This is a genomic window from Xenorhabdus khoisanae (genome assembly GCF_001037465.1).
Taxonomy (GTDB): Bacteria; Pseudomonadota; Gammaproteobacteria; order Enterobacterales; family Enterobacteriaceae; genus Xenorhabdus; species Xenorhabdus khoisanae.
In genome coordinates this window covers 1-54,598 of record NZ_LFCV01000039.1, presented here as the reverse complement: position 1 = coordinate 54,598, position 54,598 = coordinate 1, and the positions used below count along the sequence as shown (strand labels likewise).

Annotated in this window: 48 protein-coding genes and 1 pseudogene; 27 read left to right on the top strand and 22 right to left on the bottom strand. The window is 42.8% G+C overall.

The window, feature by feature from the left end:
• Window positions 1-147: 147 nt before the first annotated feature.
• Window positions 148-426, bottom strand: coding sequence for a hypothetical protein (locus AB204_RS07255; RefSeq protein WP_047962710.1), 279 nt, complete (start codon window positions 424-426; stop codon window positions 148-150).
• 384 nt (window positions 427-810) lie between these two features.
• Between AB204_RS07255 and AB204_RS07250 the strand changes: the two genes are divergently transcribed.
• The 4 genes from AB204_RS07250 to AB204_RS07235 are packed head-to-tail and all read left to right on the top strand — an operon-like array spanning window position 811 to window position 5,475.
• A complete protein-coding gene (locus AB204_RS07250; RefSeq protein ID WP_047962709.1) occupies window positions 811-1,548 on the top strand; it encodes an ABC transporter ATP-binding protein in 738 nt (245 codons plus the stop codon).
• Complete coding sequence (locus tag AB204_RS07245) at window positions 1,541-2,749, top strand: ABC transporter permease (protein WP_047962708.1); 1,209 nt, start codon at window positions 1,541-1,543, stop codon at window positions 2,747-2,749. Before AB204_RS07250 ends, AB204_RS07245 begins: the two co-directional genes overlap by 8 nt.
• Window positions 2,742-4,205, top strand: coding sequence for a TolC family protein (locus tag AB204_RS07240; RefSeq protein WP_047962707.1), 1,464 nt, complete (start codon window positions 2,742-2,744; stop codon window positions 4,203-4,205). The genes AB204_RS07245 and AB204_RS07240 overlap by 8 nt, the downstream gene beginning before the upstream one ends.
• Entirely contained in the window at window positions 4,198-5,475 is a 1,278-nt protein-coding gene (locus tag AB204_RS07235; RefSeq protein ID WP_047962706.1) for an HlyD family secretion protein, read from the top strand. Before AB204_RS07240 ends, AB204_RS07235 begins: the two co-directional genes overlap by 8 nt.
• A gap of 89 nt (window positions 5,476-5,564) precedes the next feature.
• On the opposite strand, the gene AB204_RS07230 is transcribed toward AB204_RS07235, so the two are convergent.
• Together AB204_RS07230 and ydeE are read right to left on the bottom strand one after the other, a co-directional pair.
• Complete coding sequence (locus tag AB204_RS07230) at window positions 5,565-6,662, bottom strand: NAD(P)/FAD-dependent oxidoreductase (RefSeq protein ID WP_047962705.1); 1,098 nt, start codon at window positions 6,660-6,662, stop codon at window positions 5,565-5,567.
• A gap of 76 nt (window positions 6,663-6,738) precedes the next feature.
• A complete protein-coding gene (gene ydeE / locus AB204_RS07225; RefSeq protein ID WP_047962704.1) occupies window positions 6,739-7,938 on the bottom strand; it encodes an efflux MFS transporter YdeE in 1,200 nt (399 codons plus the stop codon).
• Between the two features lie 480 nt (window positions 7,939-8,418).
• On the opposite strand from ydeE, the gene AB204_RS07220 reads away from it, so the two are divergent.
• From AB204_RS07220 to AB204_RS07210, 3 genes are all read left to right on the top strand, one after another.
• Window positions 8,419-9,183: an aminoglycoside adenylyltransferase family protein gene (locus AB204_RS07220; RefSeq protein WP_047962703.1), complete on the top strand. Its 765-nt coding sequence runs from the start codon at window positions 8,419-8,421 to the stop codon at window positions 9,181-9,183.
• Window positions 9,184-9,338: 155 nt separating this feature from the next.
• Window positions 9,339-9,794, top strand: a complete 456-nt coding sequence (locus tag AB204_RS07215; protein ID WP_047962702.1) for a YaiI/YqxD family protein — start codon at window positions 9,339-9,341, stop codon at window positions 9,792-9,794.
• A 304-nt stretch (window positions 9,795-10,098) separates the two neighbouring features.
• The gene (locus AB204_RS07210) at window positions 10,099-10,602 is read left to right on the top strand and encodes a P-loop NTPase family protein (RefSeq protein ID WP_152671509.1); all 504 of its coding nucleotides are present in this window, start codon (window positions 10,099-10,101) and stop codon (window positions 10,600-10,602) included.
• A 16-nt stretch (window positions 10,603-10,618) separates the two neighbouring features.
• Here AB204_RS07210 and AB204_RS20795 read toward each other — a convergent pair whose 3' ends face one another.
• Window positions 10,619-11,224, bottom strand: coding sequence for a non-canonical purine NTP pyrophosphatase (locus AB204_RS20795; protein ID WP_053067850.1), 606 nt, complete (start codon window positions 11,222-11,224; stop codon window positions 10,619-10,621).
• A 496-nt stretch (window positions 11,225-11,720) separates the two neighbouring features.
• Here AB204_RS20795 and AB204_RS21950 point away from each other — a divergent pair.
• A pseudogene (locus AB204_RS21950) lies at window positions 11,721-11,936 on the top strand (ISNCY family transposase); the annotation flags it as partial.
• A gap of 110 nt (window positions 11,937-12,046) precedes the next feature.
• Here AB204_RS21950 and AB204_RS07200 read toward each other — a convergent pair.
• Both AB204_RS07200 and AB204_RS07195 read right to left on the bottom strand, forming a co-directional pair.
• The gene (locus AB204_RS07200) at window positions 12,047-12,532 is read right to left on the bottom strand and encodes an NUDIX hydrolase (RefSeq protein ID WP_047962701.1); all 486 of its coding nucleotides are present in this window, start codon (window positions 12,530-12,532) and stop codon (window positions 12,047-12,049) included.
• Between the two features lie 252 nt (window positions 12,533-12,784).
• Window positions 12,785-13,453, bottom strand: coding sequence for a hypothetical protein (locus tag AB204_RS07195; RefSeq protein WP_047962700.1), 669 nt, complete (start codon window positions 13,451-13,453; stop codon window positions 12,785-12,787).
• A gap of 281 nt (window positions 13,454-13,734) precedes the next feature.
• On the opposite strand from AB204_RS07195, the gene ydfG reads away from it, so the two are divergent.
• From ydfG to AB204_RS07180, 3 genes are read left to right on the top strand one after another with little or no spacing between them, the layout of a single operon-like run.
• On the top strand, window positions 13,735-14,484 hold the full coding sequence (gene ydfG, locus AB204_RS07190; protein WP_047962699.1) for a bifunctional NADP-dependent 3-hydroxy acid dehydrogenase/3-hydroxypropionate dehydrogenase YdfG: 750 nt from the start codon (window positions 13,735-13,737) through the stop codon (window positions 14,482-14,484).
• 46 nt (window positions 14,485-14,530) lie between these two features.
• The gene (locus AB204_RS07185) at window positions 14,531-14,878 is read left to right on the top strand and encodes a DUF1283 family protein (protein ID WP_047962698.1); all 348 of its coding nucleotides are present in this window, start codon (window positions 14,531-14,533) and stop codon (window positions 14,876-14,878) included.
• Window positions 14,879-14,910: 32 nt separating this feature from the next.
• Window positions 14,911-15,219 carry a DUF1161 domain-containing protein gene (locus AB204_RS07180; protein WP_200898210.1) on the top strand — a complete coding sequence of 103 codons (309 nt, stop codon included), beginning with the start codon at window positions 14,911-14,913 and terminating at the stop codon, window positions 15,217-15,219.
• A 51-nt stretch (window positions 15,220-15,270) separates the two neighbouring features.
• Here AB204_RS07180 and bioD read toward each other — a convergent pair whose 3' ends face one another.
• The 3 genes from bioD to AB204_RS07165 all read right to left on the bottom strand — a co-directional run bounded on the left by bioD (window position 15,271) and on the right by AB204_RS07165 (window position 18,389).
• Window positions 15,271-15,939 (bottom strand): dethiobiotin synthase, encoded by a 669-nt coding sequence (gene bioD, locus AB204_RS07175; RefSeq protein ID WP_047962697.1) that lies wholly within the window; start codon window positions 15,937-15,939, stop codon window positions 15,271-15,273.
• 136 nt (window positions 15,940-16,075) lie between these two features.
• Entirely contained in the window at window positions 16,076-17,308 is a 1,233-nt protein-coding gene (gene mlc, locus AB204_RS07170) for a sugar metabolism global transcriptional regulator Mlc (RefSeq protein WP_047962696.1), read from the bottom strand.
• A 163-nt stretch (window positions 17,309-17,471) separates the two neighbouring features.
• Window positions 17,472-18,389 (bottom strand): LysR family transcriptional regulator, encoded by a 918-nt coding sequence (locus AB204_RS07165; protein ID WP_047962695.1) that lies wholly within the window; start codon window positions 18,387-18,389, stop codon window positions 17,472-17,474.
• Window positions 18,390-18,607: 218 nt separating this feature from the next.
• Here AB204_RS07165 and AB204_RS07160 point away from each other — a divergent pair, with 218 nt between their 5' ends.
• Entirely contained in the window at window positions 18,608-19,813 is a 1,206-nt protein-coding gene (locus tag AB204_RS07160) for an MFS transporter (RefSeq protein WP_235428048.1), read from the top strand.
• Window positions 19,814-19,916: 103 nt separating this feature from the next.
• Here the strand turns inward: AB204_RS07160 and AB204_RS07155 are convergent, their stop codons facing one another.
• Window positions 19,917-20,549, bottom strand: coding sequence for a winged helix-turn-helix transcriptional regulator (locus AB204_RS07155; RefSeq protein ID WP_047962693.1), 633 nt, complete (start codon window positions 20,547-20,549; stop codon window positions 19,917-19,919).
• Between the two features lie 330 nt (window positions 20,550-20,879).
• Between AB204_RS07155 and tus the strand changes: the two genes are divergently transcribed.
• Window positions 20,880-21,806 carry a DNA replication terminus site-binding protein gene (gene tus, locus AB204_RS07150; RefSeq protein WP_047962692.1) on the top strand — a complete coding sequence of 309 codons (927 nt, stop codon included), beginning with the start codon at window positions 20,880-20,882 and terminating at the stop codon, window positions 21,804-21,806.
• Window positions 21,807-21,884: 78 nt separating this feature from the next.
• Here tus and fumC read toward each other — a convergent pair whose 3' ends face one another.
• Window positions 21,885-23,279 (bottom strand): class II fumarate hydratase, encoded by a 1,395-nt coding sequence (gene fumC, locus AB204_RS07145; RefSeq protein ID WP_047962691.1) that lies wholly within the window; start codon window positions 23,277-23,279, stop codon window positions 21,885-21,887.
• 173 nt (window positions 23,280-23,452) lie between these two features.
• Here fumC and manA point away from each other — a divergent pair, with 173 nt between their 5' ends.
• From manA to add, 3 genes are all read left to right on the top strand, one after another.
• Window positions 23,453-24,625, top strand: a complete 1,173-nt coding sequence (manA, locus tag AB204_RS07140) for a mannose-6-phosphate isomerase (protein ID WP_047962690.1) — start codon at window positions 23,453-23,455, stop codon at window positions 24,623-24,625.
• 168 nt (window positions 24,626-24,793) lie between these two features.
• Window positions 24,794-26,311, top strand: a complete 1,518-nt coding sequence (locus AB204_RS07135; RefSeq protein ID WP_047962689.1) for a YdgA family protein — start codon at window positions 24,794-24,796, stop codon at window positions 26,309-26,311.
• 136 nt (window positions 26,312-26,447) lie between these two features.
• Window positions 26,448-27,449 (top strand): adenosine deaminase, encoded by a 1,002-nt coding sequence (add, locus tag AB204_RS07130; protein ID WP_047962688.1) that lies wholly within the window; start codon window positions 26,448-26,450, stop codon window positions 27,447-27,449.
• Between the two features lie 77 nt (window positions 27,450-27,526).
• On the opposite strand, the gene AB204_RS07125 is transcribed toward add, so the two are convergent.
• Entirely contained in the window at window positions 27,527-28,528 is a 1,002-nt protein-coding gene (locus tag AB204_RS07125; protein WP_047962687.1) for a bile acid:sodium symporter family protein, read from the bottom strand.
• A 37-nt stretch (window positions 28,529-28,565) separates the two neighbouring features.
• Window positions 28,566-29,606, bottom strand: a complete 1,041-nt coding sequence (locus AB204_RS07120) for an oxidoreductase (RefSeq protein ID WP_047962686.1) — start codon at window positions 29,604-29,606, stop codon at window positions 28,566-28,568.
• A 148-nt stretch (window positions 29,607-29,754) separates the two neighbouring features.
• On the opposite strand from AB204_RS07120, the gene AB204_RS07115 reads away from it, so the two are divergent.
• The 8 genes from AB204_RS07115 (at window position 29,755) to nth (ending at window position 36,835) form a co-directional block, all read left to right on the top strand.
• Window positions 29,755-30,195, top strand: a complete 441-nt coding sequence (locus tag AB204_RS07115) for a DUF2569 domain-containing protein (RefSeq protein ID WP_047962685.1) — start codon at window positions 29,755-29,757, stop codon at window positions 30,193-30,195.
• A gap of 107 nt (window positions 30,196-30,302) precedes the next feature.
• Window positions 30,303-30,884 (top strand): electron transport complex subunit RsxA, encoded by a 582-nt coding sequence (gene rsxA, locus AB204_RS07110; RefSeq protein ID WP_047962684.1) that lies wholly within the window; start codon window positions 30,303-30,305, stop codon window positions 30,882-30,884.
• Window positions 30,884-31,507: an electron transport complex subunit RsxB gene (rsxB, locus tag AB204_RS07105; RefSeq protein ID WP_047962683.1), complete on the top strand. Its 624-nt coding sequence runs from the start codon at window positions 30,884-30,886 to the stop codon at window positions 31,505-31,507. Before rsxA ends, rsxB begins: the two co-directional genes overlap by 1 nt.
• Window positions 31,500-33,746 (top strand): electron transport complex subunit RsxC, encoded by a 2,247-nt coding sequence (gene rsxC / locus AB204_RS07100; RefSeq protein ID WP_047962682.1) that lies wholly within the window; start codon window positions 31,500-31,502, stop codon window positions 33,744-33,746. The genes rsxB and rsxC overlap by 8 nt, the downstream gene beginning before the upstream one ends.
• 12 nt (window positions 33,747-33,758) lie before the next feature.
• Window positions 33,759-34,838 (top strand): electron transport complex subunit RsxD, encoded by a 1,080-nt coding sequence (gene rsxD, locus AB204_RS07095; RefSeq protein WP_047962681.1) that lies wholly within the window; start codon window positions 33,759-33,761, stop codon window positions 34,836-34,838.
• 16 nt (window positions 34,839-34,854) lie between these two features.
• Window positions 34,855-35,481, top strand: coding sequence for an electron transport complex subunit RsxG (gene rsxG / locus AB204_RS07090; RefSeq protein ID WP_047962680.1), 627 nt, complete (start codon window positions 34,855-34,857; stop codon window positions 35,479-35,481).
• Between the two features lie 2 nt (window positions 35,482-35,483).
• Window positions 35,484-36,188 carry an electron transport complex subunit E gene (locus tag AB204_RS07085; protein ID WP_047962679.1) on the top strand — a complete coding sequence of 235 codons (705 nt, stop codon included), beginning with the start codon at window positions 35,484-35,486 and terminating at the stop codon, window positions 36,186-36,188.
• Window positions 36,189-36,202: 14 nt separating this feature from the next.
• Window positions 36,203-36,835, top strand: a complete 633-nt coding sequence (gene nth, locus AB204_RS07080; protein WP_047962678.1) for an endonuclease III — start codon at window positions 36,203-36,205, stop codon at window positions 36,833-36,835.
• Between the two features lie 78 nt (window positions 36,836-36,913).
• On the opposite strand, the gene AB204_RS07075 is transcribed toward nth, so the two are convergent.
• From AB204_RS07075 to AB204_RS21290, 5 genes are read right to left on the bottom strand one after another with little or no spacing between them, the layout of a single operon-like run.
• Complete coding sequence (locus tag AB204_RS07075; protein WP_053067849.1) at window positions 36,914-41,263, bottom strand: RHS repeat-associated core domain-containing protein; 4,350 nt, start codon at window positions 41,261-41,263, stop codon at window positions 36,914-36,916.
• A 9-nt stretch (window positions 41,264-41,272) separates the two neighbouring features.
• Window positions 41,273-41,629 (bottom strand): DUF4150 domain-containing protein, encoded by a 357-nt coding sequence (locus AB204_RS07070; RefSeq protein WP_047962677.1) that lies wholly within the window; start codon window positions 41,627-41,629, stop codon window positions 41,273-41,275.
• On the bottom strand, window positions 41,619-42,839 hold the full coding sequence (locus AB204_RS07065) for a DUF2169 family type VI secretion system accessory protein (RefSeq protein WP_047962676.1): 1,221 nt from the start codon (window positions 42,837-42,839) through the stop codon (window positions 41,619-41,621). The genes AB204_RS07070 and AB204_RS07065 overlap by 11 nt, the downstream gene beginning before the upstream one ends.
• Window positions 42,840-42,851: 12 nt before the next feature.
• The gene (tssI, locus tag AB204_RS07060) at window positions 42,852-44,741 is read right to left on the bottom strand and encodes a type VI secretion system tip protein TssI/VgrG (RefSeq protein ID WP_047962675.1); all 1,890 of its coding nucleotides are present in this window, start codon (window positions 44,739-44,741) and stop codon (window positions 42,852-42,854) included.
• A gap of 10 nt (window positions 44,742-44,751) precedes the next feature.
• Window positions 44,752-46,488 (bottom strand): type VI secretion system baseplate subunit TssF, encoded by a 1,737-nt coding sequence (locus tag AB204_RS21290; protein WP_072061407.1) that lies wholly within the window; start codon window positions 46,486-46,488, stop codon window positions 44,752-44,754.
• A 715-nt stretch (window positions 46,489-47,203) separates the two neighbouring features.
• Here AB204_RS21290 and AB204_RS07045 point away from each other — a divergent pair.
• Together AB204_RS07045 and bla are read left to right on the top strand one after the other, a co-directional pair.
• Entirely contained in the window at window positions 47,204-49,144 is a 1,941-nt protein-coding gene (locus tag AB204_RS07045; protein WP_047962673.1) for an exoribonuclease II, read from the top strand.
• Between the two features lie 135 nt (window positions 49,145-49,279).
• Window positions 49,280-50,197, top strand: coding sequence for a class A beta-lactamase (gene bla / locus AB204_RS07040; RefSeq protein WP_053067848.1), 918 nt, complete (start codon window positions 49,280-49,282; stop codon window positions 50,195-50,197).
• Window positions 50,198-50,311: 114 nt separating this feature from the next.
• Here the strand turns inward: bla and yciH are convergent, their stop codons facing one another.
• The 4 genes from yciH to AB204_RS07020 all read right to left on the bottom strand — a co-directional run bounded on the left by yciH (window position 50,312) and on the right by AB204_RS07020 (window position 52,936).
• The gene (gene yciH, locus AB204_RS07035; protein ID WP_047962672.1) at window positions 50,312-50,635 is read right to left on the bottom strand and encodes a stress response translation initiation inhibitor YciH; all 324 of its coding nucleotides are present in this window, start codon (window positions 50,633-50,635) and stop codon (window positions 50,312-50,314) included.
• Window positions 50,628-51,368 (bottom strand): orotidine-5'-phosphate decarboxylase, encoded by a 741-nt coding sequence (gene pyrF, locus AB204_RS07030; protein WP_047962671.1) that lies wholly within the window; start codon window positions 51,366-51,368, stop codon window positions 50,628-50,630. Before pyrF ends, yciH begins: the two co-directional genes overlap by 8 nt.
• A 77-nt stretch (window positions 51,369-51,445) precedes the next feature.
• A complete protein-coding gene (gene lapB, locus AB204_RS07025) occupies window positions 51,446-52,615 on the bottom strand; it encodes a lipopolysaccharide assembly protein LapB (protein ID WP_047962670.1) in 1,170 nt (389 codons plus the stop codon).
• Window positions 52,616-52,621: 6 nt separating this feature from the next.
• Complete coding sequence (locus AB204_RS07020; protein ID WP_047962669.1) at window positions 52,622-52,936, bottom strand: LapA family protein; 315 nt, start codon at window positions 52,934-52,936, stop codon at window positions 52,622-52,624.
• Window positions 52,937-53,345: 409 nt separating this feature from the next.
• Between AB204_RS07020 and ribA the strand changes: the two genes are divergently transcribed.
• Window positions 53,346-53,948 (top strand): GTP cyclohydrolase II, encoded by a 603-nt coding sequence (gene ribA / locus AB204_RS07015; protein WP_084728543.1) that lies wholly within the window; start codon window positions 53,346-53,348, stop codon window positions 53,946-53,948.
• Window positions 53,949-54,598: the final 650 nt, after the last annotated feature.

Genomic DNA, 54,598 nt, shown 5'->3' with positions numbered 1-54,598 from the left:
TTATTATGTTTTTATTTTATATTGAAAACTTAGCTGACACTCCGAGATAGAAAACATCTCTTCATAAAAAAGTAAAAACCCCGTTATCTTAAACGAGGTTTATCAGTGTCCTGAACAGCTTATAATAAGAGGATTTTTAGTAGAATTTTAATTTATTCTACCTTCATAGTAAGCAGTGTAAGCGAGATTCCCATTATATAAACAAGCTTCAGAAGGTCCTTTAAAATACCATGTAATTGTTTTTCCATAATATGGCTGTGTAAATACGTTAGCAAAATTATTATAAGGATTAACGACATTTCGCTTATACAGAGAGCCATCTTGTCTTACGGCGTCACTCGGACAAGTGTAAGCAAATGCTGTTCCAATTCCTCCAAATAAAATGCCTACTGCTAATGCCCCAACTGTTATTAATTTCTTGAACATAAAAGTTCTCCTTTAATAAATTTATAATTTGCAGCTTAAATGTATCACTTACAAAATAACATGTAGCAATGCAATATAAATCTAAATCATCACAAGATGATGTTGCAATTTTAAAATTTATAAACTTCCTATATATTTCATTCTGGATTACAAACCTAACTTCACTTATCATAATTTATGACGAATCATCATGAAGATATTATTCACACAAAGAAAATAATTCATTTGAAATTGCAATAAAATATAACATGACAATATTAATTTAAGGCGAACTAATTATTATTTGATTGCTAACTTTTTAGTGTTGGCAGAAGTCGATAGCTTTGATAAAAAGGCTATTACTTCTGATAAAGACAGATATCAAAGCGGGAGGTATTATAAAAAATGGATCTTATAAATTCTATTCAGCCTACAGTACCGATATCACCTGTTATCAATATGCAAGGGTTAACCCGTGTTTATCAACATGATGGAGAAGGCCAAATATCGGTTCTGAAAAATATCACAGCACAAATTTTTTCCGGCCAAAGTTGTGCGATTGTCGGAACATCGGGTTCGGGTAAAAGTACCTTACTGAATATTCTCGGCTTGTTGGATAAGCCCACCTCTGGAAAATATTTTCTTTGCGGCGTTGATATGTCAATAGCTAATGCTGATCTTCGTGCCAGAATGCGCAATAAAGAAATCGGCTTTGTCTTTCAAAGTTTTCATTTGTTGGCCGGAATGACAGCCACAGAAAACGTCGCTCTGCCACTTCTTTACCGTGGTGTTTCTGCCTCACTTGCCCATAAAATTGCCAAGGAAAAACTACATTTAGTGGGTCTTTCACATCGTGCTATGCATTATCCGGCAGACTTATCCGGCGGGCAGAGGCAGAGAGTAGCACTCGCCAGAGCATTGGTTGGGGAACCTTCGTTACTGCTGGCTGATGAACCTACCGGTAATTTGGATCAACAAACCGCAGAAGAGATTTTACTGTTACTTTCTTCTCTTCACACAGACAACGCGATGACGCTGGTCGTAATAACCCATGACTCTACGGTTGCGAACCATATGCAGCGTGAATTACGGATGATGGATGGTCAATTGCATGAAACCAGAGGGCTGACAATCCATGCATGATAATCGTCAGTACAACAACTATGGTATGTCTGTATTCATGATATGGAGAGAGGCCTGGCGTAACTTAATGGCAACGGGAAGAAGTACTCTGCTTGCTTTATCGGGGATTGCTATTGGTTGCGCATCTGTTGTGGCATTTGTTAATACCGGGCATAACGCCACACTTGCTGCATTGAAGATGTTCAGCGGGCTTGATATCAACGTTATTACAGCAAGTCTGAACTCCTATAATCATGGAGTTGATAGTGAGTCAATTAAAATGGCTGATCTGACAACGGCTATTTCCGGTTTATCTTCAGCAGCACCCTGGATCTATTCTTCTTCTCCCGGGCGCTATAACGGGAAAACAGAAACGTTTACCATAATAGGCTCCTCTGCGGAACTGGAGGCGGTCATGCAATTGCGACTTCGTCATGGCCGATTTATCTCTGATTACGATCAGCGCTCTCCTTATCTGGTCATTGGCAATGAAGTCGCCGTTACCCTTGGTGAAGGAGATGCCTCCCGTATACTTGGCAAGCAGATTCAGCTTGGCAATTATTTATACACAGTGATTGGCATTTTCGATATAAAAGGGCAAAACCCCATCTTTCCTTTTTCTCTGGATTCGGTGGTGATTGCCCCTATAAATGCCATGCGCAAAATAACACCTAATACAGATCTGAATGGCATCATTGCTCGCACCATAACGACCGCAACTACAGAAACCGATGCAAAGGATTTATTGGCATTGCTCAAGCGCAAGTTCCCAGAGGTTGACATTGATGTTCGGGTTGCTCAACAACTACTGAAAGGGCAGACAGAACAAAGCAAAACCTTTTCTTTTATGTTGATCGGGTTGGCAGGCATTTCGCTACTCACCGGCGGCATTGCAATTTCAAATGTGATGCTGATGAATGTTTCAGCCCGACGAAAGGAGATCGGGTTACGTATGGCTTTAGGCGCAAGACCTCAGGATATCCGGCGCCTTTTTTTGTATGAAACAGCGGCACTGACTTTAGCTGGCGCAATTCTTGGGGCACTAGTCGGGGTCATCGTCGCCTTTCTTTTTGTCCTTTATTCTGGCTGGTCATTTTCTTTAGCCCCTTTATCTATTCCTTTAGGGATAGGTAGCTCAATTGTAGCGGGACTTATTTCCGGCTTTTATCCCGCACATAAAGCCTCTCAAATGGAACCCGTACAGGCATTACGTGATGATTAAAAAATATTTCCTTTATGGCTGTCTGACCTTGTTTTTCCTTTTTCCCCGAACAGGGATCCCTGCATCTGAACAGGAACGATTAACTTTATCAGAATCTGATTACAGTTTGCGAAAGGATGCCGCAGGGGAGGTTATAGGCCTGTCGTTGAGCGATGCGATATGGCTTGGTTTAAGGAATAACTATGCAATCCGCAGTGTTTATCTGGATCGTATCGCTCAGAAATTTGATTTACGGGTAGCAGAAGATCGATTCACACCAAAGCTACAGCTAAGTGGGCGTTACATTGCGGGTAAAAATCAGGATGCAAATTTTAGGAAAACCAATTTGTCTCCTAAGGCCACAGTACTCACTCCGCTGGGAACTCGCTTCACTCTTTCCTGGACTCGTGATAACACTAAATCGGGGATAAACAACGTTCACAATGATGGTGCAAGCATTACTGTGATACAGCCTCTTTTGCGAGGAGCGGGTACGGATGTTAACAATGCCCCAGTCTTACTGGGTAAACTCCAGGAACAAACCCATCGGCTGAATTTAAAAGCGACTATTTCCGATTCAATCACACAGATTATCCTGTCATACCATGCGTTACTGCGTGCTCAGGAGCAACAAGCATTATCTGCCGCCTCCCTTAAACGTATGCGGAAATTAGTTGAAACTAACAAAGAGTTGATTGATGCCGGCAGAATGGCTCAGACAGATATCATACAAACGCAGGCTGATCTGGCCATGCAGGAACTTTCGGCCAAGGAGGCTGAAAACAATGTCCATGCCACGAAGCTGGCATTACTTAAATTACTCGCTCTGAACCTCAAAACGCCCATCTATGCTATCGATACATTAAAAGGAACCCACGTCAGTCTGAACATTGAACAATCAATTCAAAAGGCACAGGCTCAACAGCCGGGTTATCTTATCCAGTTACTTTCTGCAAAAGTGGCAGATATTCAATTATTGCAGGCCCGAAATAATCGGCTCTGGGATTTATCACTGGTTGGAGGTACGTCCCAGTATCGTTCATCCTCTTCTGAAACCCGAAACTGGGAAAATTATCTGGGTATACAACTGGATATTCCAATAGGTGATATGACACAGAAACAAACGGAAGTTCAGGCCAGAGTAAATGTCCAGAAGCAGGCGTTACACTTGGAGGAGGCAAGAATAAATCTGGAACAAAGAGTCATCAATGCAATCCGCGATACAGAATCACGCTGGCAGGAATATCAATTAGCAATAAAAGCCAGCTCACTTTCTCAAAAGAAACTCGAAATTGAACAGGAAAAATTACAGGCAGGGCGATCCAGCAACTTTCAGGTCCTGAGTTTTGAAACCGACCTGAGAAATGCCGAAAATGCACGCCTGAATACGCTTATCCAGTACCTCAACTCTCAGGCTGAACTGGATCAGATTCTTGGCACTACACTGGAAAGCTGGGAGATAACGATCAATGAATAAACAACCCATGTTTAAACGTTATCGATGGGTCATAGCTGGCATGCTTGTAGTGGTGGCTTGTTTTTTTGCCTTTTTGTCTTCAGGGCATTTGTCCTCAGAAACATCGCCAACTCAGGGATCAGTACAGTGGATTGAGGTAAAACACGGTCTTATCGAAAAACGACTAGGCTTGGTAGGCAAGCTGCAATCCGGGCGTCTTGAAACCATACCCGCCCCATTTGATGCAATTGTCAAACAAGTCCTGGTCAAAGAAGGACAGCGCGTGAACGCTGGTCAGACATTAGTTACGCTTGATACCCGAAAGCTTGATATTGAGCTTCGGCAAGCGCAAGTTGAGATGATAAAGGCTTCATCTGCCGTTGATCAATTGCATGACTGGGAAAACAGCCAGGAAGTCATCCGGGCCAGAAGAAACGTCGAAAATGCGAACCATATGGTTATGGAATTGAAAAATAATCTCGCAAAAACACAGGCTCTTTTTTCACGGGGCATCGTTCCACGAATGGAAGTGGAAAATCTCGAACAGCAACTCCGCCGACAACTAACGGAACTCGCTTCAGTACAGGACGATCTTGCATCCACCCGACAAAAAGGAAGCACTAGTAATGTACGTGTTGCAGAGATGGAACTTCAGAATGCAACAAGCCGCTATCAGGCACTACAGGAACAATACTCCCATAAAGAAATCAAAGCACCATTTTCGGGGGTCGTGCTTAGGGCTTCACAGGGAGAAAAGGGGAAGTTCTTAACGATTCAGACAGGCGTTCGGGTTACCGATGGGATGCCCTTACTGGAAGTGATGGACACAACACAATATCAAGTACTGGCACAGGTTGAAGAAACCGATCTCGCCAAACTCAAAGAAGGGCAGGCAGTAAAAATCAGCGGGGAGGGATTTTCTGATCATCCTCTGGATGGAGAAATTGAAACTGTTGCTATGCAAAGTGTAAGTACGGATAAACCAGGATCGGCGATTTATTATGATGTTGTGATTAAAGTCACTTCATCCATGAAACAGGATTATCCCATCAGGCCCGGTATGAGTGCCAAAATCAATATTGTTGTTTATCGCAATGAACAGGGCATTGTTGTACCAGAAGCAGCACTAATTCATGATAGCAATGGACAATTAACAGTAAATTGGCGACCGGATTCAAAAGGTCAGACTATGCTTCGTCAGGTAACTGTTGGGGAGGCTATGCCGGAAGGTATGGAAGTCCACGGGCTGGAAGAAGGATTTATCGCAGTGCCTCATAATTATAAAAATTAAGTCAGAAATACTTTTGAATAGCATTCATCGAACTTCCCACTCTAAAAGAGTAAAGAGTGGGGAAGTATCTATAGATACTTCACTCTTTTCTAATGGCAACTACCGGAAGCAAAGCGTGTTAGCCGGTATGGATTTAGCGCTGTCTGTTCTATATCATTTATTATTTCTTCCTGTGCCAGCCGACATATCAGTGGCGCAAGTGTAATTGCTACATGCATACTGATCATATATAAGCCACGATAATCGGCGACTTTTCCGACGATGGGCATTTCATCTTCAGGCATCGGACGCAGGCCAACAGAAGCATTCTCCAAACACAGACTATCACTGCCTATAAAGGCTCTTTTTATGACAGGTAAGGCATTTTTTGCGATATATGTGGCACTGTGTTCAGGGCGGTCACTTAAATAATCCTCCGCTGCAAGCAAAGTGGTTCCTGATATCGGACGTACTTCCATATCGGGAGTTGAAATAATGTGGTGCACAAAAGGGGTTACAGCCTGATGTTGATACTGCACGATGACAGAAGGAGATGCAGATAAAGGGAGTTGTTCACCCAATTTTTCCATCAGAGAAATTGCACCGACACCGGCAGTCAGAACAACCTGATCAGCACAGATAATCCCTTGCGATGTAGTAACTCCAAGAATTTGTTTACCATTATGGTTAATGTTAGTTACTTCCGTTTCCGGCAGATAGGTGACGCCGTTGTTAAGAGCTTCCTGCAAAAGCACTTGTGTTGCGTGAAGGGGATCAACAGCACCTTCTTCCGTTGCAAAGGCAGCAAGCTCCGGGAGAATTGTAAGTTGCGGCTCCAGTGCCTGAAGTTCAGCTTTTGTCAACGCTTTGATATTAAAACCAGACTCACGATGAACATTAATAAATTCACGGGTTGCAGATTCAGTTTCCTGCCAACTGATAGCACCTGACCAATTTATCTTCAATTTTCCGTTTGTCTGTTTATCGAGATAATGCCACTCATTGAGTGCCTGTTGCCTGAGTTTGCTGTAAGCATCCGATCTGCCATAAGAAACATTGAGCCATGCAAAGGCCTGTTTAGTCACTCCGTTACCCGCCTGTCCTTTATCAATAAGGATAATTTCTCCCTTATAGTGGTTAGATAAACACCATGCCAGCGTTGTGCCAACAAAGCCCGCACCAACAATAATAATTTTGTTATTTTTCATCTGGTTAATGGTTCACCTCCCAAGATCCATCATGTTAGCGAAAATGACTTGTGCCAGGTGGTACAGGTTTATAAAGTTATTGATCATAACGGGATTCAACAGCGGTTAGTGGTTTGATACTCATTCCTTTAAGCATACTGAGCCATGCAAGGAACGTGATCCCCATCAGGATGATAAATAACGATTGAGGCGGCAACTTAGTGAGCACAACACCACTTATCATCGGGTTAAAAGCACCGCCTAGGAAGCCCAACGCCTGCGCCGAAAAATAGCTGGATTTCATTCCTTCCGGCGCGATATTGTCAATGAGCATATATTCACCCGGCGCATAGATTAGCTCACCAAGGGTGAAAATAACGGCTGCAAGTCCCCAAAGATAAAGGTTTTTGTCTGCTATCATAAAGACGGCCAGCCCCATCAAGAAAAAGAAGCTGCCTAATGTCATTAATCTCTTCAGGTTTTCAGGTCGTATGCGTCTACCTACCGCATATTGTAAGGTAACAACCACCGCAGCATTCACCGGCAATACAACACCGATAACCGCTTCAGCCAAAGTGCTGTTAGCTACGGTCAGGACATATTGCGAGATCCAGATGGTAAAAGAGCCGAACACCAGTGAACCGAGAAAAGTTGACAGGGTAAACCAAGCTAGTGCGCGATCACGTAACATTGCTGCCGGATTCCATACCGTTGTGGATCTATCACTGTCTGCGGCAACTCTGATACTTTGAACATAGCGCTGAATAAAAACAATAGGAACAGAAGCGGAAACTGCCGCCAACCAGAACGGAAGATTCATGCTGTACATTAAAAGCCATGTACCGATTGGCGGGCCAATAGTCCAACCTATATTAATAAAGGTGTAGTTCAGTGAAAAAACTTTCGCTTTCGTTGCCGTTGGCAGTGTATCGGCAAAATAACCTTTTAATACCGTCGAAAATACAGAATAGGCACAGTTTATCAACGAGATAAAAACCACAACTAAGCTTGCATGATTGACCATAGGAATCGCAATAAAACCACAGACAAGCGCAATAATGGCTAACAGCATGTAGCGTTTTTTATCGAATTTATCCGCCAGAATCCCGAACCCCATACTGAAAAGCACGCCAATAGTTAAAGCAACGGAGATAGCAAGCCCGATAATATCAACCGGCATCTGATACTGACGGGTCAGATAGATAGCCATAAAGGGAAGTGTGGCTCCACGCCCGATGGTCAAAAGCAGAGAAGAAACCAGTAATGCTCTGGTTGAGATATTTGATTTGGAAAACATTCGCTCACTACCTGAAAATAATTTTTGTTATACGATTGTTAATAACTAAGTTACAGAATTTTTCAGCACTAAGAAATGCCTCGGGCAGGTCAAAACAGTGAAAAGAGCAAAAACGGAATTTTGCATCACAGTTGTCCTGTATTACTGAATAAAAACAGATACTGTTAACTCAGGGCAGAGCATTATGCTGATGATTTTTACAGTGGTGTTATTTAGGATCACCCTCAATTAGGATTGAGACTAAACAACGTGGGCAGGGTAGTAACATCATCTACAAACACAATAATATGTTATTTACCGTGCTGAATATGATAATTTCCTATCGCAGACTTTAACATTCGTTTCAGGATTGTTCCCGTTTTTTTTATTATTCTGGTAATTATTGCGTTATGGATAAGGTATTCCTCTCCAAAGACTAAACCTGTCCAATCAAAATCTATTGGTATTCAAATAGACAACACAAACACATGGTAATTGCTTATGTACATTCCTCCCGAAGCAAATAAGGTATTGTTGATTATCCAGAAGCGATTAGCGGAATCGCTGGTAGCTGTCTATCTTCATGGTTCGGCTGTGGTTGGTGGTCTTCGTCCCTGCAGCGACGTAGATTTGCTCGTGGTCATTGACCAGCCAATGACGTCTGAGGTTCGGGAATGTCTTGCTGCCGATTTAATGAGGATATCGGGCCGACATCCTTCTGATCCTGATGGACGTCGCCCTGTTGAACTGATTGTTTTCTTACGCGCTGATCTCGCTGCATCGCTTTATCCTGCCCGGAGCGAATTCATTTACGGCGAGTGGCTGCGTCACGAATATGAAATGGGAGAAATTCCCAAGCCTATTTGTGATCCAGAACTGACCTTGGTGTTGGCTCAATCACGACAGGAAGCGATACCACTGGTCGGCCCGAACGCAAGCAGTCTTCTGCCAGCTATTTCAAGATCGGATATTTGCAGGGCTATTAAAGATGTCCTGCCGGATTTAATTGAGACACTACAGGGAGATGAACGCAATGTTCTGCTAACACTAGCGCGTATGTGGCGAACATTAGTTACTGGAGAGTTTGTCCCTAAGGATGTTGCTGCCGATTGGGCGTCTGCTCGTCTCCCTGCCATGCAGGCCACAGTCTTAGCCGATGCACGGGAGACCTACTTGAGGGGATGTGAAAAAGATTGGCGAAATCGGCAGCAAGAACTTCAGATCACGGTAAGTTCACTGCATGATTGTGTGTTAATGAATCTATGATACTCCCATCATGTTTGATGTTTTGTTTGAATCAGGTGGCCCATGTCAGACTCGTTAAACTTGCATAATCAGAGTGCCATAACAGTTTGATTATTTTAAAAATCGTGGGAATATCTCCGATATAGCTAAAAATATGAAATTGAGAGGGTTCTGTTATGTCTATATGGGTAGATGCTGATGCGTGTCCTAAGGTGATAAAAGAAATATTATATCGTGCAGCTGAACGTGAAAAAATACGGGTTACATTCGTGGCAAATCAACGATTAAGTGTACCTACATCCGCCTTTTTACATACGTTACAAGTCCCTGCTGGGTTTGATGTCGCTGATAATCAAATTGTTCGTTGCTCAGAAAGCGGGGATTTAGTGATTACAGCAGATATTCCTCTTGCTGCTGAGGTGATCGAAAAAGGTGCAATAGCACTCAATCCGCGCGGTGAACGTTATAGTGAAGCGACAATACGTGAACGCCTAGTTATGCGTGATTTTATGGATACGATGCGAGCGAGTGGAATACAAACGGGAGGGCCTGCTACTTTAAACCAACGTGATCGCCAGCGGTTCGCAAATGAACTAGATAAATGGTTATTGCAACAAAAAAAAGTATCTTGAAAAGAAATGTGACTATTGAAACCTCTGAGAGGTTTCAATCTCCAACAACATGATAACGATCCATTATGCGAAGTTATTAAATTCCCAACACGTAAACATACTTTAAGAAATCGCTTCATGAACTGACAGGACAAACTATCCCAGAGTAAAAGTAGAAAATAGAAGGCTTATTGATTAAAGAGTGCCCCTAGAATAAAATGTTTTCCCTTTTTTAATGCGCTCACCTTAGAAGCTGTTTAGGTAGCAAAAGGGAGTTTATCCTTTATACTGCAAAAAACGGCATTACTACTACAACTACTTAAAAATGAATATGAAAATTTGCATTGTTGGTTCTTCAGGTGCGGGAAAGACTACAGCATCAAAAAAGTTAGCTTTAGAGTTCCATACTACAGCATATCAATTTGACAAAATTTACTGGGATACAACGCAGGAAGAGTATGTAAAAAATTCACAAGAAGTTATTAACAACCTTGTAAGTGAAATTCAAGCTAAAAATGAATGGATAGTTGAAGGAGCCTATGATAAACGTTTAATTCCTTTTCTAAACGAATGTTCATTAATCATTAGATTTAAAGTTCCGTATTGGATTTGTGCAATTCGTATAGTCAAACGTTTTTTATTATCAAAGCTAACAAGAACACGTCCTAAAGAGACATTTTATAACAATCTGGAACTATTACGCTTTGCTAAACAGATCGATAATCGTTTAGATAACTTCTTTGATATGCATCCGGTCTTTGTATCTAAGATTGTTATTGTGAGCGATAGTCGTTCATGTATTGATAAAATTAAAAAACACCTAATGTAACGTGAATAAGCTAGTTTTATAACGCTATCTCAGTAAGGTGATCCCTGAGTAGTTGATAAGCATCAGTATTGCTATTCTGTTGATTGAAAAGGTTCCTGTGCTCCTCAGTTAACTGACAATAGAAGCTCCCATCATCTGTTACTTTTAATATCTGCCAAAGATCAGACCAACCAGTTTCATTACTGTGCTCTAACAGAGAGTGAGAAATGGATAGCCCTCTCGTAAGGCCTGAGAAAAAGACCACCTTATTATTTTCCGTTCTGAGCGCCAGATGATTGATGAAATAACACTTCCGATTATCTTTTCCTGCTAATAGATTAATAATTCCCTGAACGCCTAACGAAGATAAAATATATTTAGTATACAGCGAGGGAAAACCATTAAGAGCATCTATATGGAAGGTGCTGTCTTCAATAAAAACACAGGAAGAGGGAACATGCGGGATTTGGTTTAATTTAAATAGTAAGTTTTCCTGAGGATCTTCTGTTTGTAATTCTTTAAAGTCGAAGCTTTTATGAATCAGGTTTATGTTAGTGTTAGTGTTAGTGTTAGTGTTACCGGAAAAAATAGTTTCGGCATAAGAGTATTTCTTTGAGCTGGATGTGTAAAAACAGAGGTTCATAATCAGATCACTATTTTATTTATTATATATCCGGCATAAAAGCCATGTAAACTGCCAGAGAACTTCGATGGACGCTCTCTTGCAAGCAGTCAAGTTTTGAGAAAATCTCAATTCATTGTTTTTCAATGTATTATAGTGCACCTGAAAGGTCAAGCTGGTAGCTGGTAGTGTAAGTACCCTCGTAAAAGTTTGAGAACACTTATGAACTTATTATCCGATAAACTATATTTAACTTATGTTGATTGATGTTTAGTTGAATTAATGAAAACATGTATCAATGTCCATAATAAAAATAAGTCTATTAACAAATTAACCAATCCACATAATGTAAACAAGCAAAAAATAAAGAGGGGGCTAATTTTATGATTTTTAGTCAGTACAAAGCAGTTATGAACTTAATGTCCCATGGATTTAATTTAACATAATATAGATTATGCGAACCAACGTTGTAACAACAAAGTTGTAATGTCCGTCCAGCGACTTGGTACCTCCGACTCAGTGCCGCCATCTTCTTGCGCGTTATCGTGAACATGGTCCACTTGGAATGACCAGCCGTCGTCGTGGTAAAGCAAACAATAACCAGTTACCTCAGGGACTGGCCGCATACGCACTGAATATTATTCGCGAACGATATAACGATTTCGGTCCGACACTGGCCTGTGAAAAAATCCAGCAACCGCGTTATCGCCGGGCCTGTGCCGGTGAACTCATTTAGATTGGCGGTTGTGATCATCGCTGGTTTGAAAACCTAGCTCCTGCGGGTACTCGATATGCTGGAAGCGCTGAAGACCTTACAGACTCGCTTAAGTGAAATATTCGGGGTCAATCCTCAAAAGTTATAATGGATTGCTGTTCGAGATCATCAAATACATACGAAGATATTATTCTTGTAATATCAGAAGGATATATTATTTCCTGTGTTTGAATCAGCTCTTTAAGCCCCCACCAATGGTGATGATGGATAACTGATTTTTCGTTATCAGTCCACCCACTAGTGTTGATCTCGTCTTCATCGGATAAAACTATAAAAAAACGCTCTTTTGCCAGAACTGTTTCTCCACTGGGTAGCGTCATTTCGAAAGTTCTCTGCGCAACATATTGCCCGACATTATCCCGAAGAATGCCAGTTTCTTCTCTCAGCTCTCTGACAGCAGCCTGTTCAAAAGACTCACCATGTTCAACACCGCCACCGGGGGTAGCCCAGTAAGACTTACCTGCCAACGCATCATTTGTGTGTACAAAACGAAACAACAACACTTGCCTGGACGGGTTGACGATAAGCAACCTGGCTGAACACCGAACACGCATACCTTACGACCATATTCCAACGAAGAGAGATGTTCAGCTTAAATAACTATTTATAAATGTGAAGTAAAATTTATCTGAATCCACCAATGATTCATTTCTGAGAGCACTATGGACATTTCTACTTAGCCTTGACAAGTTCTTTCATCCATTATTTGTGAATTTTTTTGCTACTAGATCTATCGCTTCAGATGGCACCCAAGTAACAACAAATTAATCTTTAATGACCCAATTTAATGGGCCATTTTACTTTTCCTACATGCCCAAGGCAGTTTCAGCAAATTCCCCGAGTTCTATTTCAGAATTTTCGAATTTTGGATGATAATTTTGCCATAAAGAAGCATCCTTACCTCCTATCCACGGAGGTGCCACAGGCACACCTCCTCTCCAAAACTGAATACAAGATATAATCTTCGGGTCCCGTCTATTTCGGTAAATCCACCTTAGTTCACTCCCTGTATATGAGCTCCCTTTCTTTATCTTATTTTCATAATGTTTGTAGATAACGCTCTCCATATCGATTCCATCTAAAATGAAATGAATACATGATCGGGGCGAAGTCTGAGAGAACCAAGATAATCCTGCTTTGCATTTTCGGCTAGTCACCTGCTTGGAATAGTGAACATTTCCTCTAAAATCAACATCTAATCTTCCTTTATAATGACGTATTGAGTTGTATTTACAATGTTTTTTTATTGCGTCATCAAAACTTCCTTGATTTGATGGAAGTTGCTTCCCAAATAGATCACGGACTTTGCATTCATTCTCGGTTATTGAATATCTGTCAATTGTTGATATGTTATTAGTATCGCGAAAAAGGGCAAACTGTGGATATTTTTGAGCATATTTAGCTCTTTCTTTAGAAAGTCCAAATATAAGATCTCCTTGCTCAAAATTCATCTTGAATGGTCGATGAAATGGCATATTTACCTCCCAGTACATCTACTTCTATAAAACTATATCTATAATACTATAGAAACCATAAGATCCTTAACAGACATATAGATTCAATAAAAGTAATTTATAATTGGTATTAGTTTTCCTCAAGGTTTTTATCCTACCAAACTTTTCTTTTTTGTCGGCAGTAAAAGACTTTAAAAACAAGGTATTAATGTTTATCAAAGTTATTCGGCCTTGACTAATGCGGAATAAATTTTTTTACTAATAGGAAGATTAACGACAAAAACTCGCAAACAGAGGGCAATATGATTGTTTTTGTGACAGGGGCAACTTCCGGTTTTGGTGAAGCAATTACAAGAAAATTTATCAAACATGGTTCCATAGTGATTGCTACAGGACGCCGTAAGGATAGATTGGAAAAGTTGAAAAAAGAGTTAGGTGAACAATTCTACCCCATTCAACTTGATGTGAGAGATCACGCTGCAATTGAGCAAGCAGTCCAGCAATTACCAGATACGTTACGCAATATTGATGTTCTTGTGAATAATGCGGGGCTGGCTTTAGGGCTGGAACCAGCTCATCGAGCTAATATTGATGATTGGGAAACAATGATTGACACCAATACCAAAGGATTAGTAAATATGACACGCGCCCTGCTGCCTAACATGGTAGAAACCAATAGTGGGCATATTATTAATATTGGTTCTACCGCAGCAAATTGGCCTTATGCAGGTGGTAACGTATATGGTGCTACAAAAGCTTTTGTAAAACAATTTAGTTTAGGATTACGAGCTGATTTACAAGGAAAAAATATTCGAGTCACTGATATCGAACCAGGCCTTGTCGGTGGAACAGAATTTTCCCACGTACGTTTTAAAGGTAATGAAGAAAAAGTGGATAAAACTTATGAAGGTGCAGATGCACTGACTGCTGATGATGTTGCAGAAGCGGTATTTTGGGTTGCTAACCTCCCTTCTCGTGTCAATATTAATACATTAGAGATGATGCCAGTTTGTCAATCATTCGCAGGTTTAAGTGTACATAGAAACCAATAGTCCGTGACCTAGCCTTGCTAAATGGCACAATGAAAGAGGTTCAAATATGAAATTTGTGAAATATGTTTCTGCTATCGCTCTGTTGTTGTCATTCTTTTGGCAAACGCCTGCATTCTCTGCGAACTGCACATCAGATAGCACATGTGTAACCATTAATGGTGGCGGTGAGAACTCGATGAGCAGAGAAATAGCTCGTCAGAGCAAAGAGGAATGGAATGAGCAGAGAAACTTACGTAAGAAAGTAGATCAGCGCAGAGAGAAAGAATTTGATAAGTATGAGGTAGAAGTTGATAATCGCAAGGCCTGTTTAGAAAGCGCCAATATCAGTGCTTATTGGGAACCAAATACGAAACGTTGTTTGGATATTAACACAGGCCGTCCGATCAAACCTTGATAGACTCAACACCGACATCAAAGTAAGGAGTGATGGTGAAAAAAATCCTACTGGCTACAGCTTTGCTCTTTACGCTTTCACCCTTTGCAGTACAAGCTTCACAAAAGGTTACATGTGAAAGTCTGAAAGCGGAAATTGCACAGAAAATCATTAAAAATGGTGTTTCTGAAACGGATTTTAAGCTTGAAGTTATTCCTGATGACCAAGTTGCTAAGGACAACGCCGTTAATGGGAAAGTTGTTGGTCATTGTGATTCCGGCAAGCAGAAAATAGTTTATATCCGCCTTACTCACACTAATACGGATAAAACCACTTCTGGCGATAAGAAAAGCCAAGAATAACTCTCTTTTAGATTTAACAATAAAAAGGGGCATCTTTTGCCCCTTTTGTTATTAAATATCGATAGCTGATATTGCATTTGTATCCAAATAGCATGACAAATCGCGTTCTTCCGGTCTTAAGAGATATGGGATTTCACCAATTTGTGGTGCCGGTATGTGACACCGTAACCTTTCTAGTGTTTTAGCGTAGTGTGCTAATCCAGGGTTGATTCGGTTAGCAATCCAACCTACCAAGGGAACTCCATCGTTAATAATGGATTGAGCTGTGAGAATAGCATGATTAACACAACCAGCCTGAATCCCAACAACCAAAATAACTGGCAACTTTTCTTGTACAACCCAATCAGAATAAGGCACCTCATCTTCCAGTAACATACGCCAACCACCGTTACCTTCAATAATCACACGATCTGCTTTATTCCCTAAGTTTTTCAGCCCCTTTGTCATTTGGGTAAAATCAGCTCGATTTCCTTCTTCGTAATTACTTTCCCAAATAACAGGGTTGACCTCTTCATAGTCCACTTGAACGGGTGAGGATTGATATATGACTAAGGCATCACGATTACGTATCCCCTCCGATGTTTCTCGTTTTTCTGTTGCAATGGGTTTATACCCTACCGCAGTTGTGCCTTCACGATTAAAAACTTGCAGTAATGCGCGGGTAACAACTGTTTTACCAATGTTGGTATCCGTGCCTGTAACAAATAAGCGCGTTATCATAAGTTCATTTTCCGTTTTCCATAGTAACAGTACAGATAGACCGGTTACTCTTTTTAGCGAGCAGGCTTAGAGTGTAGGGGATGTATTTGAGGTAGGGATTGCGTTAGCTCAATGTTTTGCCTGATGTGAACTATCCTTATCCTTGCATGAGTGCTATTAGTAATTCACCGCTATATAGGGATTGTTTAATTAATGCTGCCGCAGGAAATGTATCTGTATTATCAAATTGAGTAGCAACTATATCAACCTGTTGGCTATAGCCGGGAAGAGAACGCTGAGATATCTGCTGCTGAATGGCGGGATAAAGGATATGTTTTACATTGTTCAGCGGCGAACCAATCAAGATCCTTCCAGGGTTAAAGATATTGACCATAATTGCCATGATACGCCCGATTTGTTCTCCGGCATCATGAATAATATCTGTTACCAGCGGATCTCCTTCTATGGCCGCCTGACAAAGTAAATCAATCGTCAATGGCACATTATCAATTGTCATCGTATTCACTAAGGAGTAAGGATGTTGAGTTGCCAGACTGCGGGCTTTCTGCAAAATGTTTTTAATACTGATAACCGTTTCAAGACAGCCCCGGTTACCACAGTAACAAAGCTCTCCATCGGGTTCGATTTGAGTATGTCCAATCTCGACGACACTATGATTCCCGGCATGGAGCATTTGACCTGCTGTTATAATGCCCGCCCCTACATTATCATCAATGACTAGTTGAATAAGATTCTGGTAGTTTTTCCCTGTGCCACATAGAGATTCTGCTATTGTCCATGCGGTTATACCGTGCTGTAAAAAGATCGGTAATCCTGTGCGTTGATGTAAGAATGCCCCTATGGGGATATCTTGGATATCGTAGTACGGTGAACTGTGAATTATTCCGTTAATCGGATCAACTATCGCATTAATGATAATGCTAATCGCTGTTAGACGCTCAAGAGCAGATTGATGTCGAAAGAAGAAGTTATCAATTTCATCAACGATGCAGTCCAGAAAAGACTGATTTTGAAGTACAGAGAATGGTAATTCCTCTTCTACCAGAAGATTGCTGCTCAAATCACGAAGCCCGACGACAATACTCGCTTTATTAATGCGGATACACAAGAATTGCCACCCTTCACTATCTACTTTTAATCCGATAGCAGGACGCCCCCGAAAACCGGGTTCGTGAAATTCAGCTTCTTTCACTAAATGGGCATCAATGAGCTCCCGCGTAATTTTAGTAATGCTAGCGGGTGCTAATTGGGCTTTTTTAGAAAGTGCAATTCGCGAGATAGGCCCGTATTGATCAATTAACCGATAGACCAAACCAATATTTGCCTGTTTAATCTGGTCAATATGACTGGGTTGAACATCGACACTCACCTCGCCTCCCGCTATTTAATTCGCTCCGCTAAAAAATTAATAATGATTATGTCGTTGTTTAAACGATAAGATATCCGTTTGAAGTAGAAATGTGATCTTTCACACGAACTTCTCGTGATTATTGCTTTTTATTAACATTGTTGCCTTTTATTAACAATGTCATCTACAAGTTTTCGTCTACCATATTTGAAATTAAAAGATTAGTTAGCCGAGCTGCCGCTGCACTATTATTGAAATTTTTATGCTTAACTAACCAAACTTCAGAGTAAGCCGGATTATTTGCTAAAGGAATATACTGGACGCCATCTAGTTTCATGCGGGTAAATGATTCAGTAATAATGCTTACCCCTAACCCTGCTGCAACCAATCCAAGTATTGTCATCGCCTCACCAGCTTCTTGTGAAATCATCGGCGTCACTCCTGCATTTGCCAATAAGGCGATAATTTCATCGTACAAAGCTGTCCCCACATCTCGCTCAAAGAACACCAGTGGATAATCAGATAACATTTCCAGACTAACGCCTTCATTAGCATACTGAAGTAGAGGGTGATCATCATATACCGCAAGCATAAAACGCTCCCGGAAAAGCAACTGATACTCTAAGTTATCTGGTAACAACGTATTACGCATAATTCCTATATCAATTCTACCCGTCTGCAAAGGAGCTATTTGCTGTTTGGTATTCATTTGATGCATATGAATAGCCACGTCAGGATAGCATTCTCGGAACTGACGCAGGCTAAGAGCCACTTTATGCATAAAAGGCGCGGTGGACGTGAAGCCAATGGATATTTCCCCTAATTCTCCTTGATGCATTCTGGCGGCTTTAATTGCTGCTGCATCGATTTGGGCAATTATCTGATATGCCTCCTGAAGAAACATATGTCCTGCGGGAGTTAAGCTAACATTTCGATTATTACGCATGAGTAGCCTGGCATTTATATTCGATTCAAGCGCTTGAATTTGCTGGCTTAATGGTGGTTGTGAGATATTTAATCGTTCTGCTGCGCGTCCAAAATGCAATTCTTCTGCTACTGCAATAAAATAGCGCAAATGTCTAAGTTCAACATTAGTGGCCATGCTCTATCACCCTAATTTTATCACCTCAATTGATACGTTAAACATATCATTCTTATTGAATTAATATATTAGACAAAATATTCACGAATTTCTATTCTTGATCTGAATCAAGTAGTTAACGTTTTTTTTTACTTAGATAAGGAAGTAGCGTGAATACAATCCAAAGCGTCAGTGAAAAATCAGCAGTCTCTGACGTTGAAAGTGATGTCGAGAACACGATCGAACAAAGGCGCGGGAGTAAGCAGCATTATATTCAACGTCAGGATGCAGCATACCTACGTGTAACGCTATCATTCTTTACTGTTGGGCTGGCAACTTTCGCATTGCTTTACTTTGTTCAGCCAATATTGCCAATTTTGTCAAAAGAATTTAACGTCTCACCAGCGAACAGTAGCTTAGCTCTATCACTCTCCACTGGAATGTTATCCCTTGGATTACTAATTACAGGGCCTCTATCCGATGCACTTGGCCGTAAAAAAGTTATGGTTATCTCATTGATTGCGGCAGCTATTTTCACCCTTTTGAGCTCTGTCATGACAAGTTGGCACGGGATCTTGCTTATTCGTGCACTTGTAGGTTTGTCAGTCAGTGGCGTTGCCGCTGTAGCCATGACTTATTTAAGTGAAGAAATCCATCCGAGCTATGTTGCCTTATCTATAGGGCTATATATTAGTGGTAATTCAGTAGGCGGAATGAGTGGTCGTTTGATTACTGGTGTGGTTACAGATTACTTCTCCTGGCGATTTGCTGTTATTTTATTGGGTACTTTTGCTTTGATCTCCGCCATCGCATTTTGGAAAATGTTGCCAGAATCCAGACACTTCAAATCTAGTTCACTAAAACCTAAAACATTACTCATCAACTTAAAATTACACTTCCGAGATGAAGGGCTTCCTCTTCTATTTGCTGAAGCATTTTTGCTGATGGGTAGTTTTATCACAATGTTTAACTACATTGGTTATCGGTTATTAGAGGCGCCCTATCATTTTAGTCAGACTGTTGTTGGATTATTATCCGTTGTCTACTTAACCGGAACTTACAGTGCAACAAAAGCAGGAGCCCTGACAAGTAAACATGGACGTGGCAAGGTATTGTTAGTTGCAATCAGTACAATGTTGATTGGTTGTATAATCACAATGTTCTCTTCTATCTGGGCGATCATGCTGGGAATGATGATATTGACAACAGGTTTCTTTGCCGCTCATGCTGTTGCTAGTGGATGGGTTGGAAAACGAGCTAAACGGGCCAAAGCGCAGGCTTCATCTCTGTATTTATTTGGTTACTACGTAGGTTCAAGTATTGCCGGTACGTTAGGTGGTGTATTTTGGATGCATTTTGCATGGAATGGTGTAGCAATATTTATCGCACTTTTAACCGCAATTGCTCTTTATTTAAGCTTTAAGCTCAATAAGTTGTCAAATTAAAAGAATATAATTGCCGACAATCTATTATGGATGTCGGCAATTTTCCAAGAGTCTCATTTAAAAACCTTAACTATTCGTTTTTTATTTGTTCACTCTTTGATTATCAGTAATAAGATTGGCTAGGCAACGCAATAATTTTTGTTAAATAACCATCAATGATCTCAATACCCCCTTCTTTCTTCAATGAAGATAATATACGTTGTATGCAACTGCGAGAAAGAGTACACCTCTGTTCTATGTATCTAATGGCAGAAATATTTTCTCGAAATTCATCAGGTAACGTTATTAGGCGAGATAATAGGTTGCATACAACCTCTTTGGCACCATGACGGAAGATACTAATATCTCTCGCATACAAGAAAGAAATTTTATACGAAATTATTCTCATCCACTCTCGGTAAAGATCATGCTTTTTTATGGTATTTAAAGCAGTAACTCTAGGGAGTTGATAGAGTTTGCAATCCGGCCCCAGCTCAATGGAATAATAAATTTCTGAACCGGAATAGAAAGATAACCCAATAATATAAGGTGAGAAAGACGTTGCGATGATTAGATTGTCATTTATTCTACGCATATTGACATAACTTTTCTCCAATAAAAAAAATTTAGCAAATTCATCTTCAATTTTAATAAATGTTCCTTGTGACGACGAATCTGATGTGATTAATTCAGAATATGGTAATAACACATCTATAACCTTTCTAAAGGAATTCACTGGCTTGACTAATTTTTTCATATTTAACAACCTTGGTGCATTGCTCACCCCACGGGAAATAATGTGGAGTGAAAAATAAGTAAAAAAATTTTCTTATGTATAACTGTGTGAATGTTTCCCTGATTCTTAAACAATCTATTAATATTTTAATGATAAAAATTCATAAATTCCTCAATTTTAAATTTTTATCACAATATTGAAATGTATCGCAATAGGCGTTCTTCTGCTCTTTTGTGTTATTGAATTTTTGTTTGGTTTTATTGTGGAGGTTTGCACGTTTTAGGGGTATAGTTAAAAGTATGTTGTAACTAAATAAAAAGATCTAAGGGTACAATTGTTGAGGATAGCAATATGAATAAATACCTTTCAATTGAGTCGCTTACAAGCTGCTTCAAAAAACAAGAAAAAAAATTATCTGAACTGATTGCCTTGTTAATGAACTACCCAATTATTGATGCCCGGGTATTCGAATTACCTCAGATAGAAAAAGGCGATGAACATGAGCAAGTAACTGAAATTACAGTTAATCCACTACAAGGAAATGAAGCTCTCAATTTAGGTTTACGCTTCTATCAGAAGTTATTCATACACCATAATAATCCCAATATCAGTAGCAAGGCTGCAAGTCGACTTCCAGGAGCATTATGTTTTGCAGTCAGCCACCAGCAATATAAGGAAGCAATGCGTGTAGTTAATGAAGTAAATCAATTAAAAGTCGAGCTGGAAAATATCGTCACCAAAGAATCAGGCGTCAGCAAAGAACAACGCTTTGAGTTTGTTCATAATCATTTGCGAGGGCTTATTACATTGAATGCCTACCGCACCATCACTCCCCTATTAAATCCTGATTCCATCAACTTTGGCTGGGCCAACAAAAACATCATTAAAAAAGTCACCAAACAACAAATTCTGGAACAACTGGAGAAAAGCTACAATGCAGGGCGAGCAGTTCCTCCCTACACCAGCGATCAATGGGCGTCTCTGGTAGCTCTGGAAATTACAGATATCAAGAAATTACCCGATGATGTGATATTGAAAATCAAGAGACCAGTAAAAGTGCAACCCATTACTCGCGTATGGTATTCAGAGTTACAAAAGCAAGTTCAATACGCGTGTCCACTTCCCGTTATTGTATTCTATACAGAGGACAGTGAAGCCAAACCAAAAATCGGCGCATTATCTGACTATAATGCCAATGCCATTAAACATAGATATAAACCCAAGGCCAAACCATTGGAGCTCGTCATTCCTCGTCTTCATCTCTATAAAGAAATTTAAGCGATAAAAAAACCGGAGTGAATATTCTCCGGTTTTTAAATTTAATGACGTAAACAGAAGTACATCATAGCAAAAACATTACTTCATGCTGCCAACCATATCTTCTGGACGAACCCAATCATCAAACTCAGCTTCAGTCAAATAGCCCAATTGCATCGCGGACTGTTTCAAAGTCAGACCTTCTTTATGGGCTTTTTTAGCAATCTCAGCGGCTTTATCGTAGCCAATATGAGTATTCAGAGCCGTTACCAGCATCAGTGATTCATTCAGCAATTGAGTAATGCGATCATGGTTAGGTTCAATACCAATCGCACAGTGCTCATTGAAGCTACGCATACCATCCGCCAGCAAACGAACAGATTGCAGGAAGTTATCAATAACCATTGGACGGAATACATTCAGCTCGAAATTACCCGACGCACCACCAATATTGATAGCCACATCGTTACCCATAACCTGAGCACATAGCATAGTCATTGCTTCACACTGAGTCGGGTTAACTTTGCCCGGCATAATTGAGCTGCCCGGCTCATTTTCAGGGATGGAGATTTCACCGATGCCACAACGTGGACCAGACGCCAACCAGCGAACGTCATTAGCAATCTTCATTAACGAAGCAGCCAAACCTTTCAGCGCACCGTGCGAATGAACCAGTGCATCACAAGTTGCCAAAGCTTCAAATTTATTTGGGGAAGTAACAAAAGGATGACCGGACAATTCAGCGATTTTCTTCGCAACACGAACAGCATATTCTGGATGAGTATTCAGACCGGTTCCTACCGCTGTACCACCCAAAGCCAATTCGCAAACATGAGGAATGCTGTCTTCAATATGTTTCAGGTTATGTGTCAGCATAGCTGCCCAACCAGAAACTTCCTGACCTAAAGTCAGAGGAGTCGCATCTTGTAAGTGGGTACGGCCAATTTTTACGATATTTTTAAATTCTTCCGCTTTGTCTGCCAGTGTTTTTTGTAATGCTTTTAACTCTGGTAACAAATGTTCACGTACTGCGGTAACTGCCGCGACATGCATAGCGGTGGGGAAAACGTCATTAGAACTTTGACTTTTGTTGACATCATCATTAGGGTGAATCAAACGTTCATTGCCCCGTTGACCGCCAAGGATCTCACTACCACGGTTCGCCAACACTTCATTCATGTTCATGTTGCTTTGAGTTCCCGAACCGGTCTGCCAGATAGCAAGAGGGAATTCTGTCGGGTGTTTACCTTCCAACACCTCTTTAGCCGCAGCGATAATTGCGTCACTACGTTCTTTAGGCAGAAGGCCTAAATCCATATTGACGCTGGCTGCTGCTTGTTTAGTCAATGCAAGAGCATGAATCAACGCAACAGGCATTTTCTCCTGAGAAATGCGGAAATGCTCCAGTGAGCGCTGAGTTTGCGCCCCCCATAATTGGTCAGCAGGTACTTCGATAGGTCCCATTGAGTCTTTTTCAATGCGAGTGGCTGCCATTACTATCTCCTTAGCACACAGAATAATTGAATACGCCGGAATAAATTTTGCAGATAAATTAGTCGGCATTTTTTTATAATGCCATAAATTTATGATCGATAATGCGACCTAATCGTGTTTATTGTATCGTTGTCATATAAATAAATTTATTTTTTATAATAGGAAATTCCGCCATGCTGAAAATGACTAATAACATTCAACATTATGACTGGGGAAGCAAAACTGCTCTGACGGATATTTACGGCATCGAAAACCCTGATAATCAGCCAATGGCAGAATTATGGATGGGAGCGCATCCGAAATGCAGTTCACTGGTGACCGATCCTGAAACCGGCGAAACTATCGCCCTGAATACACTGATCGCCAAGGAACCAGAAAAATATCTCGGAGAAGCGGTAGCCCGCCAATTCCAGCGTTTACCTTTTTTGTTCAAAGTATTGTGCGCGGCTCAACCGCTTTCAATTCAGGTACATCCTGATAAAACATCGGCAGAAGTGGGATTTGCTAAAGAAAATGCACTAGGGATACCTTTAGATTCAGCCCAACGCAATTATAAAGATGATAATCACAAACCTGAGTTGGTCTATGCGCTGACACCGTTTAAAGCCATGAATGCTTTTAGGCCACTGTCAGAAATCGCCCAACTATTGGAAAATATTTCTGCTGCACATCCTGATATTCAGACATTCATCCAGCATCCGACAGAACAAAACCTATCGTTTCTCTTTGCCCAATTATTGAATATGCAAGGCGAATCGAAACGGTTAGCAATTGCTGTCTTAAAGTCTGCGCTAAACAGCCATCAAGGAGAACCCTGGGATACTATCAGAAAGATGACCTCTTTTTATCCTGATGATAACGGATTGTTTTCCCCCCTCTTGCTTAACGTGGTCGAACTGAAACCCGGCCAGGCAATGTTTTTGTACGCACGTACCCCTCATGCTTATCTTGAAGGTGTAGCTCTGGAAGTTATGGCCAACTCAGACAATGTACTGCGTGCTGGTTTAACCGGTAAACATATTGATGTACCAGAATTAATGGCTAATCTGGATTTTATTCCGAAATGTGCCGATAATTTGCTGACCGTTCCAAAACAAGAAAAAGATGCGCTGAACTACCCTGTTCCCGTCAATGATTTTCATTTTTCTGTTTATGCTGTTTCAGAACAACCGATCACATTGGAGAATAATTCAGCATCAGTTTTATTTTGTTCTGAAGGTCAAGTGGTTATCAACGCTGATGAGCAGCAATTGAGATTATTCTCTGGTGAATCAATTTTCTTATCTGCTACAGAAAAAACCGTGATAGTGTCTGGTGATGGAAAAGTTGCCAAAGTATCCAACTAATTATTTTATATTCATATAGTTATATCTATTACATCGGTTGTTAATCACATTTTCAGTGAAAAATGATTAAAATATCTTAGTTAGGCTATACACTTAACAACCATTATTGACATAAATAAAAGAGCACATATCAACCATGCTATGTGCGTTAAAGGATGGGATTTCCACATGAAAAAATCGTTAGTTGCTGTAAGCGTTATTGTTGCTCTGGGAGCGGTATGGACAGGTGCATCATGGTACACAGGTAAAAAGCTTGAAGGACGTTTGGATAGTTTCATCGCAAAGGCAAACACTGAACTCAAAAAAGAATTTCCTGAAAGCGGTATCGAATTGCAGGCAAAAGACTTCAAACGCGGTGTTTTCAGTTCCGATGTCCGTTTAATCCTGAACATAAAAGCTATTCAGTCAAACGATAAAGGTGTTCCGTTAAGTAACGAAGAAATTATTTTTAAATCAACCATCGCTCATGGTCCATTTCCTGTTGCTAACCTGAAAACATTCAACTTAGCACCGCAAATGGCATCCATCCATTCTGAACTGGAACAAAGCAATACACTGAAAGAGCTATTTAAGCTTACCGAAGGAAAATCGCCAATCAGTTTAGATACCAGCATTAGCTATGGGAGAAGTCTCTCTTCCATTATGAACTTGAGCCCCATTAACCATACAGAGAGCAAGGAAAATGGTGAGAAGCGCGTTCTGTCATTCTCCGGGGCAAAAATCATTTTTGATACCAACCGTGATTTAAGTGCATTTTCATTTTCCGCCAAAAGTGATGAATTATCTTTCAGTGACCCCACCCAAAAAGAGTCGATTATCCTGAAAAGCATTGATTTGTCAGGGGAGAGCAAAAAAGGTAATTTCGATATCTATATTGGTAACCAGAACTACAGCATTGGCGAAATTGCCATGCATGGGATTTCTGGCGAATCCGATGAAACTTCTCTCAAGGGATTCAAAATTACGTCCGATTTGACAGAGGACAAAGATAACCTGAACATCAAAATCGCTTACAGCGTTGATGGAGTAAAAGTTAAAAATATAGATTTCGGCTCAGGTAAGTTTGTTCTGGGCATGGAAAAATTAGATGGTGAGTCTGTACGTAAGTTCACTCAGGCTTATCACGATAGTTTAGTGGCATCAGATGAGTTATCTTATGATGCCACGTCCTACGCTGTTCTCAATAACTTACACTTACTTCTGAACAAAAATCCACAATTCAGCATTGCTCCTTTCAGTTGGAAAAACAGTAAAGGTGAAAGCGCAGTCGATTTCAAACTTTCCTTGCAAAACATTCCTGAAGAGAAGAACGCGTTATTCCTGATGGGACCGGAAAAGATGATCCGCACTCTGGTCCAAGATCTGTCATTACGCGTTAGCGTACCTAAAACTATGTTGGTAGAGTCTATCACACAAGCAGATATCTTAGACGGTGCAGACAAAGCGGCGGCAGAGGCTAAGGCTGAACAACAGGTTCAAATGCTTACTCAAGAAGGGGTTAAGAAAAAAGTCCTCACTGATGAAAACGGTGTTATTGGCCTTAATTTCCAGTACGCCAATGACAAAGTTAAATTAAATAACAAAGAATCCAGCCTGCATGAATTCTTGCTTGATAATGGTCTTGTCAACTCCTATGATGATAACAATGGTGAACAAGACCCGCATGGTGATACAGATAGTGAGTAAAATCAGCATGATAAGGTTGAAAAAACCTGCACTGCTAAGACATCGCTAAAACATCGATAGTGCTTTTATTTTCTTGCCAGTCAATACATTGACTGGCTTTTTTTGTATATCTGAAATTTAATAAGAAGGATAAAAAATGATTGATACACAGCTTCCATTGACCGATTTACACCGTCACCTTGACGGCAACATTCGTCCCGAAACCATCTTGTCCCTTGCACGTCAGCATAATATCCCCCTTCCTGCTTATGAACTGGAAGCATTGCGTCCTCATGTTCAGATCATCGAAAATGAACCAAACCTTGTTAGTTTCCTTCAGAAACTGGACTGGGGAGTCACTGTTCTGGCTGATTTAGATGCCTGCCGCAGAGTCGCCATTGAGAACGTTGAAGATGCCGTCAACGCGGGCCTTGATTATGCTGAACTGCGTTTCTCTCCTTACTACATGTCCATGAAGCACCAACTACCTGTTGAAGGTGTTGTTGAAGCAATCATTGATGGCATCCATTCTGCAAGCCAGCAACATGATATTCAGATCCGTTTGATTGGCATATTGAGCAGAACATTTGGAGAAAAGGCGTGTTCTCAAGAATTAACTGGCCTTCTTGCTCATAAACAACACATTACAGCATTGGATCTGGCGGGCGATGAACTCGGCTTCCCCGGCCATCTGTTTGAACAACATTTCATCCAAGCGCGTGATGCAGGCTGGAATATCAGTGTACATGCCGGCGAAGCGGCTGGTGCAGAAAGCATCTGGCATGCCATTAATGAATTGGGAGCAACCCGTATTGGGCACGGTGTTAAAGCTATCACTGATCCGGCTTTGATGGACTATCTGGCTGAACACAGAATCGGTATTGAATCTTGCCTGACATCAAACCTGCAAACCAGCACAGTCGGCTTATTGCCAGCTCACCCGCTGAAACAATTCCTTGAACACGGTATTTTGGCATCAATCAATACCGATGACCCGGCAGTCGAAGGTATTGAAATTCGCCACGAGTATGAGATTGCTGCACCGGCAGCAGGACTGTCTCCAGAACAAATCCGACAGGCGCAGATTAATGGATTAGCAACCGCATTCCTCAGCGAAGCGGAAAAGCAAGCCCTGAAAGAGAAAGTGGCAAATCGCTAAGAAATACTACTACTTATTCTCAAAATCAGTTTTTTCAAAACCCGTGATTTAAAATGAGTTAACTCTAAAGGCAGAAATTAATCTGCCTTTTTAGGCTCTAAGCTGGGTTTTGAACGTCGTGCATAACGCTGAGCCAGAACCGCGCAAACCATCAGTTGGATCTGGTGGAAAATCATCAACGGCAATAACATTACCCCTACCATAGAAGCAGGAAATAATACATTAGCCATCGGTACACCATTCGCCAGGCTCTTCTTCGAACCACAAAAAACAATGGTAATTTCGTCTTCTTTGCTGAAGCCAAGCAAACGCGAACTATACACATTAATCATTAACACGAGCGCTAATAGAACACAGCACACAATACCAATCATAACAAGTGAATAGGCATCAATTTTATGCCAAATACCTTCCACCACCGCTTCACTGAATGCCACATATACCACCAGCAAAATGGAGGAACGGTCAGTCATGTTGACCAGTTTCTTGTGTTTTTCCACCCAACCGGCAATCAGAGGACGTGACAGATGACCAACAATAAAAGGAACCATCAGCTGCAATATAATATCTTTTATCGCCTGCCAGGTATCAGTATGAGCGCCCCCTTCATGCGTTTGAATTAAAAAACCAACCAATAATGGGGATAAGAACACACCTAATAGACTTGAAGCGGAAGCACTACATATTGCAGCAGCGACATTTCCTCCAGCAACGGAAGTAAAGGCAATAGCCGACTGCACAGTAGCAGGTAAAACACAAAGATAAAGAAATCCCATATAAACCGTAGGAGACATCCATTCCGGCACAATGAAATGCAGCCCCATTCCCAATATTGGGAATAAGACAAAGGTGCTAATAAAAATCACCAAATGCAATTTCCAGTGCCCGATACCTGCCAAAATCGCACTGCGGGATAATTTCGCGCCATGCATAAAGAACAACAATGCAATGGCGGCTGTTGTTAAGTGTTGAAACCATTTTTTAGCTTCGCCTTCACAGGGAAAAAACGATGCAATGATAACCACTGTAATCAATACCACTAAAAAAGGATCAATTCTTAATCTCTGCAACAAGTTCATTAAAATAGCTCCCTTTGCCTTACCGGCCACAGCGTGATCAATCAATCAGAATTGTGCGTTGTTCTTTTGCTGATTTTTCACCTGCTTCAATAAGCTTCATGATCAAAATAGCTTCACTGGCAGTCACTGGGTTAGGCTTACCAAACAAAATAGCATCACGAATTGCGGCATAATAAGTACCATAATGGCCGGGTAAAGTGGGTATCACTTGTGTAATCAAGTTCTCACCTTGTGACAACGTCACCGAACCATCACGAGCATCATAGCCCCAATCAGCCCGAGGGGGCCTTTCACCTGCTTTCAAGCGTTCTTCTTGTGGATCTAAACCATACTTGATGTAACTTCCATCCATACCGTGCAACGTAAAAATAGGCGATTCTGCTGCTGCAAGCATGGTTGCATGTAGCACGACTTTTAAATCAGGATAAGTGAGCTGTGCATGAAAATAATCCGCTGTCTCTGCATTCGGTCGTATCATGCCTAAATCCACCGTTATCGCTTTTGGCTTGCCAAATAGTTGAACAGCCTGATCCAATAAATGCGGGGCTAAATCATACCAAATACCACTCCCCACACCGGCAGCTTCACGCCAGCGTTGGCGAACAGCGGGACGGTAACGGTCAAAATGGGCTTCATAATATTTCAATGCCCCTAATTTATTTTCTTTAATCAGTGACTTCACTGTCAAAAAACCTGAATCCCAGCGACGATTATGGAATACAGATAACAATAAATTAGCTTCTTCTGCTTGTTTTCTCAGGGATTCTGCCTGTTCCACTGTAATAGTAAAAGGCTTATCAACGACAACATGCTTACCTGCCGCCAGAGCCTTTTGTGCCAGTGGATAGTGAGTATCATTGGGTGTTGGGATAACAATAAGATCAATATTCGGATCACTGAATAAGGTTTCCGGAGAGGAAGTCACTGACACCGTTGGCCAGTCTTTTTTTACTTTCTCTGCATCGCTACTTGAGATAGCCACCAGCTGAACATTAGGTGTTCCCGCAATCAATGGTGCATGGAAAGTCTTGCTTGCATAGCCGTAACCTACCAAACCAACTTTTAAAAAATCACTCATAACTGCCTCTAAAAATCGTAATACTACAAACCAGTAACAAGACATCAGAAAATAGCACCACCTATCATACGTTAGCAAATAATCCTGGTATCTGTGTTACCATCTTTTCTCTATATCAAAATACTCATTATGGAGCGAAGATTTCTTTATGTATCAATCCAATGATTATTACCGCATTAGCGGCTGGTTATTAGCACCTGCTGCTTACTTAATCATGACATTAATCGCCGCCAGCTTTATTCTATTGTTATATGCCATGATGTTTATCCATAAAAATGAAGCTATTCATCAATTCAATAGTAGCTTTACCGCTATGTGGTATATCTCAGTATTAACCTCAGCAATAATGTGGTGTTTTACTGCTTGGGTTTTGAAGTTACTTTTTATTCGTTCAAAACGCTTCCCACGTATTTTTATTATTTGGCTTATGGTTTCTGTTTTGATTGCCATAAAAACCTTTGCCTTTTCCCCCATTACTGATGAGATGGCAGTACGATCCTTATTATGGACATTACTGGCTGCTGCTGTTTTTGTTCCTTATATTAAACGCTCTTATCGCGTAAAAATGACTTTCACACAAGATCGATAACATACCCCACAATTGATTGTTATCATTGCCCCTACTTGCCTCACCGTCAGGTGAGGAATTTCTATTCAAACTGTATATTTTCCAGCATATTATTTTCAGGTATAGCAATGACTGAATACCTCTTGTTATTCATTGGCACAGTTTTGGTCAATAACTTTGTTTTAGTAAAATTCCTGGGGCTATGTCCTTTTATGGGCGTATCCAAAAAACTCGAAACCGCTATTGGTATGGGGTTAGCAACAACTTTTGTTCTAACGTTAGCCTCTATCTGCTCATGGCTGATAAATACCTTGATTCTTGTACCGCTTGATTTGGTTTATTTGCGTACTTTGAGTTTTATTCTTGTCATTGCGGTTGTTGTTCAATTTACTGAACTGGTCGTCCGCAAGACAAGCCCGACACTTTACCGGCTCTTAGGGATCTTCCTGCCACTGATTACAACTAACTGTGCTGTACTCGGTGTCGCCCTGCTGAATGTCAACCAATCCCATGGTTTTCTTCAGTCTGCCGTATACGGTTTCAGTGCCGCGGCGGGTTTTTCCCTCGTTATGGTACTGTTTGCCGCCATTCGTGAACGTTTGGCTGTTGCCAATATTCCTGCCCCTTTTCGTGGTTCATCGATAGGGCTTATTACTGCGGGATTAATGTCCCTTGCATTTATGGGCTTTAGTGGTTTGGTGAAATTCTGATGATGTCATTATGGCTTGCTATCGGCGTACTAAGTATGCTCGGGTTAAGCTTTGGCTTGATTCTTGGCTTTGCTGCCCGTCGTTTTAAAGTAGAAGAAGATCCGATTGTTGAGAAAATCGATAATCTGCTACCACAGAGTCAATGCGGGCAATGTAGCTATCCCGGCTGCCGCCCTTATGCAGAAGCCGTTGCCAATAACGGTGAGATGATCAACAAATGTGCGCCCGGCGGAGAGCAAGTGATGCTCAAAATATCCGAGTTACTGGGTGTTGATCCTCAACCATTGAACGGCGATGAAAGCGTACAAAACCCGGCCAGAAAAGTGGCTTTTATTGATGAAGAGAACTGCATAGGCTGCACCAAATGTATTCAGGCATGTCCGGTTGATGCCATTATTGGTGCAAACCGCGCTATGCACACTGTTGTTGAAGATCTCTGCACGGGCTGCGACCTGTGTGTCGCACCTTGTCCAACTGATTGCATTACAATGATCCCTGTAGCAACGACCACCTCAAATTGGAAATGGGATTTAAACACCATTCCGGTAAAAAACATTCCTGTGACACCTGAACCTACTATGTTCTCTCCTGTTAAACCTGTTGAGGTTAAAAGCAATGTTTAATCTACTCAACTGGCTTAACAAGAATAAAATATGGGATTTTGAGGGTGGTATTCATCCACCGGAAATGAAACTGCAATCCAGCCGTACGCCATTACGCTACGCTCCACTGCCGAATGAATTCATCATTCCCCTGCAACAGCATTTGGGGCCGGAAGGTGAATTACTGGTTAAGGTGGGTGATAAGGTTCTGAAAGGCCAACCATTGACTATCGGAACAGGCCGAACCGTTCCTGTCCATGCCTCTACCTCAGGGACGATTACAGCAATCGAACCTTGTGTTACGGCACACCCTTCCGGGCTGAAAGAATTGTGTGTCCGGTTGCATCCTGACGGAGAAGACCAATGGTGCGAGCGAATCCAATCTCCTGATTACACAAAACTTGATGCCGATGAATTATTACAACGCATCCAGCAAGCGGGCATTGCGGGTTTAGGTGGTGCCGGCTTCCCGACGGCAATAAAACTTAAGGGCGGGAAATACAACCTCAAGACGTTGATTATCAATGCCGCAGAGTGTGAGCCCTATATTACTGCTGATGACCGCTTGATGCAGGAGCATGCGCAAGAAGTTATCGAAGGGACTCGCATCCTGATGCACTTGCTCAACCCAAAACAGGTGTTGATCGGTATTGAAGATAATAAACCCGAAGCAATTGACGCTCTGAATAAAGCGCTTAATGGTGATAAGTCTATTATTGTACGGGTAATTCCAACGAAATATCCTTCGGGTGGAGCCAAACAACTTACCAAGATTCTGACTGGTAAAGAAGTTCCATCCGGTGGGCGATCTTCTGATATCGGTGTTCTCATGCAAAACGTCGGTACAGTGATGGCGATTAAGCGCGCTATCATTGATGGAGAACCCCTTATTGAACGCATCGTAACCCTGACAGGAGAAGCCGTCACTTCCCCGGGTAACTTCTGGGCACGCCTTGGCACGCCGGTTCGGTTCTTGCTACAACAAGTTGGATTCAAGCCTAAAACAGAACAAATGGTCATTATGGGTGGGCCATTAATGGGCTTTACCTTACCTGATCTGAATGTGCCCATCGTCAAAATCAGTAACTGTATTCTTGCTCCTTCAGCGCAAGAAATGGAACCTAAAGAGATTGAAGAGGCTTGCATTCGCTGTGGCTTATGTGTTGAAGCATGTCCGGCCGGATTACTGCCACAACAACTCTATTGGTTCAGCCGTGGGCAAGAACATGAAAAAGCTAAAAACCACCATTTATTCGACTGTATCGAATGTGGTGCTTGTGCTTATGTGTGTCCAAGCAATATTCCCCTCGTCCAATATTACCGACAGGAAAAAGCGGAAATACGGGCTATAGACGCAGAAACACGCCGTTCTGCTGAAGCGAAAATTCGTTTCGAAGCCAAACAAGTGCGTATGGAGCGAGAGAAATTGGCGCGTGAAGAACGCCATAAGAAATCAGCTGTACAAATAACCAGTAGTGATAAAAACGCTATCGAAACCGCACTTGCTCGCGTGAAAGAAAAGCAGAACAATGCAGGCGAATCGATCACGATACAAGCAGGACAATTACCGGACAATGCAGCGGTCATTGCGGCACGTAAAGCCAGAAAAGAACAATTACGTGCTCGTCAGGCAGAAAAACAGGCGGTTTCAAACTCAGATACAGATACAAAAGCAACAGTATCAACTGAGAGTGATGATCCCCGTAAAGCTGCTCTCGCCGCTGCAATAGCCAGAGCAAAAGCGAAAAAAGCAGCCCAAAGTGAAGAAGTGACAACATCACCCGCTGCCCCACAAAATAGTGTGGAAGTGGAAGAAACTGATTCGCGTAAAGCCGCTGTTGCTGCCGCAATTGCCCGTGCTAAGACAAAGAAAGCCGCACAGAATCAGTCTGAACCTGCTGCACAGCCGGTCGTTACCGCTGAGCCGGAAGAAACCGACCCACGCAAAGCTGCCGTTGCTGCCGCGATTGCCCGTGCTAAGGCAAAGAAAGCCGCACAGAATCAGCCTGAACCTGCTGCACAACCGGTCGTTACCGCTGAGCCGGAAGAAGTCGACCCACGCAAAGCTGCTGTCGCTGCCGCAATTGCCCGTGCTAAGGCAAAGAAAGAAGCTCAAAATCAGCACCCCCCTGATATAAAACCAGTAGTTGCCGCTGAACCGGAAGAAACCGATCCACGCAAAGCTGCTGTCGCTGCCGCAATTGCTCGTGTTAAAGCCAAGAAAGCAGCCCAAGAAAAACAAGAAGTTCCAACAGAATAGTGACATTTATCAATGAAATTCAGGCCAGTAAACACTGACAATAACCAGCTAAAAGTCGCAAGTTCGCCTTTTACACACAATCAAAAAAGTACCAGCCAGATTATGCTTTGGGTGGTTTTAGCTGCCATTCCCGGTATTGCTGTACAAACCTACTTCTTTGGCTATGGCACCTTGTTCCAAATCTCCTTAGCAGTCATTACCGCATTGTTAGCGGAATCCGCTGCCATTGCGCTAAAAAAACAGTTGGTCATGCCTTATCTCAAAGATAACTCAGCTTTAGTGACAGGGTTACTTCTGGGAATGAGTTTGCCACCCTTAGCCCCTTGGTGGCTGATTGTTCTCGGCACATTTTTTGCCATCATTATTGCCAAACATTTGTATGGCGGGCTTGGACAAAATCCATTTAACCCTGCCATGGTGGGCTATGTCGTTCTGCTTATCTCATTTCCTGTGCAAATGACCAGTTGGATGCCACCCGCTTCTTTACAGGCATTCACTTTAACCCCTTGGGATAGCCTGATGGTTATCTTCACAGGGCATACACCGGATGGTTCTACCCTGCTACAGCTACAACAAGGCATTGATGGACTGAGTCAGGCAACACCGCTGGATAGTTTTAAAACCGGCAGACTGACTCACGATATTAATGAAGTATTACAACAGCCGATATTGCAGGGTACTTTGGCGGGTATTGGCTGGCAATGGGTTAATATTGCTTATCTGATCGGTGGGTTAATTATGCTCAACCGAAAAGTTATCAGTTGGCAGATCCCAGCCGCATTTATTTTGTCATTAGGTGCCTGTGCATTGCTGAGCTGGCTTATTGATCCCACTCGCTATTCTTCACCTTTATTGCAGCTTCTTTCCGGCGCAACCATGTTAGGTGCCTTTTTTATTGCGACAGATCCCGTCAGTGCATCAACAACGCCAAAAGGCCGTTTGATTTATGGGGCCATCATTGGAGTGCTGATTTGGGTGATTCGTGTTTATGGCGGTTATCCGGATGCCGTGGCATTTGCTGTATTGCTGGCAAATATCTGCGTGCCGCTGATTGACCATTACACACAACCTCGTGCTTACGGCCACAAATAGGGAAAAGGAGACTGCTATGTTAGAAACTATGCGACGTCACGGTGTTATCCTTGCCATTTTTGCCGCCTGCACGACGGGCTTAACCGCGATTGTTTATTCATTGACAAAAGACCGGATTGCGGAACAAGCCGCGTTACAACACAAGGTATTACTGGATCAAATTGTTCCCCCAGCTTTATATGACAATAAGATGCAGGATGAGTGTTATCTGGTAGTAGACAAAGCGCTGGGTAACACCCAGCCTCATCACCTTTATCTCGCCCGTAAAAATGGTGTTCCTGTTGCGGCTGCACTGGAAAGCACCGCACCGGATGGCTATTCAGGGGCGATTCAGTTACTGGTCGGTGCGGATTTTTCCGGCAAAGTGCTGGGTGTTCGGGTGACTGAACACCATGAAACACCGGGATTGGGAGATAAAATTGATACCCGGATTTCCGATTGGATCAATGCCTTCTCTGGCAAAAAAGTGATGTCAAAAGACGATCACAATTGGGCGGTTAAAAAAGACGGTGGGGAATTTGATCAATTTACCGGCGCAACCATTACCCCGCGTGCCGTTGTTAATGCTGTTAAACGGACTGCCCTTTATCTGGAGACGGTTCCTGAACAACTTTCTTCGCTTCCAACCTGTGGAGAGGAATAATTATGAGTGAAACCAAAAACCTATTTATTCAGGGGCTATGGAAAAACAACTCCGCATTGGTACAACTTTTAGGGCTTTGCCCTTTATTGGCGGTTTCCTCTACCGCAACTAATGCGTTGGGATTGGGATTGGCAACCACACTGGTTTTATTGAGCACCAATATTGCTGTATCTGCTTTACGTCGTTGGGTTCCTCATGAAATCCGTATCCCCATTTATGTGATGATCATTGCCTCTGTTGTTAGTGCCGTTCAGATGCTGATCAATGCCTTTGCCTTCGGCTTATATGAATCATTGGGGATTTTTATTCCCTTGATTGTGACTAACTGTATTGTAATTGGCCGTGCGGAAGCCTACGCATCAAAAAATTCAGTCTATCATTCAATGATTGATGGCCTTGCGATGGGGTTCGGAGCAACCTTTGCCCTGTTCGTACTGGGCGCGATACGTGAAATTCTGGGTAATGGCACACTGTTTGATGGCGCGGATTTGCTGCTGGGCAGTTGGGCAAAATCATTGCGGATTGAAATTATTCATATGGATTCCCCCTTCCTGCTTGCTATCCTGCCACCCGGCGCATTTATTGGACTAGGCTTAATGCTGGCAGGAAAATACATCATTGATGAACGCATAAAGAGCCGGACAGAAAACAAAGAACGCCAATATAACGTAGACAAAGGCTGTGGAAGCCATATCACAAGAATCTGAAGGTGCAATTAGCGATGAATCAACAAAAACGGGTCGAGATACTCACCCGCTTACGGGATCACAATCCACACCCGACGACCGAGTTGGTTTTCAATTCCCCTTTTGAATTGCTGATCTCCGTTTTACTCTCTGCACAGGCGACAGACGTCAGTGTGAATAAAGCAACGGCAAAACTTTATCTCATTGCCAATACGCCACAGGCGATCCTTGATTTGGGGGTTGATGGTTTGAAAGAGTATATAAAAACCATCGGGCTATATAACACCAAAGCGGAAAACGTGATTAAAACCTGCCGGATTTTGCTGGAAAAACATCAGGGTGAAGTGCCGGAAGATCGCGTGGGATTGGAAGCGTTACCGGGGGTAGGACGTAAAACGGCTAATGTTGTGCTAAACACCGCGTTTGGCTGGCCGACAATTGCCGTTGATACCCATATTTTTCGCGTCAGCAACCGGACGCAATTTGCGCCCGGTAAAAATGTTGATGAGGTGGAGAAGAACTTATTGAAAGTGGTGCCCGATGAATTCAAGGTGGATTGCCACCATTGGCTGATTTTACATGGCCGTTATACCTGTATCGCCCGTAAACCGCGTTGTGGTTCTTGTATTATTGAAGATTTGTGTGAGTTTGGGGATAAGACTAAATAATAAGAACACCATAGATTAAGCACCTGTTCTAATAGGTGCTTAATTTTTATCCTTAAATTTCATCAAGGGAATGAAACGCTACTTTCCTAACAAGGAAATAGGTTGAATATTTAACCTATATCCTGGACGCCCAATAGATTTAGACAGATCCTCTTGAGGATTTTGTCCAACACTACTACCCACCAATCCCAGTGGATCGATCCATTTAAGAGGATTCGACACATAACTGTAGGGATTCATTCCCCCCGCCAATCCTATAGGATCAGGCGTAATATACTGCCCTGTCTCACAATCATAATACCGAAACCGATTGTAATATAACCCACTTTCTTTATCCTCATACTGTCCGGCAAAACGCAGGTTGCAGCTAACGTGATAATCTTCATCATTCGTAGCCAATAACGGTATTCGCTCAGCTTTGCCCCACGTTGTCAGTCGGTTTGCCCATACCAGTTTACCGTCTTCACTCAATATTTCCCGTGGCGTTCCCTGATGATCACTGACGATATAATGTAGTTTGCCTTTTTCATAACGAGCTGAAGGCATTAATGCTTCTGGCTTATATAGCCAGCAAATACTGTGATCATAGTCCGGTGTACCATCTGCATAGAGTGGCGTCTCTTCAACCAATTGATCCCCATTCCAGAAGTAGTCATACCCCATGATGGTATCGGGTTTTACCATTAAATCCGGTTTACCGTCCAGCCAGCGTTGCAAATTAGCTGCTGCCAGTTTGCCATCATGCACTTTTAATTTGCGGATACGTCTCCCAAAGGCATCATAACGATAATGCCAGCGTGAACCATCCGGCGTTTCACAATGAGTTAACTGGTTTTGTGTATCCCAGTGATAACGCCATACCTGTGGTCGGAAACCATCACGATGTTCGGTTTTTTCCACTTGCCGGCCGTTGTCATCATAGCGATAAGTGACATTGTCACGCTGAATAACTCGTCCTGCCTGCTGATGCTGTTCAAATCGTTCAATTATCCCTTGTGCATCCACCAGCATATGTTGATTCAGATTGCCATTGGCGTCATAACGAAACTGTTCTTCATAGGGCAATCGGCCATTAAATGTGGCGCTAATAACCTGGTCATTTTGGTTATATCGATAACGAGTCTGCCCCCAGATACCGTCATCGATCCTTCTGACGCTGTATGCTCGGTCATATTGCCAGCTACGGTTAACCGCGGTGGCCTGTGGTGGAAAATGAGGATCATTTTGTACCACTGTTTCGCGAAACAGTGGTGTGACTCGCCCGGCTGATTGGTGTGCCAGCAATCCCGTCGAGGTATACCGACTGGCAAGAATAAACCCTTCCGCACTTTCCCGAACAATTTCTCGCCCTAAAGCATCATGGCTCAAGGTCAGCGGCGTATGTTGATTAAACTGAAAATGGTTAACAGTTTCCATAACGTTATAACCAAAGCGCAAGGTATGCTCACCAATGGTCTCAGCCGTCAATTGTCCGGTCAGATTATCCCATTCGCGAGTAATTTCCCGTCCATTGATGCGTTCACAAATAGGCAAGCCAGTCACATCATATTCATATTCCACAACGGCGTCGTCATTTACTGCCCTGATAATCTGGCGACGGGAATTATATTCATAAATGGTCGTCGATTTCAGTTCTTGCTGATCTCCCGCCTGATACCAAGTTTCCTGTCGGGTTAACAAACCTGCCGAAGAGTAATACCAGCGCAGCAGGTGATTATCTGGATAGCGGGCCTGAGTGCGTCGCCCCAATGCATCATACTGATAATCAATGGTACGGCCGGTAAAATCGGTTTCACGAATAATCTGACCCGCGGCATCCCGTTCATAGCGATAAGTTTCCCCTGTCGAGGCAGTAACAGAGCAAAAACGAGTGAGACGATCATAACCAAAGTGCAGTGTCGTACCATCCGGGCGGGTAATATGGGTCAGCAGGTCAAAAGCGCCATAACCATAGCGAGTGGTGCGGCCTTCTCCATCGGTAACAGCAACAATACGTCGTTCACTGTCATATTCCATATGCTGGGTAACGCCATCCGGCGACTCAACTTCTGTCAGACTGCCATTATTGAGGCTGGCATGAACAGGACTATAGCGGTAACGGGTTTCCTGCTTAAGTGCATCCGCAGTACGGCGCAAACGCCCCAGTTCATCCAGCTCCAAACCCGTTGTTTGTCCATCTGGGGTCATAATCGCAGCAAGCCGCTGATATTCGTCATAGGCATAATGCCATTGCCGACCATCCGGTAACTGGCGTTGCCGCAATTCGCCGTGAATACCGTACTGATATTCTTCTCTATGCCCTTGCGGATTGGTGACTGCCGTCAAATTGCCTTGTTCATCATGATGGAAATACCAGATATCGCCTGTGGGTAAGATTGATTTAATCAATTGACCATGTTCATCATAGTCATAATAAAAAGCCTCCCCCGTTGGTAGTGCAGTTTCAATCAGTGCACCATCATTGTTGTATCCAAAGGTGGTGTAGCCTCCCAGTGGATCAATTTCCCAAACTTTCTGGCTGTAACGCCATTGCGTGCGTGTTTCACGCCCCAGCGGATCAATCTTACGGATCACGCGATTATTCTGGTTGTAATAGAAAAGCGTTTTTCCACCTTCTGCATCAAGATAAGTGGTAACACGGGCATCATCGTCATAGATAAAGCGATCAGACCAATAACCACTAGAAGAATCCACGGAAACAGCCCGCCCGCATTCATCATAATGAATATAAAAATCCGTCTTATCTGTATCGTGCCAACGGGTCATAAACCCTTGTGCAGTGTATTTATGCCATAAATGGTTTTGCTGGAAAGCGTCGCATTCTGCAAGATAACCATGCTGGTCATAACGACAGGTGACCAAGCGTTGTTGTATCTGCTGAAAATGGTAATCCACTGCCTGAAGTTTCTCATCCTGATAGTGTAGAGATAACCGGAAACCATCATTGCGTACAATCTCAACTAACCGATGTTGGTTGTCATAAATAAATTGAATACTATTCTGATGGCGATCAGTAATGGCAGACAACCGGCGCCGGTTGCCTTCAATAGAGTTAAAATGAAAAGTTTGCTGGCTCTGTTTATTAATCAGACGTAATTCACCATCAATTTCTCCGGTCAACAAACAATGCAGAAGATGGCGATTACGTGCCAGAATCTGATTTTCCGGTGTCGAAAAATCATAAACCTGCCCGTCTGCATCGGTGAAATGGATCTTTTCATTATCTATCACGAGTTGACGTGACCAATCGTCGATCCATTTAGGCCCCAATAATCCAGACAGATTGGAAGTAGAACGATAAATTCGGGTCAGGGTAATGGGTAACAGCCCCGGAATGGTGATAACCGGGAAAATTTGCAGGTAATCCCCTGTGGTGACATCAATGGGGTCGCTTATTAGGTTAGGAGGAGATGAGTTACTGCCTTTTCTGCCCTCTGATGGGTTAGCCTGATCTGTCTCTTGTGGATGATTGGGTGTCGAAGGATTGGTTGGAGGTTTGTTACCATTGCTCTTTACTTTGCCACCCGCAGGTGCTTTTTCATTTTCTTCTGGATAGATTTTTTTGACGGCCGCTTCCTGATCTCTGCTTTTTGCTGCTGCTTCAAAGCTTGCTTCCTGTTGTGGCGGGCTTCCTGGAGAAGATTTTGCTGCAACTTTTGCCTCTGTGTTTACTACATGATTCCCAGGAGCTTGTGCAGAAGCCACGCTAGTTGCGTTAGCCTCGCTCGTAGACTGAGATATTGGCTTTTCTCCCAATTCCTGTTTAAAATTGTCAGAGTGGCTGGCTCCTGCTTTATTCTGAGTATTTGCCTCAGCGCCTCCTAAATTTGGTGTCTTAGCACCAGCACCTACTCCGGCACTTTCAGCGTGTTTTGCCAAAATATCCTTCAAGGTGACCTGAAAAAGGGTGTCTTGGTGAGCTTTCGCCCAGGCACTTGCTTCGGCAGAATTTAAACCATATTTTAACATTTGATCCAAATCTGAATCTTGACCTACCAAGAATATAGACTCTCCATCTTTGATTCCTATAAGAAAACGACCGCTGCTTTTTACCTCTGGAAAAAACTTAACAATATTTAACAGATTGTTATCAATAGGTACCGGATAGAATGTACCGTTTATGGAATACCCCGCTGATATAGTACCAGCCCCCAGATTATATTTGGCTTCTACATAATTATTAGGTAAACTTCTTTTCAGCACGAGGTCTGTTACTTTCCTCAATATCTCACCAAGTTCTTCACTAGAAATAGGAGGGTTAGCTTCCCCGGGCTTGTTTGGTTGCCGTTTAGCTAAATTTGTCGCTATTCCTATACTATTAGCTACAATCTTATTTATATCCTTCTTTTCGCCAGCAGCAGTATTTAATATACTCTCTGCAAGCCCTAAGACATATTGAGTAAGTTGTTGATTTTCAGGACCTGACATATCTATTCCTTATTTCCCATTCATCCAAAACTGATCCCCATGGCGCAATATCAGTTTCTTGCCTGCCTGAACAGTTTGGCTGTGTTCTTTCGGGTAACACTTCCCCCCTACTGTGCCACTTTTCACCCCCATAGCCGTCCCTGCTTCATCACCCAATGTCTGCGGGACAAAACTTTGATCCAATACCACCATAGGCTGCCCGTTTGCCCGTACTGATGTTACCGGTGCAGAGGCATCCCCCAGTTTCGCGATAACCGGATAAGGAATCGGCGGTGTGGCTGGTCCCATCGGGGTTTTACAGACATCAGGAATCAGACTGATAATCATCCATTGGGTATCTTTACGGGCAATATAGTTATCCGCCATGAGGCTTCTCCTGTTCGGGTGCAAATGTGATTAAGGGGGCTTGGGGATTGATTTCAAACCGTGCTTCTGTGACTCTGATGGGCAAATCAATGCTGAAATGCAGACGAAAAGTCAGCTCCAGTGTCATCGCATCGGTATCAACAATAAGAGTGTCAAGGTTCATTAATATGGGGAAAATCGCACCATCCTCCATGCGGAACAGGATAAAAGGACGATGCCCCGGTAGTTGGGTTTGCAAAGAACCATCCGATGTCAGGTTGGTCAATTGCAGTGTGATATCTGTAGAGGGCCAGTCAATTTGTTGATCCTGCGGCGCGCCATTCCAGTAACCAAAATCAAAATCCTGTGGCAGATAGGGGTGGCGTTGATCCAGCCATGTCTGGTCATACGTTCCGGCCAGTGTTCGCCGTGGTAGCCACGCCCGACCGATAATTCCCATCCCCTGCGGCTGGCTGGCTGGCTCTGTGGCTGAAAGCTGACCTGCCAACATCGCAGCAAAATGCTGTGCAGTTACCGGCGCATCGGGGTGGGTAATGCGCGGTGCCGGATAACGAGGCAGATCTTTTGCCCTTGCATACCACGGCAAAACAAATCCCGTGCCGATGGGGTTATATTCCCAAACTGCATGAGCTATGGGGGCCTTTTCGCCATCGGGGTGTTGGCTGCGTTGTTCAGGAGAGAGCTTATCTTCCTCGGTTAACGCCTTCGCCGCTTTATCATCATCGGCTTCAATCCGGCATCCCCCACCAAAGGCATAACGGTAATCAAGGGGTAAACTTTCAAACGGTTTTGGATCAGAGAGTTGCCATTGCCCGTTCTCTGTGCGGAAAAATTCCCGCTCACCAGAAATATTCAGTGTCTTATCAAGCAAGGTGTCGCCATTGGCATCCGTCAGTGACAAACAAACAGGGAAAGAGGTGCAGGGCTTGCCTTCCGGGGCATAAGCCGTCCCATTGACAATCACATCACATTTGGGCTTAAACGGCGCCAGATCACTTTCCTGTAACACCTGCGAGACGTTCAGTGCTCCGCGATATTGATCCTGTATACAGAGAGACATCACCGGAAGCAGTTCAGCCAGATATTCGCCCTTACCCGCAGGTAATAACTGATAGCCCACTTTCATGGCAATAACATCGTATTCCTGATCTTCGGTATCCAGCATTCGGTAGTTCATCACTGAAAAGGGGGTAAGATTCTTCAATTCCATCGTCCTGTCTCCTTAGTTCAAATCAATGTCTTTGCCATTGATTTGCACAGGGCCGCTGGCGTCGAACAGAAACTTGTTCCCTTTGATGGTAATGTTGCCTGAACTGTCCATACGCAGCGTGCTGCTGCCACATTTCAGTTCAATCACCTTACCTGCTGAAATAGAAAGGGTTTGCCCCACAGAAACTTTCTTCTGCATACCCACTGTTTCGTTCTGGCTCATGGAAACCGAGGTGTTCATATTGGCGGCAACGGTAATGGTATAAGTCGCCCCAACCGTCAAAGTTTTGGCAAGGCCAACCACTTCAGTGCTGGTAAGCTGTACGATCTCCTGTTTGCTTTTTTTCACGATAACGGCCTGATTGCCGTCAATCGTTTCAGTATGATTACCCAACACTTGCGTAGTACGGTTATTCAACACCTTGGTGTTCATATCCTTCTGTGCATGAATAAAGACTTCTTCACTGCCTTTCGCATCTTCAAAGCGCAGTTCGTTAAACCCTTCGCCTTTGTGGGTATGGGTTTTAAAGGTGGTACGGGTTTTCTCGGCAGGTAAATTAAGCGGTGGTCGGTTGCGGCCGTTGTAGTTACATCCCGTTACGATCGGGCGATCGATATCCCCGTTAAGGTAAGAGACAATCACTTCCTGACCAATACGGGGAATTGCCATAAAGCCAAAACCATTACCGTTCCAGCCTTGTGCAACACGTACCCAACAAGAGGAACCATCCCCCGCTTCATCATGACGATTCCAGTGGAAATGCACTTTAATGGCGCCATGCTCATTAACAAAAATTTCCTCACCCGGTGGCCCTACAACGGTTGCCAATTCATCACCATCAGCCAATGGCTTATAACGATACGGTGGTCGCCAATCGTCTTTCCCCGGAATAAACGTGACACTGTTAGTCAACGTCGTGCCTTCACCGGCAATGCCCGCTGCTTGTGGTTGGGAACCATAGTGATTAACGGTAACCACCTGCCAACGATCATTCATGGCCGCAATGGGATGTGATTTCAGGATAAAGATTTTACCGGGGCGCAATTGGATACAGTTGGTGTGAGCCGAACCCAGTTTACTTTCACTGTTGACTTGATTGAGGCGCACTTCACCCAATGGTTTGCCTTCTTTACTCCACGGGAAACGCCCATAACTTTCAAATACCGCATGGCGCCCGCCCTGAGGCAAGGTGGCCTGAGTCTGCAAGGGCTGGGAAGGTCGCAGGTAGTTGTAATCTTTGTGGATATACTCATCCGGATAGAGATATTCCCCGTACTCCCATTGCCAGGCGGTGGTATCTTTATCATCGGTATTGGGCTGAACGTTGTAAGTCAGGTTAAGATCCGCGGTCATCCCCAAATGGGAATCACTGAAAAAGAGTTGCTCTTCCTCAAACCAGAAAGCGATCCCCTCTTCCGCTGCCAATCTGCACCAGAAATCATAGGCAGATTCACGCTTTTGGGTGGTGTATTCCCGTACCGGATGAAGATTGCTGTCTTCATAAAATTTGCTATCCGACTTAACGCGATGCTCTTTCAGCAATAGTTTGAGAATATCCGGCACAGACTGGCGCTGAAACAGGCGGCTGTCCTGATGCAGTGTCATCCGCCACATTTCCGGCCGGACAGTAAAGGTATAATACGTTTGCCGTCCGTCACTATTGCCCTGCGCAGCCCCCGCCACGATACCTTTAACAGTACGTTCTACCTTGCCATTGCGGGTCACGGTGAGGGAGGCATAGGTTCCCAATTGATCATTGAGCACCACATTGTTAAGGGAACTGACTACATTCAATGACAAATGATAAAGCTGTGACAGCCCTTCCTGTAAACTGAAATTCACCACCTGAAAAGTCGTGCCCGGTAAAGCACCTATCTGACAGGTAAATACTAACCCATCCATTTGTCTCTCCTTACATAATTGGACGATATCCTTGCAGCGGGCAAGGTGATAAAAGCCATCGGATATTGGAAACCTGCCCGATGACGGTCATGCGTATACGCATATCTTCGGTAAGACAGAACGGTAAAAACTGGTACAAGGCATTAGCGAACCGGAATAGTTCCCCCTGACTGGTGTAAGCGGATTCATCCAGTGTCAGCTCAACATGGACACAGCGGTGAGGGATACCACGGATAAGCCAGTCACCGGGGGTGGATTGAATTTCTACAATACCTGCCGTCATTCGCTGGATATTGCGGTGGGTATTGCGATCAAGATCAGCGTAAAAATCGTAATCCAGCAGCAGTTGTTTAAGTGCAGAGACTGAATTCAGCCAGAAACCATTAGCAGCATGGTGTGACAAAACTCTCCAGTATCGTGAGCTATCTGTCACGGGAGGATAGCTGGAAGCTGTGGGCGTTAAATTTTTGATTTGCAAACCATCAGGAATATCTTCATCAGCCAAACAGATATCCCCCACGGCCAATTCAGATAAGTCAGTATTGAATGTCACAAAATGGCAGGTGAATTCCTGCTCTGGCGGCTTTTCCATCGGCAGGGCATGGCTGTCATAAAATGTCAGCGCATATTCCAAACGCCCCAGCGCATCACGGGTCATATCCCATTCATAGAACCAGGTTTCTTCATCAGCGCCGCGAAAGAAATGAGTAAACTGGCTCATCGGATAAAACTGGCAACGTTTACCGCGTTCTTTACCCGGTTCATCTTTTAGCTGGAGGTCAATCAGGTGCAGAATCCCTTGCCCTGATGGTAAAGGAAGCGGATAGCGAGCGGTGTCTGGTGCAAAAGCGAGTGTTATTTTCGATTCGCGTTCAAGATTCACCACAGGCACACAGTGGAGATGGAAAGCTTCAGACAATTGTGCCTCGGATAAAGGCAATACTTCACTGAGTTTCAATGTCACGCTGAATTGGCGGTTTTCCTTCATGGATAACCGATCACACATGGCTGTCGGCAAGGATAAGGTCAGAAAGTGGTGAACATGAGGCAAGTAAAGCGATTCCATCAGCATTTGCGGAGCCCAATTGCCCGCCACTGAAATGGGTGGCGACAAAATCAAACGAGAAGCCCCGGACAAAGGTTCGAACCAAAGGGGTTCGGCTGGATATTTCAATTCGTTGTGATGCAGTTCTGCGCCCTGTAAGCTGCGACACAGAGCAAGCATCAACATATCTGCCACCGTTTCATCAGGGCTGAGGAATAAACTAATAGGGCAAATAGGCCAATAATCATCCTTGCCGGTATATTGGAAAGTGAGCGTAATATTGCTGGTTTCTGCATGATAAGTGATTTTCCGTGCCACCAATATCAATGGTTCAATGTGACATTCCCTGCTTGTAACAAACGTGACACCGGTATCAGATGAAATTTCTGATCCCCGTGGCAATGTACAGGTGAGATCAAACCCTGCCATACTATTAAATTGAACGACACTCGTTGCTGGAATCCCCTTGACAGGCAGAGCTTTTAATCGCTGTAGTAAAGGTAGCGTAATTTCAGGAAAAGCATCATCGACTTTCTGATGCAAGCGAGCCATTAAAACAGCAAAGCCTTGATTTAGTCTTTCAATATCAGGATCGTATCCATTAAGACTTTCTGCCAAATGAGGTTTTTCTTCGGCAGTGAGTTTTTCAAGTTGCCGCAGATAATCCAATTCCCACTGGTAATAAAATTGAAAAGAATCCATATTTGCTTCCTTAGAAATATACTGAGTGCAATCTCATTTACATTTCAAGAATGGAATTATTTAATAGAATTTATTATATTTAAGATGTTATTAAGGATTTATCTTAATAAACCGGCCGTTTAACTTAGGTCATAAAGAAAAACAAAAACAATAAATCGTAATTAAATATAATATATTCCCAAAAAAACCTTATTTCATTACCATAAAAATAAAAAAAACATTGCAATCACTGACTAACCTGAAAGTTACAGGAAAACATCACACCGAAAAACAATATCTATTAACACGGCATTAATTATTTTTAACAAGAAATTTACATTACTAAATTTATCGTATTTCCAGAAATAAATCTGAAATACTCTTTTTTGATTAGTTAATTAGAGTGCAAATCGTCTTTTAATTTTAAATAAGAAAACAGATCTCAATACTCTATAATTAAAAACTTATTTCAGTAGGAATTTATTATTACAGGCAATTTGAATACAGGCTGCGTACAGAAACGAGATCGTATACCGAGTATATGTAGAACAACTACTAACGACTAACCAATCCCCTAAAAAATCCTCTTTCTTTTCTCCTGTTATAAACTGTATAATTGTTAACCTTTTTCGACGGTTTTTCGTGTTTTCATAAGATGTTACTTGCTCCATACCGTCGATTCGCGTAAAACTGTTGTCTAAAATTATTGATAATAACTCCATACTCTCCAGATATTATGTTTCAAAATAATCCGCTGCTTGCGCAGCTAAAACAGCAACTTCACGCTCAAACCACTCGCGTAGAGGGTTTAGTCAAAGGAACTGAGAAAGGCTTTGGGTTTTTAGAAGTCGATGGACAAAAAAGCTATTTTATTCCACCTCCCCACATGAAAAAGGTCATGCACGGGGACCGAATTACCGCTGCTATCCACACCGATAAAGAAAAAGAGATTGCCGAACCAGAAACTTTGGTTGAACCATTTCTGACCCGTTTTGTAGGCAGGATCCAAAAGAAAGAAAACGATAACCGACTCTGGATTATTCCTGACCACCCATTATTAAAAGATTCCATCCCTTGCCGCCCGACAAACCAAGTTACCCATGATTTCGAAAATGGCGATTGGGCTGTCGCTGAAATGCGTCGGCATCCACTGAAAGGCGATCGTGGTTTTCATGCCGAAGTCACTGGCTATATCACTCAAGGCGACGACCACTACGCTCCTTGGTGGGTAACACTGACACGCCATAGTCTGGAGCGCGAAGCTCCAATCATGACAGATTGTCAGTTAGACGATGAATCTATTGAGCGCCTCGACCTTACCGCCCTTGATTTTGTCACTATCGACAGCGCAACAACCGAAGATATGGATGATGCCCTGCACATTGCCCAAAATGATGATGGCAGCCTGAAGCTTTCTATTGCTATTGCTGATCCGACCGCTTATATCAAAGCTGACAGCGAACTGGATAAGATTGCCTATCAGCGTAGCTTCACCAACTATCTGCCGGGTTTCAATATCCCAATGCTCCCCCGTGAGCTGTCAGATGATTTATGTTCCCTGCGCCCGAATGCCCGCCGCCCTGCTCTGGTTTGTCAGGTTTCTATTCTGGAAGATGGTCAATTGGGCGATGACATTCAATTCTTCGCTGCATGGGTTGAATCAAAATTCAAGCTGGTTTACGACGAAGTTTCAGACTGGCTAGAAGGCCAGGACGGTTGGGTTCCGGAATCAGAAGCAGTCAAAACGCAAATCACGCTTTTAAAAGAGATGTGCGACCGCCGCAATAACTGGCGTCACCAACACGCGTTAGTTTTCAAAGAGCGCCCAGATTACCGGTTTATTCTCGATGAAGGTGGTAATGTTGTTGATATCGTTATTGAACAGCGACGCTCAGCCAACCGTATTGTTGAAGAAGCCATGATCACAGCAAACTTATGTGCTGCCAAGGTGATGCGCGATAAATTAAGCTTTGGTATTTATAATGTTCATACTGGCTTTGACGCTTCCCATATTGAACAGGTTGTTGAAGTCCTGAAAGAACATGGCATTGATGTGAATGCCGAAGCGTTATTAGGATTAGACGGATTCTGTGAATTGCGTCGGGAATTGGATAAACAACCAACACAATTCCTGGATAGCCGTATCCGCCGTTTCCAAACTTTTGCAGAAATTAAAACTGATCCGGGTCCACATTTTGGGTTAGGTTTTGATGCTTACGCGACTTGGACATCCCCTATCCGTAAATACAGCGATATTATCAACCACCGTTTGTTGAAAGCGATTATCCAGCAAACTGACGCTGAAAAACCGACTGAAGAAATTTGTCTGCAATTAACCGATCGTCGTCGGGCAAATCGTCTGGCAGAACGCGATGTTGGTGATTGGCTCTATGCTCGTTTCCTTCACCCTCATGCAGGCACAGACAAAACATTCCCGGCAGAAATTATCGATATCACCCGTGGCGGTATGCGTGTCCGTCTGGTTGATAATGGTGCCGTCGCATTTGTTCCCGGACCATTTTTGCATGCTGTTCGAGATGAACTGCAATGTAGCCAGGAAACAGGCTCGGTATTGATTAAAGGTGAAACTGCCTACCGTTTGAATGATGTCATCAATGTCCGTATTGAAGAAGTCAGAATGGAAACCCGCAACATCGTTGCCCGTCCTATCGGCTAACCTTACAGATTATTTCTATATCGTTATTTCAATATCGATACCAAAATAATAAAGTGAACTGCCGCCATTTATGGGCGGCATTTTTGTAATAATATTTTGTAATAACGAACTATAATAACAAGGTGAAAACTTCATATGCGATTTATTTCATTTAAACGAGTAAACATGGCAATCGCACTTTTCCCCCTACTTGGTACTTTGTTCATATCTCCTGCCAATGCGACTACTGCCCAAAATGAAACGCTCAAGCAAGATCAACTGATCCACCAGCTCTCAATACTGGAAAAAAATGCCAATGGTCGTCTTGGTGTTGTATTGATAGATACATCGGATCATTCCACCTTCGCTTATCGTGCAAACGAACGTTTTCCGCTATGCAGTACCAGTAAATTTATGGCGGTATCAGCGCTTCTGAAAAAAAATGAAGCAAATGATCACTTATTAAATCAACGCATCCACTATCAACAATCCGATCTTGTTGAATACAGCCCGATTACCGAAAAACACCTTAAAAATGGTATGACGTTGAGAGAACTGGGCGAAGCAACGATGCAATATAGTGATAATGCGGCAATGAATCTTATCCTTAACCAACTGGGTGGCCCAAATGAAGTGACCCAATTTGCCCGTACTATCGGTGATAACGATTTTCGTCTCGATCGTAAAGAGCCTGATCTAAACACGGCGATACCGGGAGATGAGCGTGATACCTCCACTCCACAAGCGATGGCGAACAGTTTATATCATTTGGCATTAGGAAATACTTTGGAGACAGCACAACGTGAGCAATTAGTTGCATGGCTCAAAGGAAATACCACTGGCGGCGCCAGTATTCGTGCCGGTGTACCAGAAAATTGGGTTATCGGAGATAAAACGGGGCGCTGTAGTTATGGCACAATAAATGATATTGCCGTCATTTGGCCGACAAGCAATCGCTCTCCATTGGTTTTGGTCACTTACTTTACTCAGCCAAATCACCAAAATGCTAACGCCCGACCTGATGTATTAGCGGAAGCAGCACGTATTGTGACTCAAAACAGTGATGCTAAGTGAGCAAAGCCCGAAAAAAGTGGAATAGCCAACGAATCACATTAAGTATTGTGAATCTGACAAGCAACAGGCTATACAATTTATTTACTGCATAGCCTGTAATATAAAAAACTGGACTTAACCTCCCGCCAGTTTCACCTTCATACCTTTCGCTTCCAGCAATTGTTTCAGCAAGTCACGCTTATCGCCTTGTATCTCGATTTCACCGTCTTTAACGGAACCACCACAACCACATTTTTTCTTCAGTTCGGCGGCTAATTTGGTGAGTGTTTGATCATCAGCATCAATGCCTGTGATAATACAAACACCTTTGCCTTTGCGGCCACTCGTTTGACGCTGAATACGTACAATGCCATCACCTTTCGGGCGAACAGGTTTAATTTCTTCCTCTTGGATGCGACCGCCATCCGTTGAGTAAACTAAGCGAGAGTTATTATCCATGAACGATCCCAATAGATTGATTAATCTGCTGCAATGCCAGTGCCGGGTTCTCTGCACGGGTAATCGGACGCCCGATCACCATATAATCAACCCCCGCCTGAACTGCCTGAGGGGGTGTCATGATACGACGCTGATCTCCGGCATCCACGCCTTCAGGACGAATGCCCGGTGTAACAAGCTGGAATTCCTGTCCACAGACGGTTTTCAATTGTTGTGCTTCATGGGCAGAACAAACTACTCCATCTAAACCACATTCTTTTGTCAATAATGCCAGACGTTCAGCGTGCTGTGCCGGAGTTATATCAATACCAATGCCCAACAAATCAGATTGTTCCATGCTGGTCAACACCGTGACAGCGATCAGTAACGGTGCATCCTTACCATAAGACAATAAAGCTTCTTTCGCTGCGGTCATCATTCTCGCACCACCACTTGCGTGAACATTAACCATCCAGACTCCCAATTCAGCCGCCGCCGCTACCGCTCTTGCGGTTGTATTGGGGATATCATGAAATTTAAGATCCAAAAATACATCAAAACCACGCTGATGCAGCGCCTGAACAAATTGTGGGCCATACAGCGTAAACATTTCTTTGCCCACTTTCAGACGGCAGGATTGTGGGTCAATCTTATCGACAAACGCCAGCGCTGTGTCCTGATTGTCATAATCCAATGCAACGATAACAGGCGAGTCAATCTGTTTATCTAAAGTTTGAGCTGTGTAGGAGGTCATTTTTAGGCCCTTTCATTTACTAATGAACTTGAATAACTAATTGAATTACTAGTGAAGAGAAACATATCGTGACAGTGTCACTGACCATCTAATCCTCTGATCGGCTTAATGGAATCCCATGAGCGACATGATGGACAGTGCCAATATAACGAGCGGGAAGTAAAGCCACATTTATGGCATCGATAATCAGGTTTAGTGCGGATTTGTTCACCGACCATATTACGCAAAAGAATCAAACTTTCTTTGGCTCGCCCTTCTTCTGCATCCGCCAGATGGTAATCCATCAAGCGATAAAAGCCTCTCATCGTCGGATGGCGTTCCAATTGACGGTTAATATAATTTTGCGCCACATCGCGCCCTTCTTTCTTCTCAATAAGATCAGCCATATGAAGCTCTGCAATTGCACCACACTTTTCATCTACACAGCGCTGTACAAAAGCTTCCCACTCTTCCGGTTGAGATAGATGCTGATAACACTCTTGCAACATCGGCAGAGATTCACTGATGACCTGTTTATCTTGTTCGAGAATACGTTTCAGGGCATCAGTCGCTTTAGAGTACTCCCCCTGAGTCATATAAATACGACCACGCATGATTGAAACACGCGCACAATTTTTGTCTGCCTGAGCCGCTTTATTCAGATACCCGATAGCATCGTTAAAATCATCACTGCCCATACATTGCAGTGCCAGCTCACAGTAAAAATGGGCGATTTCTTCCCGGAAGTGGTGTTTACCCAGTTTTACCAGCTTTTCAGCGATCTCAATCGCTTTATTCCAATCACTGGTTGACTGATAGATGGTTAACAAAGAATTGAGGGCGTTTTCACGGAAGTCAGTTTCATCAACCAACTGAATGAACATGTTTTCGGCTCGATCATATACGCCTGCGGCCATATAATCCCGACCAAGTTGCTGAATAGCAAGCAAACGTTGTTCAAACGTCAGAGAGGCACTTTCCATCAGGGATTGGTGAATACGGATAGCTCTTTCAACTTCACCACGGGAACGAAACAGATTTCCCAGTGTTAAATGCGCTTCAAATGTAGAGCTATCCTCTTTCAGCATATCAAGAAATAAATCGACCGCTTTATCCTGCTGATTAGAGAGTAAGAAGTTAACACCATCAACATATTCACGAGAAAGACGGTCAGCAACTTGCTGTTTATCTTGTTGAGCACTTCTGCGCCCCATATACCAGCCATAGGCGGCAGCAATAGGAAGCAACAGAAACAACAGCTCTAACATGGAGAATTATTCCTTGTTTAATGCTACGGTTGACGCGTTTTCTGCGGATGACTCAGATGGTTGTTCCAACTGGGTTTCCAACCGTTTGATTTTACGTTTCGCACGTCGGAGAGAAACACAGGCGCGCAAGTAAAATGCCCCACAAATTCCCCAGCCAAGGGCAAAACCGACGGCAAACAACACAGCCAGTAATGAGGATACCGAATAATCACCTTTAGCGATCAAATAATTAAATGTCACGATCTGATTATTATTTGACCCCAGAGTCACTGAGATAACAAACACAACCAGTGCCAGTAATAAAATCAGAAAATATTTCACATTTCTTCCTGTTATCTATTGTTGCTGATTAATTATGCCAAATAACAGACATACTGGCGTGTTAAGTTAGCATTTCTCGTCTACGCAAAGGAAGCAATTTATTGCACTAGACGCTGATTTCCTTCTTTTTGTGATATTATTCTACTTGTTTGTGCTCAATCCTACCTTTTTTCCCAAACAAGCTGACAAGTTACATCTGGGAAAATCAGCTTATAGTTTAGCATGTTAATATACTCATTATTAAAGAACCTGACGCTTTGTATTCATGCGCATTAACAAATTCTGTTATAATGCCCCCCGCGTGCATGTGTTGTAATCAGAGAAAATTCTTTTGCGTAGTTTTAGCTGATTTCTCAACCGGGATTGTTCTGGGTGTTGCAATATTTATAACGAGCCAAATCAACATATGATGAATACTAAAATACAGCTAAAACGAGTAGCTGAAGCGAAATTACCTACGCCATGGGGCGAATTCTTGATGATTGGATTTGAAGAAATCAAAACAGGTCGTGACCATGTTGCCCTTGTTTTCGGTGATATCTCTGGTGATGAGCCTGTATTATCACGGATCCATTCAGAATGTCTGACGGGGGATGCTTTGTTCAGTCTAAGATGCGATTGTGGATTTCAATTAGAATCCGCCCTATCGCAAATTAGCAAGGAAGGCCGTGGCGTACTGTTGTATCACCGTCAGGAAGGCCGCAATATTGGCCTATTGAATAAAATCCGCGCTTATGCTTTGCAAGATCAGGGCATTGACACCGTTGAAGCCAACCACCAGTTAGGCTTTGCTGCTGATGAGAGAGATTTCACCCTTTGCTCAGATATGTATAAACTGTTGGGTATTCATGCCATCCGTCTCCTGACCAATAACCCTAAAAAAGTTGAGATCATGATAGAGGCGGGCATTAATATCGTCGAACGTGTTCCCCTGATTGTAGGGCGCAACCCGAAAAACGCTTATTATTTGGATACCAAGGCCAGCCGAATGGGACACTTGTTACTCAAATAAGCCTGTTTTTAGATAACCCATTTTAAAACAAATGGTTAATTGATTTTTAATGTGGGTAAAAATTAAGTATATATACACACATATGTACAAACGAAAAAAGTGCTCTATACAGCACATAGCAATGGATTTAGTACTCTTTAGATAGGAAAGATTAAGGGTTGTGGGTGAGGATAGGAAAGGAAGCTGCTATCACTATAGGGCAGAAATCTGCCCTTAAACTTTCAGGGTAATCAACCATAGAGGAAATCCCTATAGTTGCCGCAGATGGCTCAAAGTTAAAAGGTGAGAAATCCCACCTTTATCTAAGTATTTGATTTTACTTATTTCCTGCACTGTACAGGAATTCAACTAAATCAAGGGGTTGGGAGGAAGGCCACGCAGTGCGCGGCACTGAAATGTTCTAGCACTGAGGTTATCTATATTAATTACTCATCATAAAAAGCCAATTCAAGCTCAAGAGTCTTGCCTACTGATGAGATAAATAATTCTTCTAGTGGCACATCCCGTATTTAGCCACCCTATAAATATGCTTGAAGAGCATGAGGTTTTATGGTTAATTTGCACACCATTTAAATGATCACCCGATATGTAGTGGCATAGTCATTCCGGACACCTTAGAAGCCTGTTAATCTAATCACAGTCAAGAAAGG

Coding starts and splice junctions, on each gene's coding strand:
- tssI (WP_047962675.1), bottom strand. CDS start 44,741: ATGGATGGGTTAGTATTTACCTGTCAGATAGGTGCTTTACCGGGCACG.
- add (WP_047962688.1), top strand. CDS start 26,448: ATGATTGATACACAGCTTCCATTGACCGATTTACACCGTCACCTTGAC.
- AB204_RS07250 (WP_047962709.1), top strand. CDS start 811: ATGGATCTTATAAATTCTATTCAGCCTACAGTACCGATATCACCTGTT.
- AB204_RS07125 (WP_047962687.1), bottom strand. CDS start 28,528: ATGAACTTGTTGCAGAGATTAAGAATTGATCCTTTTTTAGTGGTATTG.
- ydeE (WP_047962704.1), bottom strand. CDS start 7,938: ATGTTTTCCAAATCAAATATCTCAACCAGAGCATTACTGGTTTCTTCT.
- bla (WP_053067848.1), top strand. CDS start 49,280: ATGCGATTTATTTCATTTAAACGAGTAAACATGGCAATCGCACTTTTC.
- AB204_RS07195 (WP_047962700.1), bottom strand. CDS start 13,453: ATGCCATTTCATCGACCATTCAAGATGAATTTTGAGCAAGGAGATCTT.
- tus (WP_047962692.1), top strand. CDS start 20,880: ATGAATAAATACCTTTCAATTGAGTCGCTTACAAGCTGCTTCAAAAAA.
- rsxA (WP_047962684.1), top strand. CDS start 30,303: ATGACTGAATACCTCTTGTTATTCATTGGCACAGTTTTGGTCAATAAC.
- AB204_RS21290 (WP_072061407.1), bottom strand. CDS start 46,488: ATGGATTCTTTTCAATTTTATTACCAGTGGGAATTGGATTATCTGCGG.
- AB204_RS07180 (WP_200898210.1), top strand. CDS start 14,911: ATGGTGAAAAAAATCCTACTGGCTACAGCTTTGCTCTTTACGCTTTCA.
- AB204_RS07215 (WP_047962702.1), top strand. CDS start 9,339: ATGTCTATATGGGTAGATGCTGATGCGTGTCCTAAGGTGATAAAAGAA.
- bioD (WP_047962697.1), bottom strand. CDS start 15,939: ATGATAACGCGCTTATTTGTTACAGGCACGGATACCAACATTGGTAAA.
- AB204_RS07235 (WP_047962706.1), top strand. CDS start 4,198: ATGAATAAACAACCCATGTTTAAACGTTATCGATGGGTCATAGCTGGC.
- AB204_RS07165 (WP_047962695.1), bottom strand. CDS start 18,389: ATGGCCACTAATGTTGAACTTAGACATTTGCGCTATTTTATTGCAGTA.
- ydfG (WP_047962699.1), top strand. CDS start 13,735: ATGATTGTTTTTGTGACAGGGGCAACTTCCGGTTTTGGTGAAGCAATT.
- rsxB (WP_047962683.1), top strand. CDS start 30,884: ATGATGTCATTATGGCTTGCTATCGGCGTACTAAGTATGCTCGGGTTA.
- manA (WP_047962690.1), top strand. CDS start 23,453: ATGCTGAAAATGACTAATAACATTCAACATTATGACTGGGGAAGCAAA.
- AB204_RS07240 (WP_047962707.1), top strand. CDS start 2,742: ATGATTAAAAAATATTTCCTTTATGGCTGTCTGACCTTGTTTTTCCTT.
- AB204_RS07075 (WP_053067849.1), bottom strand. CDS start 41,263: ATGTCAGGTCCTGAAAATCAACAACTTACTCAATATGTCTTAGGGCTT.
- AB204_RS07065 (WP_047962676.1), bottom strand. CDS start 42,839: ATGGAATTGAAGAATCTTACCCCCTTTTCAGTGATGAACTACCGAATG.
- AB204_RS07085 (WP_047962679.1), top strand. CDS start 35,484: ATGAGTGAAACCAAAAACCTATTTATTCAGGGGCTATGGAAAAACAAC.
- AB204_RS07155 (WP_047962693.1), bottom strand. CDS start 20,549: ATGAAAAAATTAGTCAAGCCAGTGAATTCCTTTAGAAAGGTTATAGAT.
- AB204_RS07245 (WP_047962708.1), top strand. CDS start 1,541: ATGCATGATAATCGTCAGTACAACAACTATGGTATGTCTGTATTCATG.
- ribA (WP_084728543.1), top strand. CDS start 53,346: ATGAATACTAAAATACAGCTAAAACGAGTAGCTGAAGCGAAATTACCT.
- rsxG (WP_047962680.1), top strand. CDS start 34,855: ATGTTAGAAACTATGCGACGTCACGGTGTTATCCTTGCCATTTTTGCC.
- AB204_RS07220 (WP_047962703.1), top strand. CDS start 8,419: ATGTACATTCCTCCCGAAGCAAATAAGGTATTGTTGATTATCCAGAAG.
- AB204_RS07255 (WP_047962710.1), bottom strand. CDS start 426: ATGTTCAAGAAATTAATAACAGTTGGGGCATTAGCAGTAGGCATTTTA.
- nth (WP_047962678.1), top strand. CDS start 36,203: ATGAATCAACAAAAACGGGTCGAGATACTCACCCGCTTACGGGATCAC.
- pyrF (WP_047962671.1), bottom strand. CDS start 51,368: ATGACCTCCTACACAGCTCAAACTTTAGATAAACAGATTGACTCGCCT.
- fumC (WP_047962691.1), bottom strand. CDS start 23,279: ATGGCAGCCACTCGCATTGAAAAAGACTCAATGGGACCTATCGAAGTA.
- AB204_RS07115 (WP_047962685.1), top strand. CDS start 29,755: ATGTATCAATCCAATGATTATTACCGCATTAGCGGCTGGTTATTAGCA.
- rsxD (WP_047962681.1), top strand. CDS start 33,759: ATGAAATTCAGGCCAGTAAACACTGACAATAACCAGCTAAAAGTCGCA.
- rsxC (WP_047962682.1), top strand. CDS start 31,500: ATGTTTAATCTACTCAACTGGCTTAACAAGAATAAAATATGGGATTTT.
- AB204_RS07185 (WP_047962698.1), top strand. CDS start 14,531: ATGAAATTTGTGAAATATGTTTCTGCTATCGCTCTGTTGTTGTCATTC.
- AB204_RS07070 (WP_047962677.1), bottom strand. CDS start 41,629: ATGGCGGATAACTATATTGCCCGTAAAGATACCCAATGGATGATTATC.
- AB204_RS07120 (WP_047962686.1), bottom strand. CDS start 29,606: ATGAGTGATTTTTTAAAAGTTGGTTTGGTAGGTTACGGCTATGCAAGC.
- AB204_RS07230 (WP_047962705.1), bottom strand. CDS start 6,662: ATGAAAAATAACAAAATTATTATTGTTGGTGCGGGCTTTGTTGGCACA.
- AB204_RS07210 (WP_152671509.1), top strand. CDS start 10,099: ATGAATATGAAAATTTGCATTGTTGGTTCTTCAGGTGCGGGAAAGACT.
- AB204_RS07045 (WP_047962673.1), top strand. CDS start 47,204: ATGTTTCAAAATAATCCGCTGCTTGCGCAGCTAAAACAGCAACTTCAC.
- AB204_RS20795 (WP_053067850.1), bottom strand. CDS start 11,224: ATGAACCTCTGTTTTTACACATCCAGCTCAAAGAAATACTCTTATGCC.
- AB204_RS07135 (WP_047962689.1), top strand. CDS start 24,794: ATGAAAAAATCGTTAGTTGCTGTAAGCGTTATTGTTGCTCTGGGAGCG.
- AB204_RS07200 (WP_047962701.1), bottom strand. CDS start 12,532: ATGCGTGTTCGGTGTTCAGCCAGGTTGCTTATCGTCAACCCGTCCAGG.
- lapB (WP_047962670.1), bottom strand. CDS start 52,615: ATGTTAGAGCTGTTGTTTCTGTTGCTTCCTATTGCTGCCGCCTATGGC.
- yciH (WP_047962672.1), bottom strand. CDS start 50,635: ATGGATAATAACTCTCGCTTAGTTTACTCAACGGATGGCGGTCGCATC.